Raw genomic sequence first — 56,264 nt, 5'->3', positions numbered from 1 at the left:
ATTCCCGTATTGGCCTTGCATGGCTGGCTGGACAACGCGGCCTCGTTCGAGCGCCTGGCACCGATGCTGGACGGTTGTTTCGTGGTAGCCCCCGACCTGGTCGGCCATGGCCGCTCTGACCATCGCCGCCACGACAGTGGCTATTACCTGTGGGAGCACGCCGAAGACATGCTGGCGGTGACCGACAGCCTGGGCCTGGCGCAGTTCCATGTGCTGGCCCATGGCATGGGCACCGGGGTGGCATCGCTGCTGGCGGCCATGACCAGCGGCATTGCCAGCATGACCTTCCTCGACGGCATGGGGGCACCGTTCACGGTGGCCGAGGATGACCGCGTGCAGCACCTGGCGCGGGCCTACCGGCTCAAGCGCATGGTGCAGCGCAGCCAGCTGCCGGGGTTTGCCGAGCCAGACCCCGGCCGCTTCGACGACCTGGACACCGCCCTGGCGCAACGCCGCGAACGCCTGGACACCGAGCTGTCGGAAGGTGCCGCACGGCTGCTGGCGCTGCGCGACCTGCTGCAACTGGGCGATGGCTACTGCTGGCGCCACGACCCGCGGCTGGTGCTGCCCGAACCGATGCCGCTGACCGAGCGCGAAGCCTGCGAGCTGCTCAACCAGATTAGTTGCCCGTTGTACCTGCTGTTTGGTCGCCAGGGGGCATTCACCGGCGAAGCCTTTACCCGGCGCGAGGCTGCCTTGCCTGGTCAGGCGAAGATTTCGTGGCACCCGGGCGGGCACCATTTCCACCTGGATACCCCGGACCGGGCGCTGGTCGACCAACTGTTGCGCATCCTGACGCGGCATGAAGGGCGCGTGCTGCAACGGTTGGTTAACGAGTAGCTGATTCTGGTCACGCCGGGCGAAGCTGGGCTATGGTGGCGAACGTATTCGCGCACACGGCACAAGGAGCCCGGCATGCGACCGTTCGCTATCAAGCACATAGACCATCTTGTTCTGCGGGTCAGCGACCTGCCGCGCAGTGTTGCCTTCTACACCGAGCTGCTGGGCTGCGCTGTCAGCCGCGTGCGCGACGACCTGGGCATGGTGCACCTGGCCACGGGCACGGCGATGATCGACCTGGTGACCCTGGACGGCCCACTGGGCCAGCCAGGCGGGGCGGCACCGGGGGTGGAGGGGCGCAACCTGCACCATTTCTGCCTGCGTATCGAGCCGTTCGACGAGGCGGCATTGACGGCCTACCTGGAAGCCGCCGGGGTAAAGGTTGAGCCCGCAGAGAAGCGTTATGGTGCCGAAGGCGAGGGGCTGTCCCTGTACTGTTACGACCCGGATGGCAACCAGGTCGAGTTGAAGGGGCCGGTGGCGGAGGCGGTATGAGCGAACTGCACAGCCGTGAGCATTGGATCGACACCGCCCAAGGCAAGCTGTTCGCCCAGGAGTGGGTACCCCTGCAGGTGCAGGGGGCGCCCATTGTCCTGCTGCATGATTCGCTGGGTTGTGTGGCGTTGTGGCGCGACTTTCCGGTGCAGTTGGCCCGCGCCACCGGGCACCGGGTAATTGCCTACGACCGCCTGGGCTTTGGCCGGTCCGACGCACACCCGGGCAGGTTGCGCCTGGGCTTTGTCGAGAACGAGGCGCAGCAAGGGTTCACGGCGCTGCGCGAGTACTTTGGCATTACCGATTTCATTGTCTTCGGCCACAGCGTTGGCGGTGGCATGGCCGTGGCCTGCGCGGCGTCCTTCGCCAGCCAGTGCGTGGGGCTGATTACCGAGTCGGCGCAAGCGTTTGTCGAAGCGCGCACCCTTGAAGGCATTCGTGCCGCCGATCTGCAGTTTGCCGCGCCCGGGCAGTTGCAACGGCTGGAGCGCTACCACGGCAGCAAGGCCGAATGGGTACTGCGCGCCTGGGTGGACAATTGGTTGGCTGAGGATTTTGCCGAGTGGAATCTGGATGCCGTGTTGGCGCAGGTCCGCTGCCCACTGTTGAGCCTGCATGGCGATAACGACGAGTTCGGCTCGCCAGCGCACCCCGAGCGGCTGGTGGCGCTGGCCAGCGGGCCGGCGGTAATGCGTCTGTTGCACGGGTGTGGGCATGTGCCGCATCGCGAGCAGGCTGAACAGGTACTGGCAGAGGTGATGCAGTTCCTAAGGTAAAGGTCTTCAGTTGACGCGAGTGCTCACAGAACAACCCATGACTATCTGAATTGCAGAGGCCCTGTGGGAGCGGGCGTGCCCGCGAACACCGGCGCAGCCGGTGCCATGCACCGAGTCGAATTCTTCGCGGGCGCGCCCGCTCCCACAGCAGTGCATGCGCCGTTCTTTCAAGCGCTCACCTGGCCTAAGGCCCAACACTGGCGGCTCCTGACTGACTGGAGTCGCCCAATGCGCACCCTGTATGCCCCACTGTTTTTCTTCGGCTTCATTGCCGCCGCACTGTCATTGGCAGCCCAGCCGTTGTGGCTACTGCCCTTGCTGGCCAGTGCCGTGTTGCTGTCATTTATCTGCGAACGGCTCATACCCTACAAGGTTGTCTGGAATCAGGTACAAGGCGAGGGGCGACGTGACCTTTGCCATGCGCTGGTCAATGAATGCCTGACCCTCTGTAGCGTGGCGACCATTCCGCTGCTTGCCAACTGGCTCCCGGGTACGGGGCTTTGGCCTGATCACTGGCCGTTGGCCCTGCAGTTGCTGCTAGCCATTGCGCTGGCCGACCTGGGCATCACCCTGGTGCATTACGCCAGCCACCGCAGCCCGCTGCTGTGGCGGCTGCATGCGGTGCACCACAGTGTCACGCGCCTGTACGGTTTCAACGGCCTGATGAAGCACCCTCTACACCAGTTGCTCGAAACCCTGGGCGGCACCTTGCCGTTGTTGCTGCTTGGCTTGCCCGTCGAGGTGGCATCGCTGCTGGCGTTCAGTGTGTCTATCCAGCTGTTGCTGCAACACAGCAACGTGGACATGCGCATTGGCGGCTTGCGCCATGTGTTCGCCTGGGCGCCGGTGCATCGCCTGCATCACCTGAAGTACGGCAGCACTGGCGACGTCAACTTCGCGCTGTTCTTTCCGCTCTGGGACCGGCTGCTTGGCACGGTCCTGTACCTGCCAGGCTATGCGCTTGCGGACGACGACATGGGCATCGGTGATCGGCCCGACTATCCGCAGGCCTACCTGGCGCAATTGCGCGAGCCGTGGGTGAACGGCGATGCTCATGCCCCTGCGGTGTTGCCAGCGGGGTTGTGCCAGGCGCTAGCCGACCGTACGTAGACGCAATCCGCGCAAGGCGGCCCGGGGGCTGAGGCCGAACTGCCGGCGAACGCTGCGGGTGAAGTGCGCCGAGTCGGCAAACCCTGCCGCCAATGCCGCTTCGGTCAGGCTGGCGCCGCTCAGCGCCCTTTGCATAGCCACACGCAAGCGCTGCCACAACACCAGCCGCCGCACCGACAGCTTCAGTGAACCGCTGAACAGGCGCTCCAGCTGGCTGATCGACAGCGTCGCGGTACTGGCCAGTTCCCGGGCCGGCAAGGCTTGCTCGTCGAGCGCGCGGATGCGCTGAAGCGCTTTTTCCAGGCGCGGGTCGAGCCGGCGGCGCGGCCAATGCCCAAGGCTTTCTGCCAAGTGTTCTGCACGGTTGCCCGAGTGCTCGCAGGCCAAGGCAAGGTCTGCCAGGTCGAATGCCAGCGGCTCGGCGAACAGGGTAAGGCACGGTATGCCATGACTGAGGATGGCATGGGGTTGCTGCGAGGCAATCAGCACCTGCGGGCCGCTGCAGATCTGCTCGCCCACGCGCACCTCGACATCGGCACCGAGGCCAATGAGCACCTGATGCGCGTAGTGCACGTGACGGTCGGTCCTGCCGAGTGTAGACAGCAGCAGGCAGTGATCGTCAGCCAACCAGATATCGCCTAGCCAGCCCGGTGTAGCCGTGTCGTTCATGCTGCCCTCTGGCGTGCGGCCAGGCGGGTGGATATCCCGCCAAACCCGATTATGCTTCAGTTACCTTGCTGCGATCCGAGGCGGCCCGCCTCGTCGTGCTTCGCGCAACCAAAGCAAGCCCCAAGGCCTGGGTGCGACGGTGAAGTGGTTGTGAGGTGCTCCGGCCTGCATGATGACATGACGGAGGCAACCCATGGCGGTTCTCGACAGCACATCCACGGGCAGTAGCGCGCCCCAACGCGGTATCACCCGGGAGGAGCGCAAGGTCATCTTCGCCTCTTCCCTGGGCACGGTGTTCGAATGGTACGACTTCTACCTGTACGGTTCCCTGGCGGCGATCATCGCCAAGCACTTCTTTGCCGGGGTCAATGAAACCACCTCGTTCATCTTCGCCTTGCTCGCCTTTGCCGCCGGGTTCGCCGTACGGCCATTCGGTGCCATTGTGTTCGGCCGCCTGGGCGACATGATCGGGCGTAAGTACACCTTCCTCATTACCATCGTGATCATGGGCCTGTCCACCGCCATCGTCGGCCTGCTACCTGGCTACGCCGCGATCGGTGTGGCCGCGCCGATCATCCTGATCACCCTGCGCCTGCTGCAGGGCCTGGCACTGGGTGGCGAGTACGGCGGCGCGGCCACCTACGTGGCCGAGCATGCACCGAAGGGGCGGCGCGGCTTTTTCACCGCCTGGATCCAGACCACGGCCACCTTGGGGCTGTTTCTGTCGCTGCTGGTGATCATGGCGTGCCGCACGGCCATGGGGACCGAGGCCTTCGAGGCCTGGGGCTGGCGGGTGCCATTCCTGCTGTCGATCCTGCTGCTGGCGATTTCGGTGTACATCCGCATGCAGCTCAACGAGTCACCGGTGTTCATGAAGATGAAGGCCGAAGGCAAAGCCTCCAAGGCACCTCTGACGGAGTCGTTCGCCCGTTGGGACAACCTGAAGGTGGTGATCATGGCGTTGCTGGGCGGCACTGCTGGCCAGGCCGTGGTGTGGTACACCGGGCAATTCTATGCGCTGTTCTTCCTGTTGCAGATGCTCAAGATCGAGCCACAGACGGCCAACCTGCTGATTGCCGGCTCGCTGCTGATCGGCACGCCGTTCTTCATCTTCTTCGGCAGCTTGTCTGACCGCATTGGCCGCAAGAAGATCATCATGGCCGGCTGCATTATCGCTGCGCTGACTTATTTCCCGATCTTCAAGGCGCTGACCGAATACGGCAACCCGGACGTGTTCGTTGCCCAGGAGCAGAACCCGGTGGTGGTGGTGGCTGACCCTGGCCAGTGCGCGTTCCAGTTCGACCCGGTGGGCAAGGCCAGATTCACCAGTTCCTGCGACATCGCCAAGAGCCTGCTGGCCAAGCGCGCCATTCCCTACACCAACGAAGCGGCCGAACCTGGCAGCGTGGCGCAGATCCGTATTGGTGAGCGGGTACTGCCGAGCTTTGAAGGCAGCAGCATGGCCGCAGCGGACTTCAAGGTGCAGAGCGAGGCGTTTACTGCAACCTTGAGTGGTGCATTGAAAGAGGCGGGCTACCCGGAAAAGGCTGACCCGGCGAAGATCCACTACCCGATGGTGCTGTTGCTACTGACCCTTCTGGTGATCTACGTGACCATGGTCTACGGCCCGATTGCCGCCTGGCTGGTGGAACTGTTCCCGGCGCGTATCCGCTACACCTCGATGTCGCTGCCTTACCACATCGGCAACGGCTGGTTCGGCGGCTTCCTGCCGACGGTTGCGTTTGCCATGGTGGCGGCGACCGGGGATATCTATTACGGCTTGTGGTACCCGATCGTGATTGCCGTGATGACGGCGGTACTGGGGATCTTCTTCATGCCAGAGACCAAGGATCGGGATATCAGCCATACCTGAGATTAATGGATCGCCTGTGCGGGCCTCTTCGCGGGCAAGCCCGCTCCCACAGGTACAGCACAGCTCTCAAGTCCTGTGCTGTACCTGTGGGAGCGGGCTTGCCCGCGAAGAGGCCCGCACAGGCTATCAATCAATCGAAATAGCCACGCAAGCCAAAGGCATATCCAGTATCCACATCAGCAGCCTCACCCCGGCTCCAGCGTTTCTTCAACACGAATTCAAACGCTGGCTCGTACAGCCCGTCCCGCACCAGTGCCCCCGCCAGCACCTCCACGTCATACCAGCCATTGTCCAGCTCGATGATCGGCCGCCCCGGTACCTGGTAGCGAGCCATCAGGTCGCCCAAGGTCTTGGGCGTGAAATGCTGCAGGATGCGCCAGGTGTACAGCATCAGCGCACCGTGCTCCACCCGCAGTACGTAGCCATTGCGCCGGTGCTTCAGGCGGCTGCCGGGTTCGCGCAGGGCCGGGGTGTAGCCATCCAGGGTGAAGAGGATGCGATAAGGCAGGTTGTCGACCCCGGCCAGCGGCAGCACGATGCCTTCGCGTACGGCCTGGTCGCCACTGTCGTCATGGGTGAATGCATAGGCAAGGTCGTCGGGCAGCTCATGTTCCTGTTTGAAGCGTTCGAGCAGCTGGATATCGCCAAGCAGAAAGTAATCGACCAGGTCGTTGAGCACTTCGCTGAATTCGTGGCGCATCTGTTTTCCTTGTTGTTGCGCGTGAAGGGAATTGTCAGTGCTTCTGGGCAATCTGGATCAGGTTGCCACAGGTGTCATCGAACACCGCCACCGTGACGGGGCCCATGGCGGTGGGGGGCTGAGTAAATTGCACGCCCGCCGCGCACAGCCGGGTGTATTCGGCCTGGATATCGCGCACGCCGAACGAAGTCGCAGGAATGCCGTCTTGCTTCAGCGCGGCCTTGTACACCTTGGACGCCGGGTGCGCGTCGGGTTCCAGCAGCAGCTCGACACCGTTGGGGTCGTTGGGCGAAGTGAGGGTCAGCCAGCGGTGCCGGCCCATGGGGATATCATGCTTGGGCTCGAAACCGAGTACGTAGTGGTAGAAAGCCAGGGCCTTGGCCTGGTCGTCGACGAGAATGCTGGTGACCACGATCTTCATAGGCGCACACCGTATGTCTGGGGCCGTTGGGTATCAGTAAAGACGCTCAGCGATTATTGGCCAGTGGCCGGGTTTCCAGATGGAGTACCGTGCAGGTGGGCGATAGAGTCGACCGGGCAAGCTCACTCAACCCAGGAGTAACGTACATGCAAGACGAGCTGAAGGCCGAACTGCCAGGTAACGATGAGCAACAGACGCAGGAGCCTGTGGACGCTCAGGATAAACCCTCCAGGCGCAAGCGTAGCGTGGCCCCTCTTGTGGGGATGCCATGTGCATCAGGGTACAAACACGTCGGGGATGAATGTGCGATGGCGAATGTCGACTTCGAATGATCTGCGAGGGGGCTTCAAGTGGCCCCCCCTACAAAAAAACTGCTCAAGCCATAGGTAAATCCTTCGTCACCCGGTCCCCCATCCATGAGCGGGCAAGGTTAAAGTGTCTCGCATGTTCCCAGTGCGCCCAGACCGGCGCCAAAGAGGTACCCGTGGCTGCCTATACCTTGCGACAACTCAAGTACTTCGTCACCACCGTGGAGGCCGGCAGCGTTGCCGAGGCTTCGCGCCAGCTGTACATCGCCCAGCCGTCCATCTCCACGGCCATCAAAAGCCTGGAAGAAAGTTTCGGCGTGCAGCTGTTCATCCGTCACCACGCCCAGGGTGTGTCACTGACGCCCAGTGGCAAGCGCTTCTACGCCAAGACCAAGTCGCTGCTGCAGATGGCCCATGAGTTCGAGCAGAACGCCCTGGCCGACAACGATACCGTGGCTGGGCAGATCGACATCGGCTGCTTCGAAACCGTGGCACCGTTGTACCTGCCGCGGCTGATTGCCGGCTTTCGTCAGCGTTATCCGGGCGTGGACATTCGCCTGCGTGACGGCGAGCAGCAGGACCTGATCCAGGGCCTGACGGCCGGCACCTTCGACCTGGCATTTCTCTACGATCACGACCTGGACGGCACCATCGAAGCCGAGCCGCTGATGCCGCCGCAAAAGCCCTATGTGCTGCTGCCGGAAAACCACCGTTTTGCCGGCCAGGCCCAGGTCTCGCTGCGCGACCTGTGCCCGGAGCCGATGATTCTGCTGGACGTAGCCCCCAGCCGCACCTACTTCGTCAGCCTGTTCAACGAGATGGGGCTGACGCCGAACATCGTTTTCAGCTCGCCGTCTATCGAGATGGTGCGTGGCATGGTCGGGCAGGGCTTTGGCTTTTCGCTGTTGGTGACACGGCCGCATTCGGAATACACCTACGACGGCCAGCGCCTGGCCATGCTGGACATTGCCGAGCCGGTGGCGCTGTCGGGGCTGGCGGCGGCGTGGTTGAAGCGGGTGCAGCTGACCAAGCCTGCACAGTTGTTCGTGGAGTTCTGTAGGGAAGAGCTGGCGAAGTTCTGAGGCTGGCACGCCATGCCGTCTGATTCAACGGCATGGCGTGCCAGTGTGGTCAAGGATTGACCTGATAGCCGCGGCCTTGCAGGCAGCCGCTGTAGGCACTGGCATGGGCCTGGGTTTTTGCTTCGTCCTGGCCGCGCCTGTCCTGGCGCCGATCCTGACGCTGACGCATGCCACCGACTGCGGCACCGGCGGCAGCCACTTCGCCAGCGCGGTTTTGCCGGTATTGCTGCTTGGCATCGTCACTGGCCCGGTCATACAACGCTTCATGCTGGTTGCCGCGCACTTGCGCGCCCACTGCACCGGCGGCGGCACCGGCAGCCGCGCCGCGTACCCGGCCACCGACATGGGTTTCGCCGGACGTCGCGGTGCTGTTCGCAGCGTTGGTGGCGACGGTATTGCAATCGTTGATATCCAGTTGCATCTGCTGGCTGCTCTGGCCTTTGAGCGGCACTACCGACTGCGCCTGGGCAGCCGGTGCCGCACTCAGCAGCACCAGCAGGCAGCTCCATGTGAACGTACGCATGGCACACCTCCACGGGGCGGGAAGCCCGTTTCACAGGATAGTCGGGCTGCACATTGGTAGCGTGCCATTCGACCGTAAATCGTACCGCAAGCCAAACGGCTGGCAGTTTCTGGCGAATCGCCTACACCTGTTAGCAAGGAAGAACGGCAAGCGCTCGACAGGAGTCGACACGCGGCAATGTCCGCATCCCCCCCTGCGCACACTCCGTTTACACACGCTTTCGATCAGCTCCGGCCATCAGGCCGGGGATGTAAGTGTTTGCTCGGCAAAAGCCGGCAAGGAGGTGCACCACTCGTCAGTCACCCCAGCGTGACCGCTGGCCGCGTTCAGGCGAACGCGCGCTGAAAACAATAAAGGAGTCCCTGTATCCGCCGTGGATACATGCCCGGCCGATACCAGGTGGGCAGCCGATCAAGGAGATCATCGATGAACCAGCCCCAAGGAACACTCGCCACACTGGCCATGACGGCCACGCTGTTCAGCCTCGCCGCCCAGGCCGGTACCTATCCGGACTATGGCTATGCACCACCCGACAGCTACAAAGGGCCGACATTTACCCTCAGCCAAAGCTACCCGACGTCACCACCCAATGGCGTGCCGGCGTTCTTCGGAAAGCTGCCTGACAAGCGCGACAACAACTTCGAGACATGGCGCCCGTACATGGAGGCGGCGAAGCGCTATTGCCTGGAAGGTAACGTCGAGGCTGACTGGTATGTGCAGCACAACAGGATTCGGCATTGGTACCACATGCCCTGGCAGCATTACGGGCCGCTGGGGCGTGAGGGCATACACGGGCTGACCAAGGAGGCGCAGATCCAGGTCAAGCAACTGGCCAGCACGCAGACGGCGACCGGCCAGACCTATGCCGTGGGTATCTACAACGACATTGGCGCCTACACCCTTGGGCAAGTCTGGAAAGACCCGAACAACCCAGACCCCAGCCATACCGCCCAACCCAACAGCTTTGCCAACGGTACGGTGGTGTGCAAGGCGCTGTTCGCCGACATCGACCGCAGCACGGTGCCGTTCCTGGCCAACCCGGTGCTGTGGCAGGGCTATATCACGGACACGTTCACCTCGGCCAACCGCAAGCTCAAGGACGTGGCGCTGATCCAGATGGACGTTGCCGTGCGCGACACGCGCATTGCCGAAACCGGGTGGATTTTCGGTACGTTCCAGTACAACGGGGCCATGAGCGGCAAAGCCAGCTGGGACAACCTGGTACCGGTGGGTGTCATGTGGGGCAACGACCCGCAGGTCACCGGTAATGACCACACCAACCCTCAGCCCACCCAGACCCGGATCAACAAGGCGCTGCAACAGACGGCCATCAATGCCAATACCCGAGAGCTGCCGCCCACCCACCTGGGTTGGAACGGCCGCCTCAACGGGCCGGTGGACAACCCCAACAGCTCCTGCCTGAGCTGCCATGCCACCGCCGAGGCGCCGCAAGTGGCGATTATGAACCCGCTGTTCCAGGCCAACCCGCCATCTCCGGGGTCAGCCGAGTGGATGAAGTGGTTCCAGAACATACCGGCAGGGCATGCCTTCACCCCGGGTACGCAAAGTACCGACTACAGCCTGCAGATGTCCGGTGGCATGGTTAACTTCTACCAGTGGAAGTGCGACATGAGCGGTATCTATGCGGACGGCAGGAATGCCTGCGCCAAAGTTGCCAGCATGAAGTTGAAGATGGCCACCCCGGGTAGCGCCGCGCAGCAGCAGCCGGTGCAGCGTGTGATACGTGACCCGAGCCTGGAACAGTTGCTGGAGTAACCCTGTGCAAACCTCCGGGTAGCACGTGCCCGGAGGTTTCACGACAAGGTGCGGATGCACCGAACGCATTGCGGTTTTCCCGTCTAGGCTTGGTGACGTAGCTGTGCCCAGCAGGCCTACCCGTGGGAGCCAACATGACCCAGCCCCAAGGTCTGATCATTTGCGAGTACTGCGACACGGTGTATCACCGTGCGACGCTGCGCAAGCATCAGCGCGCCCTTTGCCAGCGCTGTGGCGGCGTGCTGTACCGGCATACGTCCTTGACCCTTCAGCAGCGGCTGGCACTGAGTGTGACCGGTGGCATCCTGCTGGTGTTCGCCAATGCCTACCCGGTGATGACCATCGGCATGCAGGGGCTTACCCATTCGGCGACGTTGTGGGACTCGGTGCAGATCCTCAGCCACGGCAGTATTACCTTCATCGCCCTGGTCATGGCGCTGTCGATCATCTTTGCGCCGGTGCTGCAGATTGCCGTGTTGTGCTGGGTGCTGAGCTTTGCCCTGGCCGGTCAGCGTGCCCCCGGCTTTGCCCTGTGCATGCGCGGGCTGGAGAGCCTGCGGCCCTGGAGCATGCTGGAGGTGTGCCTGCTGGGGGCGATGGTGGCGGTGATCAAGCTGGCCGGGTTGCTCGATGTGATCCCGGGCATCGGTTTGCTGGCCCTGGCCGCGCTGAGCATGCTGATCATTCATATCGCCGGCAAGGACATCCGCGATTTGTGGGAGCAGGTATGACTGCCCCGGCCAGCGCTGACGACCTCGGCCTGTGTCTGTGCCATGGCTGCGGCCAGGCGTGTGACCTGAGCAGCGGCGCGCATACGTGCAACCGCTGTGGTGCTGCCATCCATCGGCGCAAGGCCAATGCCATCAGCCGCGGCTGGGCGTTTCTGCTGGCCGCGCTGGTGTTTTACATCCCGGCGAACCTGCTGCCTGTCATGCACACCGAAATGCTCGGCAGTGGCAGTGAAAGCACCATTGGCGGTGGGGTGCTGGAGTTCTGGGAGGCGGGGGCCTGGGACATCGCACTGATCATCTTCATTGCCAGCGTGGGTGTGCCTGCCATCAAGTTCTTTTCCCTCGGCCTGCTGCTGTATACCGCCCAGCGTGGTTCTACCTGGGCCTGCCGGCAACGTTCGCAGCTGTACCGCTTCGTCGAGCTGATCGGCTACTGGTCGATGCTCGATGTCATGGTGGTGGCGCTGGTGGCGGCACTGGTGCAGTTGCGCGGGCTGGGCACCATCGAGCCACGGGTGGGCATCCTGTTTTTCGGCATGGTGGTGGTACTGACCATGTTTTCTGCGATGAGCTTCGATCCACGCCTGATCTGGGATAGCCATGCCAACGAGGGGAGGCCGCACTGATGGGGCAACAGACTGACGAACGTGAGGGGGCGGGGCAGGTTGAAGTGCGCACCCGACGCTGGAGCGTATCGCTGGTGTGGATCGTGCCGATACTGGCCATCTTGATCGGTGCTTCGCTGGTGGTGCGCAACTGGATGCAGCAAGGGCCGGTCATTGCCATTTCCTTCCACACCGGGGAAGGGCTGGTGGCGCACAAGACCCAGGTGAAGTACCGCAGCGTGGTGATTGGTGAAGTGACCACGGTGGAACTGGCCGACGACAGGAAGAGCGTGGTGGCCAAGGTGCAGTTGTCGGACGATGCCCGTTCGTTCGCCACACAGGGCGCGCGCTTCTGGGTGGTGCGCCCGCGCATCGGCGTGGGTGGGGTGTCCGGGGTGGACACGCTGCTTTCGGGCAGTTTCATCGGGGCTGACTCCGGCGAGTCGAACGTGCCGGAAAAGGCCTTTGTCGGCCTTGAACTGCCGCCACCGATCACGTTCGACGAAAAGGGCAAGCGGTTTACCCTGACTGCCAGCGACCTTGGCTCGCTGGACGTCGGCTCATCGATCTACTACCGCAAGATTCCGGTGGGTGAGGTGGTGTCGTTTGCCCTGCAGGACGATGGCAAGGGGGTAGAGATTGGCGTGTTCGTGCAGGCACCCTATGACAGCTTCGTCACCACGGATAGCCGCTTCTGGAACGCCAGCGGCATCGACATGCAGGTGGGTGCCAATGGCCTGAAGGTGGATACCGAATCGCTGTCATCAATCCTGGTGGGTGGGCTGGCTTTCGGCTCGCCTGATTTTTCCCCCCAGGCCGAGGCTGCTGCCGACCAGGCCCGCTTCCAGCTGTTTGCCGACCGCGACACCGCGTTGGCACCCCCTAATGGCCAGGCGCAGTATTTGCGTTTGCGCTTCGACCAGGCCATGCGCGGCCTTTCGGTGGGCGCGCCGGTGGAGTTCAAGGGGGTGGAGTTTGGCCGGGTGACCTCGGTCCAGCTTGACTACGATGCCGCCCGCCAGAGCTTTCCGGTGGTGGTCGATGCGGTGATCTACCCGCAACGGCTGGGGCCGGTGCACCGCAAGATGCTGTCGGTGTTCAAGCACACCGAGGGCGATATGGATGGGGCCAGGCGGTTGATCGGCACCTTCGTCGAACATGGCCTGCGGGCCCAGGCGCGCAGCGGTAACCTGATCACCGGGCAGATGTTCATTTCCCTGGATTTCTACCCGGATGCCCCCAAGGTCGCCTTCGACATGGCCGCCAATCCCATCACCATCCCCACACTGCCGGGTAGCCTGGAGCAGTTGCAGGAGCAGCTGCAGCGGGTGGTCGAGCGCATTGCCAAGCTGCCGCTGGAAAGCATCGCCGGCAACCTGGACGGCAGCCTTCGAGAATTGCGCGCCAGCCTCAAACAGTTCAATGGCCAGACGCTGCCGGACGTGAAGGTGGCGCTCGATGAAGTGCACAAGACCCTGCGTACGGCCAACTCGGCCATTTCCGAAGATTCGCCACAGCGTGAGCGGATGGGCGAAACACTGGATGAGCTGGAGCGCATGTCGCGTTCGCTGCGTGACCTCGCCGATTACCTGGGCCGGCACCCCGAGTCGCTGATTCGCGGGCGGCCAAAGGCGGCCGGCGCCGAAGCGCTTGAACCCTGAGGAGACAGCCGATGCAACGACTGCGCAATGTGTGTGTGGCCAGCCTGCTGGTGTGGCTCGGGGGCTGCAGCAGTACGCCCAACAACTACCACACGCTGGTGGCGAGTGAGCCGGTGCGCGACAGCGGGCAGCACATCCAGGTGACCCGGGTGGTGGTGCCGCCGCAGGTGGACCGCCCGCAACTGGTAGTGCGGCAGGGCCAGAGCGGCCTGGCCATTCTGGAAACGGAATGGTGGGGCGCCAACCTGGTGGATGAATTTCGCAGCGCCTTGCAGGACCAGCTGGGCGGGCCGGCGGCTGGCAGCAAGGCGGCACTGCGGGTGGATGTGCAGCGTTTCGATACGGTGCCGGGGCGCTATGCCTCGCTGGAGGCCGTGTGGCGCCTGAAGCAGGCAGGGCAGGCTGAACTGACCTGCCGCACGTCGGTGCAGACCGCCGCGGACAACAGCATCACCAGCCTGGTGAATGCGCACCAGGCCAACCTGCGCAAGCTGGCCGAGGCGGTGCGGGGGAGTGCCCGGAACGGCAGTTGCGCTGCACCGGTATAAGTCCCACGCGGGCGGCGCGCTGGCATCCTGCCTTCAGGCTTGTGTGGCGCGGCGCAGCGGTACTTCGCGCAGCAGCCAGGACAGTGCGAAGGCCACGCTGGTGATCAGCCCGGCCAGCAGGAATACACCGTGCATCGCACCGGAAAACGCTTGCAGGTAGCTGTGCTGCAGGGCAGCGGGCAGCGCGTGTACAGCCGCCGGTGAAAGGCTCGCCGGGCCACCGCCGCTTGCGGCGAAATCGCTGGCAAGGCCACCCAACAGGGTGTGCGAGAACAATGCACCAAACACCGACACGCCGATGGCGCCGCCAATGGAGCGGAACAAGGTTGCCCCGGAAGTGGCAACGCCCATGTGGCGTGGCTCGACACTGTTCTGCACGGCCAGGATCAGCACCTGCATGACCATGCCAAGCCCGGCACCCAGCAGGCCCATGTACAGGTTCAACTGCAGCACAGGGGTGTCCAGTTCAAGCTGGCTGAGCAGGCCCAGGGCCAGCACTTGCAGCAGGGTGCCGACGATCGGGAACACCCGGTAACGCCCCCACCGGCTGATCAGCCGACCGGTAATGGCCGACACCACCAACAAGCCCCCCATCAGGGGCAACATCTGCAGCCCGGCACTGGTAGGCGTGGCGTTCTTCACGACCTGCATGTACAGCGGCAGGAAGGTGACCGCGCCGAACAGCGACACACCAACGATGAAACCGATCAGCCCGGCGAGCACGAAGGTACGGTGGCGGAACAGGTGCAGTGGCATGATCGGCTCGGCGGCGCGGCGCTGTTCCAGGACGAAACCCGCCAGGCCGATCAGGGCAAACAGCGACAGGCACAGCATGTCCAGTGACTGCCACGCCAGCAGGCTGCCGCCCAGGCTGGTGATGAGCACTACCGAGCCCAGGGCGACGGTGAGGAAGAACGCGCCAATGTAGTCCACCGTATGCCGGACCAGGGCCACATGCGGGCGGAATACGCTGCCGATCACCAGCAGCGCCAGCAGGCCCAGCGGCAGGTTGATGTAGAAGATCCAGTGCCAGGACAAGTGCTCCACCAGAAAACCGCCGATCAACGGCCCGACCACGGTGGCCAGCCCGAACACGCCGCCGAACAGGCCCTGGTAGCGGCCCCGTTCGGCGGGTGGAATCACATCGCCGATGGCGGCCATTGCCACGACCATCAGGCCGCCACCGCCCAACCCTTGCAGGGTACGAAAGGCGATGAGCTGGGCCATGGTCTGCGCCGCGCCACACAGCGCCGAGCCCAGCAGGAACAGGACGATGGCGACCTGCAGCACACGCTTGCGGCCGAACTGGTCGCCGAACTTGCCATACAGCGGCACCACCACCGTGGAGGCCAGCAGGTAAGCGGTGACCACCCAGGACAACCAGCGCAGCCCGCCAAGGTCGCTGACGATGGTCGGCAGCGCGGTCGAGACGATGGTCTGGTCGAGGGCAGCCAGGAACATCACCAGCATCAGGGCTGCCAGCAGCAGTGGGATAGAGGTTTGCGCATCCGTTGCGGCGGGGGAGGTGTCCGTGGATATCGGTTGCATGAGGCTGACCTCAACGGTATGTGGCGTGGGCCTGGGCATGTTGTTGGCCGGCGTCTAGCAGGCCTGCCAGGGCGAAGCGGTACAACTGGTCGGCAACTGCCTCGACGCGCATTTGCAGGATTTCGTGCAGCGCGCCGGCGCCACCGCGTGGGCCGATCAGCAACATCGCCCAAGGGGCAGTGACGCAGAGGATGCAGCGGGTCAGGGCCGGTTCGTCGACAGGAATGCCGCTGATCTCGCTGAACAGCCCCTTGAGCAGGGACAGCCGCAAGGGTGCGGCGGCCTGCAGATGTGCCTGGCCATGGGGGCTGGGCGCGAGGATTTCTGCAGCCAGCACCCGCAGGTGCCAGTTGTCCCGGGCCGAAGTGGCCTTGAGCACTACCAGCTCTACGAGCACGCGCAGCTTTTCGGCTGCCGGTTGGCTGCCTTGGGTGATTCGTTGCAGGTCGCTGAGGTCGAGGAAGCGCTGGCGTGCTTCGTCGAGGACGGCCAGGTACAGGCCGTTGCGGCTACCGAAGTGGTAATTGATCGAGGCCAGGTCTACCTCCGCCTTGGCGGCGACAGCCTTGTTGCTGGTTTCGGCGTAGCCGAGCGCGGCGAACAGTTCGCCAGCGGCTTCGAGGATGCGCGTACGGGTGACGGCGCCGTCCTTGCGGGGTTCTCGGGGGGCTGCGGACATGGGGGCTGCTCTGCGGGCCAAGGGTATGGGCAGAGCGTGATGCAGGCTTAGTTTAAAATCAATTTAAATTTAATTTATGAGGCGGACGGTATCTCGCAAACCATGCAGGAGCAGCACAAGGCTGCTCCTGCAGGTGCCGGCTTACTGCCGGGTGCTGGCTGTTTCCTGTGCCCGCTCAGGCTTGTCCAGCGGTAGGTGGTCGAATTCGCGCAAGCCATCCTTGCGGTAGGGGTCGCCGATCCAGCGCTGTGTTGCCACGAACTGCGGGTTTACCAGGCTCTTGGCCGGCTCGAAGCGGTCATAGCTCAGCCCGGCCAGGTCGGACAGGGTATGAATCAGGTGCGAGCTGCTGTAGGGGCGGTTGGCCATCGCCTGCAAGTCACGAGGGTGCTCGGCCTGCCAGCTGGGCGAGGTCCACAGCAGGAACGGAATGGTGTACATCGGCCGGGTCGGCGCGCCCTCGTTGCGCCCGAGGCGGTCGTGGTCGCCGGAGCTGTACACGTCTTCACCGTGGTCGGACAGGTACACCAGGAAGCCATTGGGGTTACCGGCCGAGTAGCGCTTGATAAGGCTCGAGACCACGTAGTCGTTGTAACGCACCGCATTGTCGTAGAAGTTGTAGGTTTTGACCTGGTCCGGCGTCAGTTTGCCCGGCACGCCCTGGTTGTCGGTGAAGTGCGTGTAGTCGTCCGGGTAGCGGTAGCGGTAGTCCATGTGCGTGCCCAGCAGGTGCACGATGATGAACTTGTTCGGTGCAGGGTCCTGCAGGGCCTTCTCGAACGGCGCCAGCACCACGTCATCGTACTGGCTGGCATTCTGGTTGCGCTGGTTGTTCAGGTACACCGGCGCGTCCGTCTGCTGCGAGAAGGTGGTGAGCATGGTGTTGCGCTTGGTCATGGTCTGCTGGTTGGTGATCCAGAAGGTCTTGTAGCCTGCCTGTTTCATCAGGTTGATCAGCGACGGGTCGGTGAGGAAGCGGTCCGGGTTCTGCTCATCGCCGAAGGTGAGGATCTGCTGCATCACTTCGATGGTGTACGGGCGTGGCGATACCACATCGCGAAACACCGTCAGGCCTTTGTCGCTGGCGGCCAAGGCGTCGAGGTTGGGCGTGGTGTCGCGGTTATAGCCGTACAGGTGCATGTGCTCGCGGGTGGTGGACTCGCCCAGTACCAGCACCAGGGTGCGGGGCGCCGTTCCGCTGCTGTCACGCAGGTTTTGCAGCGGCGGCAATGCGGCGTTCTGGGCCAGCAGCTCCTGCATGTTGTCCAGTTGCTGGCGGTACTGCCGGTAGCCGACCAGCAACTGCCAGGGCACGGCGGGTTCCATGCGCTGCTGCACCTTCTCGGCGGCATCGGCGAAATTGCGCTCCTGGGTGACCATCTGCTTGTAGAACGGGTACACAAGGTTGGCCACCAGCAACAAGGCGACCACCGGCAGGCGGCTGCGCAGGGGCAGGCTGACCGGGCGTACGCGTTTCCACAGCAGCACCGCCACCAGCGTGTACAGCAGCAATGCCAGGCCCAGCCAGATGCTGAAGTACTGGCTGAAGTACTCACCGGCTTCGGCGGTGTTGGACTCGAACATCACGAAGATGACGCTTTGCGAGAACTCCTGGCGATAGATGCCGAAGTAGCTCAAGCCCACCAGCGATGCCCCCCACAGCACCAGGCCGATGACCGCTGCAGTGGCGCGGGTGAAGCGCGGCACCAGCAGCACCGGGGCCAGCCACAGGCTACTGAGGAAGAACGCATCACGAAAACCGGCAAACCCGGTCGTTCCGCTGAACAGCAGCAACGCCTGGGTTACGCCGGAAAAGTACCAGAAGAACAGCAAAAGCCAGCCCAGGCCGGCCCAGTCCACGCGCTTGTGCGCGGCGGGGGATGTAGTGTGTGACACGTATGCCTCGTCGTACCTTGGTAGCCAGCAGGTTTGCTGCGACCAGAAAGGGTGTGACGCTAATCGGTTGACTGTGAAAATAGCGTCAACAAGGCGATGAACATGGCGTCAATGCTGGCTTCCCAAGGCGCAGGCTTGCCAATACAATCGAGATAAATTCTTATTTGCATCGCCCGCCGGCAGGGAGAGGGAATGTCCATAATGGCCTCCGACGCAGCACCCCATGAGCATCTGCACGCACTTTATCGTGACCACAACAGCTGGCTCCGTGGCTGGTTGCGCCATCGGCTGAATAACTCCGCCGATGCGGCGGACCTTGCTCAGGATACGTTTGTCCGTTTGCTCCTGGCCCGGTCATCCAGCACTTTGCAGGAGCCCCGCCGGTACCTGGCGACCATTGCCCGCGGCTTGGTCATTGACCTGTATCGGCGCCGAAGCCTGGAGCAGGCTTACCTCGATGCGCTCATGTTGCGTCCGGAACAGCATGCGCCTTCTGCGGAAACCCGTGCACTGATCCTCGACAGTCTGCTGGCCATCGACCGCCTGCTTGATGGCCTGGGCGCGCGTACCCGGCAGATCTTCCTCGCGGTGCAACTCGACGGGCTCAGTTACGAAAAAGCCGCCGAACGCTGCGGGGTTTCGGTCAGCACGGTTCGAAAGCACCTGGCCAGGGGCCTGATGCACTGCCTGCTGCTGGATGAAGCATGAAGCGCGTCCTGGCTCAGGCGGTGGACTGGTATGTGAAGTTGCATGACAGCGCTGCCAGCGATAGCACACGCAGTGAGTGGCGTGCCTGGCTGGCGGCGGACCCGCAGCATGCTCACGCCTGGCAGCGCATCGAGCAATTGCAACAGCGCTTGGGCCAGGCCCCGGCAGGCCTTGCGGGTGCAACCTTGGAACAGGCGCGGCAACAGCGTCGTGCAGCAATGAAAATGCTGGCCTTGCTGTTGGGGGTGGGGGTAGCCGGTTGGCGGGGCTATCAAGTCTCACCCTGGAGCGCAGACTACAGCACGGGTGTGGGGCAGCGCGGCCACTTCACCCTGGTCGATGGTAGCCGGCTGGTGCTGGGTACCGATTCGCGGGTGGATGTGCAGTTCGACGGCCTGCAGCGTCTGATCCTGTTGCGACAGGGCGAGATACTGGTCGAGACGGCCAAGGATGCGCGCCCGCTCAGTGTTCAAACCGCCGAAGGCCGTGTGCTGGCCTTGGGCACGCGCTTTACGGTGCGCCAGGGCGCAGGTATTTCGCGGGTCACGGTCGAAGCCCATGCGGTCGAGGTGCAGCCGCGGCAGGCCACTGGGCAAGTTTTGCGTATTGAAGCAGGGCAGGCGTCAAGTTTTACCGCTGACACGCTCGGGCAGTTGTTGCCGGCCGTGGCGCAAGGCTCGGCGTGGACGCAAGGCATGCTGGTGGTGGTCGACTGGCGGCTGGCGGATGTACTGGCCGAGCTGTCCCGATATCGACCGGGTTATCTGGGGTGCTCGCCGGAAATTGCCGGGTTGCGACTGTCGGGCACGTTCTTGCTGGATGACAGCGAAGGTGTGCTGGCCAACCTTGAAGATTCCCTGCCGGTGCGGGTGCGTCGCCTGACCCGCTATTGGGTGCGGGTCGAGGGCAAGGCGGCCTGAAAATATTTTGCATGGAGGGGTAACAGTTTTTCTTTCCTGTTTCGGCTCTACCTGCACATGCGCATCAGACGCAGTTATTGCCAACCTCGACAGGATTCTCTTCATGTTCGTACGCCCCTCTCTTCTAGCCTTGGGCCTCACCGGCTCGTTGCTGGCGGTAACGCCCGCCTGGGCCATCGTCTACGACATCCCGGCCGGCAGTCTGGCTGCATCGCTCAGCCGGTTTGCGGCCGCGAGCGGGGTAATGATCACCTTCAGCTCGGAAGACACCGCAGGCCTGAATTCGCCCGGCCTGCAAGGTGACTATGAACTGGCACAAGGCTTTGCTCGCCTGTTGCAAGGTAGCGGCCTTCGCGTGGTGCAGGCAGGGGAGAAGCGCTACGTATTGGCCACGGCAGACAACAGTGGGGCCATGGAGCTTGGTGCGACCACTATCAATGCGGCTGGCCTGGGCGCCACCACTGAAGGGACAGGCTCCTACACAACCGGTTCCAGCAACAGCTCGACCAAACTGGCGCTGTCGCTGCGCGAGACCCCGCAGACTGTCAGCGTGATGACACGCCAGCGCATCGAAGACCAGCAATTGAACACGCTCAGTGACGTGCTCAAGCAGACGCCTGGCCTGAACGTCCAGAACATCGACAGCGAGCGGGTGAACATCTACTCGCGTGGCTATTCGATCGACAGCTACCAGTTCGATGGCATTCCCACCACCTTGATCGTGCAAACCAGTGCCAGCCCGCAAAGCATGATCGACACCTCAATCTATGACCGGGTCGAGATTGTCCGGGGTGCCACCGGGCTGATGACAGGAGCGGGCGACCCTTCGGGCAGCGTCAACCTGATCCGCAAGCGGCCCACGGCGGAATTTCACGGTTCGGTCAGTGCGGGCGCGGGCTCTTGGGACACCTATCGGACAGAAGTCGATGTAGCCGGCCCATTGACCCCCGATGCGCGCCTGCGTGGACGTGCAGTAGTGGCCTATCAGCAAGGCAACAGCTACATCGACCATTACCAGCAGGAAAAACAGACCTACTACGGCATCCTCGAAGCGGACCTCACTGACAGCACCCTGCTGACGGTCGGCTTCGACTACCAGAAAAACGACCCACGCGGGGTTTCGTTTGCCAGCTTCCCATTGTTCTACGATGACGGCGAGCAAACCGACTTTTCCCGCTCGACCAACGCCGCCTCGCGCTGGAGTTATCGTCAGCAGAACACCCTCAATACCTTTGCCACCCTGGAACAGGGCCTGGTTAACGATTGGAAACTGAAGGTGTCGGTAAACAACATGTACAGCACCCGTGACTATTCGCTGGCGTCGGCCAGTGGCGGTTTCCCCAACAAGGAAACTGGCGATGGGGCCTACCTGTATGGCGGTGATGGCTACGGCTCGCAGCGCCAGTTGGGTATCGATGCCATGGCCCAAGGGCCATTCCAGCTGTTTGGCCGCCAGCATGAGCTCGTAGTGGGGGTGAGCGCCTCGGAGTTTCACGACTACAGCAACCCGGACGACGATGACCTGGAAATGAGGCCGGTCAATATCTACGACTGGGACAACACCACTGACCGCCCGGTCTCGGTGGGTAAGCTGATGAACGATGACACCACCATCCGCCAGGATGCTGCGTACATGGTGGCGCGTTTCAAACCGACCGACGACCTGTCACTGATCTTCGGCGCCCGCGTCGGCGATTACAGCTATAAGAAGAAGGCAATCTACAACGCGCCCTACACCCGTTCGACCAACCATCAGGCAACCCGCGAGTCCGGTTTTGTCACGCCCTACGCTGGCGTGGTTTACGACCTGAATGCGCAGCATTCGGTGTATGCCAGCTACACCAAGATCTACAAGCCACAGTCGTTGCGCGATAGCAGTGGCGCCACGCTGGAACCGCGCGAAGGTGACAACTATGAAATCGGCCTTAAAAGCGAACTGCTGGACGGGCGTGTCAACACAGCCATTGCCCTTTACCAGATCAAGCAGGACAACCTGGGTGTGCTCAGTGGCGGCTTCGTCGAGGGAACCGATCGCGAGCGTGCCTACAAGGCGGTGTCCGGTGCCACCACGCGGGGTATCGACCTGGAACTCTTCGGCGAGATCACGCCCGGCTGGAACGTCACTGCCAGTTACAGCCACAGCCTGACCAAGGATGCGGACCATGAGCGCATCAACACCATCGCCCCGGCGAACATGGTCAAACTTTGGACCACCTACCGTCTGCCGGGCGAGCTCAATCGCCTGACGGTGGGTGGCGGCATGAACTGGCAAAGCGGCCTGAGCCTGACCGATGCCCCGTGGCAGATTGGCCATACGGTCAAGGCGACCCAGGACGATTACGCAGTGTTCAACGTGATGGCGCGCTATGACCTGAGCAACAACCTGACCGCGACCGTGAACGTCAACAACCTGTTCGACAAGAAATACCTCAGCGCGCTGGACCCAACGTTCTACACCGGATTCTACGGCGAGCCACGTAATGTGATGTTCAGCACCAAATACAGTTTCTGAACCCAGGGGTGGCGTGGGGTGCGCAATACGGCGGTTGCACGGGTATGATGGCGGCCGCTAAAACGTACTGACAGGCCCTGTGGATTATGAACCGTCGTAAGAAGATCAAGCAGCTGTTGCAGGCGCATGCCAAAAAGGCCAGTGCCAAGCTGGCACCGCGCAAGCCCAAATACATTTGCAAGGCTGACCGTTTGAAGATGGAGGCAGAGGCGGTGGGGGATACCCCCACCTGACTCACTGATCAGGCAGTGCAAGTGCTGCCGCAGTGCCCTCAACGGCGGTAGTAACGGTGGTCGTCATAGTGACGCTGGTGCATCGCCCGCTCATGGCGGCGCTCCCAGTCACGGCGGCGTTCCCAGTCCCGCCGCCGCTCCCAGTCCCGCCGGGCTTGCTCACGTCGCCATTGCTCACGGCGCCAGTCGCTTCTGTGGTCATGCCAGCGGTCGTCATCATGCGCCAACAGCGTGGCCGGCTGTTCGACGGCCACGGAGGCCACGCTCGACCAGGGGTTGCCGGCAGGCTGCAACGGTGACTGAACAGCCGGGGTCGCCACCACCGGTGCTTTCATTTGTGTTGCCGATGCCGAACCCATTGCCGCGAACGAGAACAGGCCGAGCAGCATCAACCTTGCGACATGTATTTTCATGAGCGAAGCCAACCTCTGATAACAATTGAGCCATCTGGCCAGCAGGTGGGGGCGAACCTTGTCTCGTGAGCCGCTACCTTTCTGTACCTGCGAAATAGACCCGCTATCGAGAAAAAGTTCGCTACGGCAACAACTTGTAGAACATTTGCTCACACCTGATGCCGCTTGCGCGGCTTGCCAGAAACCTCATCTGACTGGCCGATCACACAAAAGCCCGCCCCCCACGGCGGCGGTCTTCCTTCAACATCCCCTCTACTTTGCGCAACGCTTGCCCCAGTACGGCCTGGTCCGGTGCCCCGCCCAGCGAGATACGCACGGCCTCCGGCCCTTGCGGCGCAACGCTGAACGAGTCCGCCCCGGCCACACTCACCCCCACATCATCCAGGGCTTGGGTAAACCGTTCCTGGCGCCAGTGCGCCGGCAACGGTAACCACAGGTGCAGCCCGGTGGGGTGCGCCTGGAACTCATGGCTCAGCAGTGTGCGTGCCAAGTGCTGGCGGGCGCGGGCTTCGCGCTGGATTTCCTGTACCAGCTCCCTGGCGGTGCCACTGCGGATCCACTGCTCGACCAAGGCCAGCAGCAGGGCTGAGCATCCCATGCTCGAGGCGCGCAGGCCGTTGAGCAGGGCATGGCCGTCATCGCCACGCGGGGGCAGCACAAAAGCGGTGCGCAGGCTTGGCCACAGGCACTTGGACAGCGACGCCAGGTAATACGTATTGGCACCCCCGGTCAGGCAGGTGATGGGCGTTGGCGCGTCGTCAAGCAGATAGCGGTAGGGGTCGTCCTCGATCAGCGTGATGCCGCACTTGAGCAGCACTTCGGCAATCGCCTGGCGCCGGGCCACGGGCATGGTGTGCGCTGTAGGGTTCTGGAACGTGGGGTTGAGGTACAGCAGGCGCGCACCGCTTTGCTGGCAGGCTTGCTCCAGATGGTCGGGGCGCATGCCGTCGGCGTCACCGGCCACCGCGACAATGCGCAGCCCCAGTTGTTGGGCGGCCAGTAACAGGCCGGGGTAGGTCAGTGGGTCGCACAGCACGGCGTCACCCGCGCGGGCATGGGCGCTGAGGATGGCGAATACGGCCGCTTGCGAACCCGGGCACAGGGCCAGGCTGCGGCTGTCCAGATCACCCAGTGCCGGTTTCAACCAGCCCTGCGCGGCCTGCAGCAGCGAGCGGGAGGTCGGCTCATCCTGGTAGGGCGACAGTGCTTCGATGCGGTTGCTTTGCAGTACCTGTTCAAGCCCGGCGCTTACCCATTGGGCCATGGAGCCATTGGCCGGCTGCGGCGGGATGTTCATGGTCAGGTCAATGCCTGCCGGCGTGGGTGTTTCGCGGGCACCCAGAATGAACGACCCGCGGCCACTGTAGGAGGCAATCAGGCCTCGGTCGCGCGCTTCGGCGTAGGCACGGGTCACCGTGGTCAGGTCGACACCCAGGTGCGCCGCCAGCGCACGCTGCGGTGGGATTTGTTCGCCGTCCTGCAAAACTCCAGACTGTATGGATTCTGCGATCATGTCGGCAATCTGTATGTATCTTGGGCCGCTCTTTGGTTTGAATGGCCTTGTCCAGCCTATTTGAGCGTTTTCTCTTGGCGTGTCGGCAAGAGGCATGAGTATATCCCCCGGTTGTCAGTCCATACGCATAGGAATATCATGACATACGGTTGTTAATAAATCCATACAAAATGGAAAGCGTATGGTTATTTTGATGTGCACCGGAACGGCGCTGCAGGGCTGCAACGATAAGCGCTTCCGGGCTGCTAGTCATGGAGATGTTCGATGGATGACTGTCATCTGATCTGCGCCAACCGCCTGGGCGATGGGGCTGTGGTCTGGCTTGATGCCGGGCATGAGTGGGTAGAGACACTGCAACAGGCCGGCACCTTCGATGCGCAGGCCCTGGAAGCGGCAACCTTCGCGGCCGAAGCTGCCGTGCGGGCCAACCAGGTGGTTGCGCCGACGCCTTGTGAAGCCTGGCTGGTCGATGGCCAGCCTGAACCCAAAAGCCTGCGTGAGCGGTTGCGTGCGCGCGGCCCGTCGGTACGCAGCGACCTTGGCAAGCAGGCTCCCGGGGTGCCGGTACAGGTCGGCAAGGGGTTACGGCCGCTGCTGCCGGTTGCGGCGGGGCAGGCTGGGGTATACCGTTACGACCCGTTCGAGCGTGAGTTCCTCAAGGACCGCGCCCGCCAGTTCGAGCAGCAGGTTGCCCGCCGCCTGAGTGGCGAGCTGGATGAAGAGGCGTTCAAGGTCTACCGGCTGATGAACGGGCTGTACCTGCAGTTGCACGGCTACATGCTGCGCGTGGCCATTCCGTATGGCACCTTGAGCGCGGTGCAACTGCGTCAGCTGGCCTACGTGGCACGCACCTATGACAAAGGCTACGGCCACCTCACCACCCGGCAGAACATCCAGTTCAACTGGCCGCACCTGGCGGATACGCCGGAAATTCTGTCGGTACTGGCCGATGCCGACCTGCATTGCATCCAGACCAGCGGCAACTGCATCCGCAACGTGACCACCGACCACTTTGCCGGTGCCGCCGAAGATGAAGTGCTCGACCCGAGGGTGCATGCCGAGATCCTCCGTCAGTGGTCTACCGACCACCCGGAATTCACTTACCTGCCACGCAAGTTCAAGATCGCCATCACCGGCAGCCCCAAAGACCGTGCGGCGGTGCGCTTTCATGATATCGGCATACTGGCGCAGCGCAACGAACAGGGCCAGGTGGGCTTCCAGGTGTATGCCGGTGGTGGTCTGGGGCGTACCCCGATCGTCGGCACCCGGGTGCGCGAGTGGTTGCCGGAGCGTGAACTGTTGCGCTACGTCGAAGCCATCTTGCGGGTTTACAACGCCCTGGGGCGGCGCGACAACCTGTACAAGGCACGCATCAAGATCCTGGTGCGCGAGCTCAAGCCTGGCCGTTTCATCGAGATGATCGAGCAGGAGTTCGCCAGCCTGCCGGCTGACCATCAGTACCTGGAGCCCGCCATCGTCCAGGGCATTCATGCCCGCTTCGTGCAACCCGCCTTCGAGGCATTGCCCGGGCTGTGTGACAGCTTTCTGCGCGCACGGGCAGACGACAACGCGTTCGCCAGCTGGGTACGCACCAACACCCACCCGCACAAGCAGCGTGGCTATATCAGCGCGGTGATCTCGTTGAAGCCACCGGGCGGCATCCCCGGAGACATCAGCGCCGAGGAAATGCTCACCCTGGCTGACCTGGCCGAGGCTTACTCGCTGAACGAAATCCGTGTTTCCCACGAGCAGAACCTGGTGTTGCCGCACATCCGTCAGGCTGACTTGTACAGCGTCTGGCAGGCCCTGCGCCAGGCGGGGCTGGCGACCAGCAACATCGGCTTGCTGTCTGACGCCATCGCCTGCCCGGGGATGGACTACTGCAGCCTGGCCACCGCCCGCTCGGTGCCGGTCGCCCAGCGCATCGCCCAGCGTTTCGACGCAGCCCGGCAACAGGAGATCGGCGAGCTCAAGCTCAATGTGTCCGGCTGCATCAATGCCTGTGCCCACCACCATGTGGCGCATATCGGCATCCTCGGCCTGGACAAGGCTGGTCACGAAAATTACCAGATCACGCTGGGCGGCAGTGCCGAAGAGGACGCTGCGGTGGGGACCATCCTTGGCCGTTCGGTGCCCTTTGAGGAGGTGCCCGACATCGTCGAGGCCATCGTTGGCATTTACCTGCAATTGCGCGAGGGCGGTGAACGCTTCCTCGACACCTACCGCCGCGTCGGTATCGAGCCATTCAAGGAGGTGCTGCGTGATGCTCGTTGATCGTGAAGGCCAGGCGCAGCCCGACAGCTGGCGCTACCTGGGCAGCGAAGCGCTGCCGACCTACGCCCCGCACACCGTGCTGCAACCGCAGCAGTGGGACGACTACCACATGCGTTTCGGTCAGCCGGCCGAGGGCCTGTGGCTGACCGCCGACCACGACCCGGCACAGGTGCTGGCGTTGCTTGGCCACCTGACGTTGATCGTGATCGAGTTCGCCAGGTCACGCGATGGCCGTGGCTTCACCTTGGCCAGGCTGCTGCGCGAGCGCCATGGGTTCACCGGCGACCTGCGCGCCGCCGGGCCATTGCTGCCTGACCAGTTCGCCATGTTACTGCAGTGCGGCTTCACCAGCGCCCTGGTTTCGCCCAGCGTACCGGCCCAGCGCTGGCAGGAGGCCGCGGCCACCCATCGGCAGGCCCGGCCACGCACGCTGCTGCAACGTCTTTCACAACGGAGCGAGGCATAGCCATGTTCAGCCTTACAGCCCTGGAGCTGGCCCGTATACAGTTTGGTTTCACCATTACCTTTCACATCATTTTTCCGGCCATCACCATTGGTCTGGCGGCGTTTCTGGCTGTGCTGGAAGGCCTGTGGTTGTGGAAAAAGGAAAACGCCTACCTCGACCTTTACCACTTCTGGTCGAAGATCTTCGCCGTCAACTTCGCCATGGGCGTGGTCTCGGGGCTGGTCATGGCCTACCAGTTCGGCACCAACTGGAGCTTCTACTCGCAGTTCGCCGGCAGCATCACCGGCCCGTTGCTGACCTATGAGGTGCTGACGGCCTTCTTCCTTGAAGCGGGCTTTCTCGGGGTGATGCTGTTCGGCTGGCACAAGGTCGGCCGTGGTCTGCACTTCTTCGCCACCCTGATGGTGGCCGTGGGGACGATGATTTCCGCCACCTGGATTCTGGCGTCCAACAGCTGGATGCAGACGCCGCAAGGCCACGAAGTGATCAATGGCGTGGTAGTGCCCGTGGACTGGTTCGCCATCATCTTCAACCCGTCGTTCCCGTACCGCCTGGCGCACATGGTGACCGCCGCCATGCTGTCGACCGCGTTGTTCGTCGGCGCCTCGGCGGCGTGGCACCTGTTGCGTGGCAATCGCACCCCGGCAGTGCAGAAGATGTTTTCGATGGCGTTTTGGATGCTGCTGTTCACCGCGCCGCTGCAGGTGCTGATTGGTGACATGCATGGCTTGAACACGCTCAAGTACCAACCGGCGAAAATTGCCGCCGTAGAGGGCCATTGGAGCAATACGCCAGGGCAGGGTGTGCCGCTGATCCTGTTCGGTATCCCCGACATGGAGGCCGAAACCACCCGCTACAAGGTCGAGATCCCCAACCTGGCGAGCCTGATCCTGACCCACAGCCTGCACGGGCAGATCCCGGCGTTGAAAGACTTCCCGAAAGAAGACCGGCCCAACGCGACCATCCTGTTCTGGTGCTTCCGGGTCATGGTTGGCCTGGGGTTGCTGATGGTCGTGCTCGGCCTGTTTGGCACCTGGCAACGCTGGCGGGGGCGATTGTACGAGTCGCGGGGGCTGGCACGGTTTGCCCTGTGGATGGGGCCTTCGGGGCTAGTGGCGCTGCTGGCCGGCTGGTACGTGACCGAGATCGGCCGCCAGCCTTGGGTGGTGTACGGCTTGATGCGCACCAAGGACGCAGTTTCCGATCACTCGGCGCTGACGTTGTCGGTGGGCCTGGTGGTGCTGGTGGTGATGTACATCGCGGTGTTCGGCACCGGCATCATCTACATGCTGCGCATGGTGGGCAAGGGGCCGCAGGCGCACGACGACCACGAACACCCGGTCACCGCCAACCAGCGGCCGGCCCGCCCGTTGTCGGCGGTGGACGACCCGTTGTATCCGCATTCGCCTAATTACACAGACTGACCGGAGACGCTGTCATGGGTATTGATCTTCCGCTGATCTGGTTCTTGATCATCGGCTTTGGCGTGATGATGTACGTCATCATGGATGGCTTCGACCTGGGTATCGGCATCCTGTTCCCGTTCATCACCGACCGCGACCACCGCGATACCATGGTCAACACCGTGGCGCCGGTGTGGGATGGCAACGAAACCTGGCTGGTGCTGGGCGGGGCAGGGTTGATGGCGGCATTCCCCAAGGTGTACGCCATTTTGCTCAGCGCACTGTACATCCCCGCGCTCGGCCTGCTGGCCGGGCTGATCTGGCGTGGCGTTTCATTCGAGTTCCGTTTCAAGGCCGATGATGCGCACAAGCCGTTCTGGGACCGGGCGTTCATTGGCGGGTCGTATGCGGCGGCGTTTTTCCAAGGCGTGATGCTGGGCGCGTTCATCGACGGGCATTCGATTGTCGATGGTGTGGCCACCAACGGGCTGATGAGCTGGCTGACACCGTTCAACGTGTTCTGCGGGATCGGCGTGGTGGTGGCGTATGCGCTATTGGGCGCCACCTGGCTGGTGTTGAAGACCGAGGGCCGGCTGCAGGCCAGTATCATCCGTGCCTGCTCACCGATCACCCTGGCGACGGTGGCGGCGATGCTGATTGTGAGCATCTGGACGCCACTGACGCACCCGGCGATCTTCGACCGCTGGTTCAGCCTGCCGAACTTCTGGTTCTTCCTGCCGGTACCGGTACTGGTGCTGGTGGCCACCTGGGCGATCCTCAGGTCGTTGCGCGGTACGCCCCATGCCGGGCCTTTCGTCTGGTCGCTGGTGTTGGTGTTCCTCGGTTATAGCGGTTTGGTCATCAGTATCTGGCCGTACGTGCTGCCGCCCAGCCTGACCATCTGGGAAGCGGCGGCGCCACCGCAGAGCCTGGGCTTCGCCCTGGTTGGGGCGTTGCTGATCATTCCGTTCATCCTGGGGTATTCGGCCTGGTCGTATTACGTGTTCCGCGGCAAGGTGAAGGACGGCGAGGGGTATCACTGAGCCACAAGCTCATAAACCCGCAAATATCACACGCAAGTGCGCCCGGTAACTGTCGAACGCGGCAATCGCGCCAGCGACCACTGCGGCCTCGTCCTGCTCGTCCAGCACCAGGCCGTCGAGCCGGGCAACGAACTCGCGCCAATGCAGCGCACGGCCATCCGGGTGTGGCGCCAGGTGGCGGGCGCCTTGGTCGCCATCGAGCCCGAGGCGCTGGGTTTGCTTGAACAGAAACGCCGCACCCAGATTCGAGCCTTCGCTGCAATAAAGCCAGCCCAAGGCCTCGGCCGGGCCGACGCAGACTGGTTGAGGGCGCGTTGGCAGAGGCAGGCCGAGATCACGCAGGTCGGTTTCGACCGCAGCGAAGCGCGACAGCCCAACCAGCCCCGGCAGGTGCTGGTTGAGCTGTGCATCGTTGTACAACGTCAACAGGCTGCCGTGAAAGAGGTGCTGTACCTGCAGGAAGCGGCCATAGCGCTCGCGGTTTTCGAAAGGGCGTGCCGCCATCACCAGTTGATCGACGCTGTCATGGTCCCGGCTGCTGGCCGCTTTCAAGCGTTTGCAGCGGCCGGGCTCCACGAGGGGGGAGGGTGCAGCGGTCATAGGCGTATCCATGGTGTGAGGGGTATACGCCCATCATGCTTGCCATCCTTGGCCAGCATCAAGCACCACGCGGCTGGCCTAGCCGAGGGCGGCGGCCTGTTGCAGGTTCAGTGCGCGGGTTTCCGGGGCCAGGGCCCAGGACATCAACAGGCCGAAGAAGGTGATGGCCGCTGCCACGTACATGGTCTGGGCGATGCCCAGCACGTCGAGGGACATGGGCACCAGGTAGGTGCCCACCGCCGCGCCGATACGCGAAATGGAGGTGCCCATGCCGACGGCGAACGCACGGATTTCGGTGGGGAAGATTTCGTTCGGGTACACCAGCGTAAGCACCTGCGCACCGCCGATAAACAATGCATACAGCGCGAAGAACACCAGGATCCAGATGCCCGCGCTGCTGTGGAACGTACCCAGGCACAGCAGGGCCAACCCCGACACCAGGAAGCTGTAGAGCAGCAGGTTGCGCCGGCCGACGACGTTGATCAGCCGAGTGGCGGCGATGCAACCGACCACGAAGAACAGCGTGATCAGTACCGAGCCGATCGAGGCGCTGTCGCCTTTCACATCAAGCGCCGCCAGCACCTTGGGCGCAAACGCGTACACCGAGAACAGCGGGATGATGCAGCAGGTCCAGAACACGATGACGAACAGCATGCGCTTGCCGTACCCGGCATACAGCAGGCTCCAGATGTTCACCTTGTAGCTGGCGTTTTCCTCGGGCAGGTTGCGCAGGGAAAAGTCATGGCCGTACACCGTTTTGATCACCTGTTCCGCTTCTGCGTTACGGCCTTTGCTGAGCAGCCAGCGGGGCGATTCGGGTGTGCCGATACGGACCACGAACAGGGCCAGGCCGATGCTGGCAGAGCTGGCCAACACCAGCCGCCAGGCGTCCTCGGCCCCGCTGCGCAGCAGCAATTCGCCAACGATGTAGGCCGCTGCGGCACCGGCAAACCACAGAATGGTCAGCATGGCCAGGCGAGGGCCGCGGTACTTCCTGGGCATGAACTCGACCAGCAGCGAAGTCGCGACCGGGTACTCGATGCCTACCGCAATGCCGATGACCAGCCGCAGCAGGAAGATGGCCAACGCCGAATCGGCCCAGAACTGCCCGAGCGATGCGACGATGAACAGCGTGGGGCCAACGAAGAACAAGCGCTTGCGGCCGAGGCGGTCGGTCAGCCAGCCGCCAAGGAACCCGCCGAAGAAAATGCCGATCAGGGCCGAGGCGGCGATCAGGCCCTCCCAGAAACTGTTCAATGACAACGCAGTGGTGATGTGCGCCAGGGCGACGCCGATGATGCTCAGCACATAGCCATCGACGAACGAGCCGCCACCGGAGCGCAATGTGAGCAGTTTGTGGAACCTGTTTAGCGGTACATCTTCGACTGAAATAGTAGGACTTGTCATGCTTGTCTCCCGATATGGGTTTTCGAGTGAAGGGGCAGCGCGGCGACCAAAACGGCGCCGTGAAGCCATCTCGAAAATTCAGTGATCGATGGCTATGCGATTATTTTTATTGTGTGTGCCGGTGACGGCGTGTTCAGAAACCTTCCGCTTGCGCTCCTTGTCTTTCAGATTTCATGACGCACTTCTTTGGAAGGTGGGTGGCCGAAGAACGCACTGTAGGACCTGCTGAAATGGGTGCATGACACAAAGCCGCAGGCAATGGACACATCGAAGATCGATGCACTGGAGTTCTGGATCAGGCGCCGCGCTTCGGTGATGCGCAGCTGGAAGTAGTATTTTTGCGGGGTGGTGTCCAGCTGGTCCTTGAACAGCCGCTGCACCTGGCGTACGGACAAACCGACCGCCTGGCACAGTTGCCCGGGCGACAGTGGCTCTTCCAGGTTTGCCTCCATCAGCTTGATGATTTCGCGCAGGGGCCGGCTGACCTTGGGTTGCAGCGGCCTTTGAACACTGCGGAACCTGCTTTGGTCATGGTCCAGCGTGTCGAGTACTGCATCGGCCAGCGATTGACTGCAGCCGATGTTCAGCCACTGCAGCATCATGTCGAAGGCGCCCGCTGGCGAGGCGGCAGTCAGCCGGTCCCGATCGAGCACCAGGGCATCGTGGGTGACCACGGCGTGCGGCACGCGTTCGGCCAAGGCAATGCGCTGCTCGGGGTGGATGGCACAGCGGTAGCCATCCAGCAAGCCGGCACTGCCCAGATACCAGGCGCCGTTCCACAGGCCGCCGAGCACCACGGGGAACCTGGCAAGCCGTTTCAGCAGCGCGGTCAGCCAGCCGGGGACCGTGCGTGCGGCACGCAGCCCTCCGCAGACCACCATGATGTCGAGGTCGCACAGGCGTACATCGGTCAGCGGCGTGTCTGGCCGGATGGGGATGGCCAGGTCGCTCATCACTTCGTTGTGGTTGTGGCTGAAGGTGTGCACGCGGATCGACCCGGGTGCGATCAGGTTGGCGGTTACCAGTACATCCAGGGCCTGGGTGAAACTGGGCAGGGAGAAGTTGTCCAGCAGCAGAAACCCGACCCGCGAGGGTGCCGACCGTGCAACCGGTTGTGCCATGAAACCCAGGTTGCGCTCTTTGAATGTGTGGCTGAATGCTCTTGTCGTTATTGTCATGGGTCACCCAGGCGCTGGCAGACAGATCGGTAAATAATGTAAGTGTGTGGGCGTTATTGCGTCCAACGCTTTTAATACGGGCTTTCCGATAACGTCGCGTTATTGGCGAGGGTGTGCGAAGTTACGCATAACTCAAAGTTATACGTAAAGTAATTTAAGTGCGGATGTGTTTTTTCGGCGGCTGTGTACGATTCAATTATCTTGTACACGGAACGAGGAGAACACACCAGGATGTCGCAGCGGCACGTTGACCCGGATACCTTGTTACTTCGCATGCCCTCGTTGCGTGCCGTTAAAGCATTTGTCGCCGCTGCCAAGTACCAGAGTTTTACCCGCGCCGCAGAAGCCTTGTGCGTGTCGCAGGCAGCGATCAGCCGGCAGGTTCGCGAGCTGGAAACCTACCTGAGTGCGCGGTTGTTCGAGCGTGTGGGCCGCACGGTTGAGCTGACGCCCGCCGGTTCGGTGTTTTTCGAGGCGTCGCAGTTGTCGTTCGTGAACATTGCCCAGGCGGCGGAGCGCATTCGCCGTACCCCGCAGGAAAAACACGTACTGACCATCTGTTGCTCCCCGGCGTTTTCCGCATTCTGGTTGTCGCAGCACATCAATGCGTTTCGTGCCAACAACCCGGACATCGAACTCAACCTGATCACCACGCAGAATTTCCTGACGCGTGAGCCGGGTGTGGAGCCGGATGTGATCATCTCCAAGCTCGCCAACCCGGGGGAGGCCTACACGCTCTACCCACTGTGCCACGACGTGATTTACCCGGTGTGCTCCCCAGAATACCTGCGGCGGCACCCCGATATCGGCACGCTGGAGGGCCTGCGCGACAGCGCGCTGCTGGACTTGAGCCCCTACGGCCGGGCGGGTGTGGCCGAGCATGTGGACTGGAGTGTGTGGCTGGCGTACCACAACGTGGATATCGACGCGCGTGGCATCGATAGCCCGCCGCTGTTCCACGCCAATGACTACAACCTGATCATCAACATGGTGCTGGCCAACCAGGGTGTCGCACTGGGCTGGAACCAGCTGGTAGCCGGGCTGGTCGAGCAGGGCCGGCTGGCCAGGCCGGTGCGGGAACACGTGACGTTGCGTAACAGCCAGCACTACCTGGCGTGCCGGGAAAAAACCGATGACGATGCCTGCGTGCGGGTGCGGGACTGGATACTTTCAAAGTTTGCCCGGTGGGAAGTTTGAAGTTGCATCTTTGATGCATGAATTTTGGTGGTGGGTTAAGGGTTGTAATGGTTGCTTGAAATGAGCGGAAGTGTGGGTTTGCTCTCCGAAAAGTTGCAGGGTGTGAATTAACAACTACAAGGTTCGGTCATTGCCGGTCGTTGTCGTGCGCAGCGGTTGGCTGGAGGATAATAATGAATAGCAATGAAACCGTCATGGGTCTGATCAAACAGCGTAAGCCGCGACATGTGTTGCCCCGTGAGTTGTATCTGGATCCTGAAGTCTATCGTCAGGACCTGGAGCAGATCTGGCACAAGGACTGGGTGTTCGCCGGTCATACGTTCGAGATCCCCAAGGCCGGCCAGTATTTCACCCTGCAGATTGGCGACTACCCGGTAGCGGTCGTACGCGGCAAGGACGGCGAAGTGCGCGCGTTCCACAATGCCTGCCGCCACCGGGGGGCCAAAGTGTGCGAGCACGCCAGCGGTAAAGTGGCCAAGCTGGTGTGCCCGTACCACAAGTGGACATTCGAGCTGGACGGCAACCTGATCTACGCCGGCAACATGGGCGCGGACTTCGACAAGACGCACTACAACCTCAAGCCCGTGCATGTCGAAGTCGTTCACACCTACATCTACGTGTGTGTGGCGCAACAGGCCCCGGACTTTGGCAGCTTCCGCGCTGCGGTCAGCCCGTTCATCGCCCCGCACGGCCTGGAAAACTGCAAGGTTGCCTTCGAGTCCAACCTGATCGAGAAGGGCAACTGGAAGCTGGTGTTCGAAAACAACCGTGAGTGCTACCACTGCGACGGCACTCACCCGGAGCTGCTCAACTCGTTCGTCGAGAACCTGTCGGTGGCTGGTGTGGGCGGTGATGATGACCCTGAGCTGGTGGCCCACTGGACCCGCTGCGAGTCAGCCGGAATGCCCAGCCGTCTGGTCATGGACCCGCTGGGGCGCTTCCGCATGACTCGCATCCCGCTCTCGGCCGGCGCCGTCAGCTACACCATGGACGGCAAGCCTGCCGTGAACGGGCGCCTGGACAGCAGTGGCGAGGCGGATATCGGTGCGCTGCTGTATTTCAATTACCCGTCTACCTGGAACCACTTCTTGGGCGACCATGCGTTGAGCTTCCGCGTGCTGCCGATTGGCCCCGGGGAGACGCTGGTAACCACCAAGTGGCTGGTGCCGGAGTCGGCAGTGGAAGGAGTGGACTACGACCTTGAGCGCTTGACCAAGGTGTGGCTGGCAACCAACGACCAGGACCGCCGTCTGGTGGAAGGCACGCATGCGGGGGTGTCGTCGCCGGCCTATGAACCAGGGCCGTTCTCGGAGAATGCCGAAAACGGGGTATGCCAGTTCGATGACTGGTACTGCGCGACCATGCTGGAGCGGATGAGTGGGCGTGTGCCGTTGAAATCGGTGGTTTGATCGTTAAACCGATGGGGCCGTAAAGCGGCCCCGTCAACCCATTCTGCCCCCGGCCCGATAACGCCAGTGCATGCTCATGATTTACCATGGCAGACGCTTTCACGTTTCCAAGGAATCAGCCATGAGTACTCCCCAGTTCCGCACCCCCACCGCCGCAGACGCCGAACGCTGCTACGCCATTGAAATCGGCGCCTATGAAGGGGATGAGGCGGCCACCCTGGAGAAGATCCGCACCCGCATCGCACAGTATCCACAAGGCTTTCTCATCCTGGAAAACGCGGGTGAGATCGTCGGTTTCATCAACAGCGGCTGCGCCCACGAAGTCGTCATGTCTGATGAAGACTCCAAGGAACTGGTCGGCCACGACCCGGCAGCACCGAACGTGGTGATCATGTCAGTAGTGGTGGACCCGGCACATCAGGGCAAAGGCTACGCCAAACGGCTGATGGATGAATTCATCGCCCGCATGAAAGCGTCGGGCAAGCAGACCATTCACCTGATGTGCAAAGAGCAGCATGTGGCCCTGTACCAGAAGCTGGGCTACCGGTATGTGAAGCCGTCACCGTCGGATCACGGCGGCATGGCCTGGCACGAGATGATCATGGGCCTGTAAGCGAGGGCGTGCTTCAGGCCGGGCGGCCGAGCAGGTTGTGGATCACCTCCCTCAGCCAGCGGTTGCCACTGTCCTGGTGGTAGCGGGCGTGCCAGTGTTGCTTCACCGTGAAACCCTCAACCGCAAACGGGCAGTCGTGCACTTGCAGGTCGTGCATATCGGCTAGTGTCTGGCCGATGTGCCGAGGCAGGGTTGCGACCAGGTCCGTAGTGCCGACGATCATCCCCAGCCCGAGAAACGCGGGTAGCTCCAGCACGATGCGACGTTCGATGCTGGCGCGGGCCAGCCCTGCTTCCAGCAACTTCTGACCCGTCCCCGCGCTGATCTGCACATGGCCCTCAGCGTGGTAGCGGGCCAGGTTCATGCCGCCTTCCAGCCGCGGGTGTTGGCGGTTGCTCAGGCATACCCAGTCCTGTTCAAACAGGACCTGCTGGTACATCCCGCCACCCAGCCAAGGCACAAAGCCGATGGCGAGGTCGGCCTCACCCGACTCCAGCGCGCTTTCACTATTGCCATCGATGCGCACAGCCTCCAGGCGGATGCCCGGCGCATGCGTGCGCAGGTGGTTGAGGATGCTTGGCAGCAGGGTGATATGGCTGGCATCGCTGACACACAGGCGAAAGCGCCGTTGTGCCGTGTCGGGGATGAACTGCGGCTCCCAGGCGGTGAGCCTGCGCAGCGACTCAAGGACTTCGCGGCAAGGCCCGATCAACTGGTCGGCGCGCGGGGTAGGGGCCATGCCGCCGGGGGTGCGCACGAACAGAGGGTCGTTCAGTTGCTGGCGCAGGCGGGCCAGCCAGATGCTGATGGTCGGCTGGCTCTGGCCCAGCTGTTCGGCGGCACGGGTAACGCTACGGCAGTGGTAGAGCACATCGAACAATTGCAGCAGCTTGGGCTCGGGCAGGGCGTCGGCAGCAGACATTATTGTAAATCTCAATTGGCATATTGCGGTCATTGTATCGCGCGAATAAGGCCCGCTGCATAAGGTAATCGCAAACCACAGGAGGTCTGCGATTTGAAAGTCTGCATTCTGGGTGCCGGCGCCTTGGGCTGCGCCATTGGTGCGGCGCTGAGCGAGGCCGGGCATGAAACCTGGCTGCTCAACCGTGGTCGCGAGCATGTCGAAGCGATGAACCTGCGAGGGTTGCAGGTGCAGGATGAGCGCGGTGAGCGCCAAGTGCGCGTCAACGCCACCACTGACGCCAACGACGTGGGTGTGGCCGACTTGGTCGTGGTGCTGGTGAAGTCATTCCACACCGCCGAAGCGATGGCCGGGGCCACCGCGCTGCTGGGGCCGCAGACGCTGGTGCTGTCGCTGCAGAACGGCTTGGGGCACGAGGACATTCTGGCCGAGGTGGCCGGACGGGAACGGGTGCTGGCGGGTAAGACCTATGTGGGCGGCGTGCTGCTTGCCCCCGGTTCGATTCGCGCTGGTGTGGCGGGCAAACACACTTACATCGGTGAACTCGACGGGCAGCTTTCAGCGCGTGTACAGGCCATCGCCGAGGCCTTCAACGCTGCCGGGCTGGCCACCACGGTCAGTGACAACATCCTCGGTACCATGTGGGACAAGCTGCTGGTCAATGTCGCCACGGGCGCACTCAGCGGTATCACCATGCTCAGCTACGGCCAGTTGTACAGCGAGCCGCTGCTGGCCAGCACTGCCAAAGCGGCGGTGGCCGAGGCGATTGCAGTGGCCGAGCGTGCCGGTATAAGCCTGAGCCTGACCAGCCCCGACGCAGCGTGGGCCTTGGCCGCCGAGGGCCTGCCATCAAGCTTCCGCACCTCGATGCTGCAAAGCCTGGAAAAAGGCTCGTTCACCGAAATCGACTTCATCAACGGCTCTGTCGTGCGCTGGGGCCAGCGCCACGGCGTCGCCACACCGGTCAACGCCACGTTGGTGGCCTGTATCAAGGGCATCGAACGCGCGATGGCCGATCATCAGAAAAGGGACAACCCATGAGCCAGCCAAAAGCCTACCTTGAACACGTGGCGTTCTGGGTGCAGGACATCCAGTGGCATATCCGTTTTTTCAGCGAAGTGTGTGGCATGACCATGCGTGAGGTGCAGGGCAGCGTCGAGCAACCGGCGCAGTACTGGACGCTGGGTGGCCTGCAGTTCATTCACCAGCCCGACTTTGCCGGCCCTGAGGGGCGCATGGCACACCTGGGCATCATGTGCGAAGACCTGGAGAGCGTACTGGCAGCCGCCCAACGCTATGGCGTCAGCGAAATGCCCCAGGGCCGTAACTGGCTGCGCTTGCCGGATGGTCTGGCGGTGGAGTTCATTCAGGCGTTGCCGGCGAAGTGTGTTGCCCAGGCACTGGCCATCGACCCGCGTGCGCAGGTGCAGGCATGAGCGTGGTGGAACGATACTGGGATGATGCCCGCGAAGGCGATGAGTGCATCAGCCCCACCTATACCGTAACCCGTGAGCGCATCCTGGCCTACGCCGATCTCACGGGTGATCACACCCCGGTGCACGTCGACGAGGCCTACGCCAACGCCAGCCACTTCGGCTGCCTGGTTGCGCACGGCCTGTTCGGGCTGTCGATCGCCGATGGCCTGAAGACCCAGTGCGAGTACCGCTTCTTGCCGGGCATGTCGCTGGGCTGGACCTGGGACTTCGTGTTGCCGATCAAGGTCAACGATGTGTTGCACGTACGCATGCGGGTGGGGGCGATGCGACCGAGCAACAGCCGGCCAGGCTGGGGCATCGTGGTGCTGCCGTCAGAGCTGGTCAACCAGCATGGCCAGGTCGTGCAGCGCGGCGAGCACCGGCTGATGGTGCCACGGAGGGGGCAGGCATGAGCCAGGCATTGCCATTGGCGGGTATCCGCGTCATCGATTACAGCCACTTCCTTGCCGGGCCCTATGTGGGGCGCTGCCTGGCGGCGCTGGGCGCTGAAGTGATCAAGGTCGAGCGGCCGGGCAGCGGCGATGCTGGCCGCCAGCACGCATTTACCCTGGACGATCAGCAGAGCGGCTATTTCCTGCAAATGAACATGGGCAAGCAGGGCGTCAGCGTGAACATGAAGGACCCACGCGGAAAAGCCTTCATGCAGCGCCTGGCCGACTCGGCCGACGTATTCATTGAAAACTACCGCCCCGGCGCGCTGGACAAGCTGGGGCTGGGCTATGCCGAGCTGTCGGTGCGTAACCCGCGCCTGGTGTACTGCTCGATCTCCGCCTATGGCCACACCGGGCCGGATGCCCACCGCGCCGGTTTCGGGCTGATCGCCGAGGCCAAGAGCGGGATCATGCAGATGGTCGGCATGCCGGGTGAGGCGCCGCCATTGCTGCGCATTTCGCTGGGCGACATGTACACCGGTATTCACGCCGTAGCAGCGATCAACGCGGCACTGTTGGGGCGGGTGAGCAGTGGGCGCGGCCAGCACATTGACATGGCGCTGTACGACACCTTGGTGTCGATGCACGAGTACGCCGTGCAGTGCTACTCGCTGTCCGATGGCACCGTGCTGCCCGAGCAGACCGGCCACGACATGCCCACGTCTACCTTGTACGGCGTGTTCCGCGCCGCTGATGGCGATCTGGTGATTGCAGCCCAGGTCGATGATGCCTGGCGGCGCTTCGCCGCCATGCTCGAAGCCAACGGCGGCCCGGCAGGTTTTGGCAGCGATAACCGCTACCACGACCTGAATGGCCGCAATGCCCACCGCGAGGCGATTCTGGCGGTGGTGCGTGACTGGGCGGGTGCGCGCTCGGTGGCGGAGATCCTTGCCTTGCTCGACACCGTCGACATTCCCAGTGCCAAGGTACAGCGTATCGATGAGGTGTTGGCCGACCCGCAAATCCAGGCGCGCAACATGGTCATCGAACAGCTGCACCCTCGCTACGGCACCCTGCGCCTGCCCAATCTGCCGTTCCGGTTTTCCGGCTGTGACACCACGATCCATCAGGTAGCCCCGGACCTCGGCCAGCACAACGCCGAAGTGGCCGCAGCGCTTGGCTTCAGCCCTGAAGAAATCACCGCCATGCAGGCAGACGGTGTGCTGTTTACCCACGGAGATACACGATGAGCGACCGCTACGCAGTGATCGGCCGACCGATCAACCACACCAAGTCACCGCTGATTCATGGCCTGTTCGCTCAGGCCAGCGGCCAGCACCTGGAATACGGGGCTATTGAAGGCTCGCTGGACGGTTTTGAGGCCCAGGTGTTGCAGTTTCGCACTGACGGTGGGCTGGGCATGAACATCACCGCGCCGTTCAAACTGCGTGCCTTCGAGCTGGCCGACCGGCGCAGCGAGCGCGCGCAGTTGGCCCGGGCCGCCAATGCGCTGAAGTTCGAGGATGGCCATATCACAGCTGAAAACTTCGACGGCATCGGCTTGCTGCGCGATATCGAAGCCAACCTCGGTGAGCCGCTGCGCAACCGCCGCGTGCTGATGCTTGGCGCCGGTGGTGCAGTGCGCGGCGCGCTGTTGCCGTTCTTGCACGCGGAGCCCAGCGAGCTGGTGATTGCAAACCGCGACATGACCAAGGCCTTGGCACTGCGTAACGAACTGGATCACCCAAGGCTGCGTATCAGCCGTTACGAAGCGCTGGAAGGGCAAACCTTCGACATTGTGGTCAACGCCACTTCCGCCAGCCTTGTCGGTGAACTGCCGCCGCTGCCTGGCGGGGTGTTGGGCGAAGCGCGACTGGCGTATGAACTGGCCTACGGCAAAGGCCTCACGCCGTTTCTGCGCCTGGCGCGCGAGGCCGGTGTGGCACGCCTGGCGGATGGCGTGGGCATGCTGGTCGAGCAGGCCGCAGAGGCGTTTGCCTGGTGGCGAGGCGTACGGCCTGAAACCCGTGCCGTGATCGACCGCCTGACGATTGCGCTGGAGTAAGCCATGGTCGCCAATGTCCTGATGCTGCACGGTATCAACCACAACATGTTTGGCAAGCGCGACCCGCGCCAGTATGGCACGGCAACCCTGGCCGACATCGACCAGGCCTTGGAGGCGCTGGGCGCGGAGCTGGGGGCAAGGGTCGAAAGCTTCCAGAGCAACTTCGAAGGTGCCCTGTGCGAGCGTATCCACCGGGCCTTTGACGACCGGATGGATGCAGTGCTGATCAATGCCGGGGCGTGGACGCATTACAGCTACGGTATTCGTGATGCACTGGCCATTCTTGAGGTGCCGGTGGTTGAAGTGCATATGTCGAACATCCATGCTAGGGAGCCGTTTCGGCACCATTCGGTGTTTGCCGAGGTGGTGCGTGGGCAGATCTGCGGGTTTGGTGTCGAGACTTACCTGCTGGCGTTACGTGCAGCCATGCGCATGCGCTAAGCCTTGGCACCTACTTGTGCGGGAGCGGGCATGCCCGTTCCCATAGGGGTGCCCAAGGCCCCATGATTCATTGCCAACCAGAAGGACCTGTATCTTGGCCAATCCGGCAGCTCCCTATACCTCCCGCCAAGCCACCTGCATCGCCTTGCTGGTCGCCATCACCTTCTTCATGGAAAACCTCGACGCCACCGTCATTGCCACGGCGCTGCCGCAGATGGCCAGTGATTTCGGCGAAAATGCGGTCAGCCTGAACATCGGCATCAGTGCCTACCTGCTGGCGGTGGCGGTGTTCATTCCGCTGAGCGGCTGGGTGGCCGACCGCTTCGGCCCGCGACAGGTGTTCGCCGGGGCCATCGGCCTGTTTACCGTGGCGTCGTTGCTGTGTGGCATGGCCCCCAACCTGGAAACCTTCATCGCCGCGCGGATATTACAGGGTATTGGCGGTGCCTTGATGGTGCCGGTAGGCCGGTTGGTGGTGCTGCGTACCACCGAAAAGAAAGACCTGGTGAAAATGCTTGCGGTGATCACCTGGCCCGGGTTGGTGGCGCCAGTACTGGGGCCACCGCTCGGTGGCCTGATCGTCACCCATTGGTCGTGGCCCTGGATCTTCTACCTGAACATCCCCCTCGGGTTGCTGGCTATCGTGGCGGCCTGGTTACTGGTTCCGAATGCCCGTTCAGATGAAACGCGCCGTTTTGACATGCTGGGCTTCGTGTTTCTGGCGTCGGCTTGTGCGGCGTGGCTGGTCGGCCTGGAAATGCTTGGTTCACTGGCGGGGGGCAGCCTGGGGGCCGGGCTGGCGCTGGTGTTGCTGGGTGGGGGGCTGACCGGGTTGGCGATCCGTCACTGCAAGCGCCATCCTGCACCGTTGTTGCCACTGGAAACCCTGGCTATCCCCACGTTCAGGGTCAGCATCGTGGGCGGTACCTTGTTCCGCCTGTCGATCAGTGCCTTGCCGTTTTTGATCCCTCTGCTGTTGCAGATCGGTTTTGGCCTGTCGCCCGTGGATGCCGGGCTGCTGGTGCTGGCGATCTTCGCGGGCAACCTGGCGATGAAGCCGTTCACCACCCGCTTGCTGCGCCGTTATGGCTTTCGCCGGGTGTTGCTGGTCAATGGCGTGATTGGCGTTGGATGCATTCTGGCTTGCCTGGGCTTGCAGCCAGGCATGCCGTGGTACTGGATGGCGGCGGTGCTGTTCGTGGGTGGGCTTTCGCGCTCGATGCAATTCACCACCTACAACGCTGTCGGCTTTGCCGAAGTGCCCAAGCAGCAGATGGGCGAGGCTTCGACGTTGTTCAGCATGTGCTTCCAGCTGGCGATGGCCTTGGGTGTGGCGGTGGTGGCGCTGCTGCTACGCGTAGCGATGATGGTGCGGGGCGGCGAGAGTGAGATGTCAGTCAGCGACTTTCACTGGGCGTTGATCGGCGTTGCATTGATCGCCTGCTTCGCGTTGGTGGATGCCATCCACTTGCCGAGCAATGCCGGGGAGCACGTGCTGCGCACCTGATCGTTGAAGGGTACGGCTACAAGGCATCACGCAGCTGGATGACACCCTCGAGCGCCAGCGCCTGGGCCGAGTAGCACAGGCCGATGCGTCGGCGCAGGTCCAGTTGTGGCATAGGCTCGCTGCGTACGCCACGGTGCTCGGCCGCCAGCGACTCCGGCACGATCGCGGTACCCAGGCCTGCGGCGACCAGCTCCAGGGCCAGGGCAAAGCTATCGGCTTCTGCCACAGGCGTGCCGCTGTAGAACGGTTGCAGGCGCTGATGGCTGGGCTGTGCAGGGCAGGTGATCCACTGGGCCTCGGCGGGGGCCTGCGGTGCGGTCGCCAGGACGAACCGGTCGCTGTGCAGCGGCAGAAACAGTTCATCCTCACAACGCAGTTCCTCGCTGGCGAGCCGCACTGCGCCCATGCAGCCGGTCACCAGTTGCAGGCGCACCGGAGGCTGGAGGGCTGCCGCTGCCAGCACCACCTTGCCCAGCACCGCCGCGCTCACATCCTGCTCGACACCGATCTGCAACGGCGCGCGTTCACGATCCCCTTTGAAGCGACCAAGCAGGCGGTTGGCATCGGCGACCATGCGCTGCGCCTCGGGGTACAGCGCCCGGGCATCCTCGGTTACCGCCACGCCACGGGCCTGGCGAACGAACAGCGTGGTGCCCAGCGCTTCTTCCAGTGCCTTGATGCTGCCGGAAAGCGCCGGTTGGCTAAGGTGAATCGAGCGCGCGGCGGCGGTGATGTTGCGCTCTTCGAACACGGCGATGAAGGCACGAAGCTGGCGATAGTCCATAGGGTACCCATAAGTGATGCCGATGGCTGCGAAAGGAATTTCCCATTTTTCGCATGAAAAACTGGCTTCTATACTCGCTCTACTTCTTACCCATAGGCAAATCGGATAACAGGATGGTGACCATGACCAACACCCATAAACCCTTGGTAGTCATTACCGGCGCCAGCTCTGGCATCGGCCTGGCCACCGCCAGGCTACTGTCCAGCCGTGGCCACGCCTTGTTGCTGCTTTCGCGTCGCTTGGCGCCGATGCAGCAACTGCAGCTGCCAAACACGCTGGCACTGTCGGTTGATATCACCGACCGCACTGCGGTGCTGGCCGCCGTCGCCGAAGCCGAAACGCGCTTTGGCCCGGTAGACGCGATCATCAACAATGCGGGGGTGATGCTGTTGGGCAACATCACCACCCAGGACCCGGAGCAGTGGGACCGCATGCTCGACGTCAACGTGCGTGGGCTGCTCAACGGCATCCATGCCGTGGCCAGCGGTATGGTCGAACGCAAGCACGGCACCATCATCAACGTCAGCTCCGTGGCCGGGCGCAAGGCATTCCCCAACCATGTCGCCTATGTCGGTACCAAGTTCGCCGTCACTGGCCTTTCGGAAAACCTGCGTGAAGAACTGGCGCCCAGCAACGTGCGGGTGATCACCATCGAGCCAGGCGCGGTCGATACCGAGCTGCTCAGCCACACGACCGATGATGCCATCAAGGCCGGCTACAACGACTGGAAGCAGGAAATGGGCGGGGTACTCACGGCCGAGACCATTGCCGAGACCATCGGCTTTGCCTACGGCCAGCCGCAATCGGTGTGCATTCGGGAAATCGTGGTGTGCGCTACCCGCCAGCAGGCGTGACGGGTAGCGCGTGGTGCATCACGCACCGCTGACCAGTTGGTGCGCCAGCTGGTTGTGGCGCTCCAGCACGCGGGGCAGGTCGACGGTGGTCAACTGGCCGTCCTCGACCACCACACGGCCGTTGATCACGCTGGTGTGCACCAGGGTCGGGGTGCAGAACACCAGTGCCGCCAGCGGGTCGTGATGGCCGCCGGCATAGGCCACGTGGCCCAGGTCGAAGGCGACGAAGTCGGCGACCATGCCGGGCGCCAGGGCGCCGATGTCATTGCGGTTGAGCACCTTGGCACCGCCCAGGGTGGCGATTTCCAGTGCTTCTCGTGCGGTCATGGCGTCGGGGCCGAAGCCTACCCGTTGCAGCAGCAGGGCCTGGCGTACTTCACCGATCATGCTGGCGCCATCGTTGGACGCCGAACCATCGACCCCCAGGCCCACCGGCACGCCGTGGTCGCGCATCTTGCGCACCGGGGCTATGCCCGAGGCCAGGCGCATGTTCGAGCAAGGGCAGTGGGCGACCCCGGTGCCGGTGCGGGCGAACAGCTCGATGCCGTGCTGGTCGAGCTGCACACAGTGTGCATGCCAGACATCGTGACCGACCCAGCCGAGGTCTTCGGCGTATTCGGCGGGGGTCATGCCGAATTTCTCGCGGCTGTAGGCGATATCGTTGACGTTTTCGGCCAGGTGGGTGTGTAGCGACACCCCGTACTGCCGCGCCAGCACGGCGGCTTCGCGCATCAGGTCGCGGCTGACCGAGAAGGGCGAGCAGGGCGCCACCACGATACGGCGCATCGCGCCATGGCTGGCATCGTGGTAGTCCTCGATCAGGCGCTGGGACTCCTTGAGGATGTCGGCCTCCTTCTCCACCACCGCGTCAGGCGGCAGGCCGCCCTGGCTCTGGCCCACGCTCATGCTGCCGCGCGCGGCGTGGAAGCGCATGCCGATCTCGGCGGCGGCATGGATGCTGTCGTCGAGCTTGCAGCCGTTGGGGTAGATGTACAGGTGGTCGCTGGAGGTGGTGCAGCCGGACAGGATCAGTTCGGCCATCGCGGTCTGGGTCGACACCGCGATCATTTCGGGGGTCAGGCGTGCCCAGATCGGGTACAGGTTGGTCAGCCAGTTGAACAGCTCACCGTCCTGGGCAGCAGGCACCACGCGGGTGAGGCTCTGGTACATGTGGTGGTGGGTGTTGACCAGGCCCGGGATGACTACTTTGCCGGCCATGTCCAGGATGACATCGGCCTGTTGTGGCAGGGTATCGCTGGGGCCGACCTGCTTGATCAGGTTGCCTTCGATGAACAGGCCGCCGTGTTTGATTTCGCGGCGTTCGCCGTCCATGGTGACCAGGAGTGCAGCGTTTTTGACGAGTAGCGTTTTTGCAGCATTGGTAGATGACATGGCTAAAGTCTGTCGCAATACGCATCGGCGATTGCCGATGTCATAGGCGCAGGGCATTGTAAGCAAGGTTTTTGTGGATTGTATACAGGCTTCGCGACGCCCTTGTTGGCCTCTTCTCGGGTAAACCTGCGAAGAGGCCAACAAGGGCTACATCAATGCAAGATCACACCGCCTCGCGGCTACTCAAGCCATCCACCAACCGCGCAATCCCCAGCGGGTTGGCGCTTTTCAGCGCATCCGGCAGCAGTGCCTCCGGGTAGTTCTGGAAGCACACCGGGCGCAGGAAGCGGTCGATGGCCAGGGTGCCGACCGAGGTGCCTCGGGCATCAGACGTGGCCGGGTAAGGCCCGCCATGCACCATGGCGTCGCTCACTTCAACACCAGTCGGGTAGCCGTTTAACAGCAGGCGCCCGGCCTTGCGTTCCAGCAGTGGTACCAGCCCGGCAAAGGCGTGCAGGTCGTCAGGCTCGGCGATCAGGGTGGCAGTCAGCTGGCCTTGCAAGTGGCGCAACGCCTCGGCCAGTTGCTGGGCATCGGCCACTTCCACTACGACGGTGGTCGGGCCGAACACTTCTTCCTGTAGCAGTGGGTCGCCGTTCAGCAGCAGGCTTACGTCGGCCTTGAACAGCTGTGGCCGGGCCTGGTTACCGGTTTGCGGCTGCCCGGCCAGATGCTGGATGCCTGGGTGTGCCAGCAGGTGCTGCACACCGTTCTGATAGCTGCGCAGGGTTCCGGCATTGAGCATGGTCTGTGGACCCTGGTCGGCCATGTGCGCCGCCAGCGTGTGCACGAAGTGCTCGAACTGCGGCGACCGAATACCGATGACCAGGCCCGGGTTGGTACAGAACTGCCCGCAACCCAGCACCACCGAGGCGGCCAGCTCTGCAGCCACTTGCTCGCCACGGGCCAGCAGCGCCTGGGGCAGCACGATGACCGGGTTGATGCTGCTCATTTCGGCGAACACCGGGATTGGCTGCGGGCGCGCGGCAGCCATGTCGCACAGGGCGCGGCCACCCCGCAGCGAGCCGGTGAAACCCACTGCCTGAATGGCCGGGTGCTTGACCAGCGCTTCGCCCACGCCGGCACCGTAGATCATGTTGAACACCCCTGCCGGCATGCCGCTGCTGGCCACGGCGCGGTCGATGGCTGCGGCGACATGAGCGGCAGTGAGCATGTGCCCGCTGTGCGCCTTGAACACGACGGGGCAGCCCGCTGCCAGCGCCGAGGCGGTGTCACCCCCTGCCGTGGAGAAGGCCAGTGGGAAGTTGCTGGCGCCGAACACGGCCACCGGGCCCACGCCGATGCGGTACTGGCGCAGGTCCGGGCGTGGCAGCGGGGTACGCTGGGGCAGGGCACGGTCGATGCGTGCGGCGTAGAAGTCGCCACGGCGTACCACCTCGGCAAACAGGCGCAACTGGTTGCTGGTGCGGCTGCGTTCGCCACGGATGCGGGCTTCGGGCAGTGCGGTTTCGCGGGTGACATGCTGGATGAAGTCGTCGCCCAGGGCGTCCAGTTCGTTGGCGATGGCGTCGAGGAAGGCGGCGCGCTGTGCCGGGCGGGTACTGCGGTAGGCCGGGTAGGCAACCTCGGCAGCCTGCACGGCAGCCTCGACTTCGTCGCCGGTTGCCTGGTGGAAGGCGTACGGCAGCGGCTCGCCGCTGTGGGCGTCGACGCTGTTCAGCAGCACGTCCCCGTTGCCGCTGAGTTGGCCGGCGATGTGGTTCAGGCGATGTTCGATGGACATTTCGGTTCCCGTTGGCAATGGCAGTCGTTGCGCTGGGACTGTAGGCGGCGAACGGGAGGCTGAATAATGATTAATGCGGATCGGGTGATAACGAGCGGTTATCACCCGGTGCTCAGCGTCACTCGGCCATCTGCAACTCCGGCAGCTTCACCCGGAACGCCTTGGTCAGCCCCATCAGCACCACCAACCCCATGCCCATCCAGCACAGGCCGATGGTGAACGACAGGCTGGTCAGGCTGCTCCACAGCCACAGGGTGCTAAGGAAGCCCAGGCCGGGAATGGCGCCGTACAGCAGGCAGTTGCGGCCACCGCGTAGCTTCTGATCGACCAGGTAGTGCTTGACCACCGCCAGGTTTACCGCCGAAAAGGCGAACAGGGCGCCAAAGCTGATCATGTTGGCCACGGTGTCGAGGGTGATGACCAGGGCGATGAGGGAGAGCAGGCTGACCACCAGGATGGCTGTCGCCGGTACGCGCTTTTTCGTCACCAGCTGGCCGAACGCGCGCGGCAATGCGCCGTCGCGGCCCATGGCGAACAGCACGCGTGACACGCTGGCCTGGGACACCATGGCCGAGGCGAAGCAGCCGGCCACGTAGGTGGCGGTAAACGCGGTAACCAGCCATTCGCCGCCCACCCGGCGCATTACATCCACCGAGGCCGAGTCCGGGTCGGCAAAGCTGCCCCAGTCGGGGAACACCATTTGTGCGCAGTACGACACCACCAGGAACAGCAAGCCGCCGATCAGCGACACGGCCAGGATCGCCACGGGAATGCGGTACGTCGGGTTGCTGGTTTCCTCAGCCATGGTCGACACCGCGTCAAAACCGAGAAACGACAGGCACAGCACGGCGGCGCCCGTCATGATCAGCGGCACGTTGAAGCCTTCGTGATGGAAGGGGGCCAGCAGCGACACCGGCTCCGCCTGTCCGTTGAGCTTGAGCACGGACAGGGCGACGAAGACGATGATGAACACCAGCTGCGCCACCACCAGGATCCAGTTGACGCGGGTGATCGACTCGATGCCGATCAGGTTGAGGAAGGTGACCAGGGCAATGGAGCCTGCCACCCACACCCAGGCGTGGATCGCCGGAAAGTATTCCGACATGTAGATGCCGATCAGCAGGTAGCTGAGCAGCGGCAGGAAGATGTAGTCGAGCAGCAGCGTCCAGCCGGTGATGAAACCGATGTGGCTGCCGAAGGCTTTGCGCGTGTAGGTGTAGACCGAGCCGGAGTAGGGGTGGGCCTGGACCATGCGGCCGTAGCTGTAGGCGGTGAGCAGCATGGCGGCGAGGGTGAGCAGGTAGGCGGTGGGCAGGTGCCCTTTGGTCATCTGGGTGACCAGCCCGTAGGTGGTGAAGACGGCCAGGGGCACCATGTAGGCCAGGCCGAACAGCACCAGGGCGGTCATGCCCATGGATTTGCGGAAGCGGCCGGTGCTGGCGCCGGGGTGTGACGGTGCATGCGAAGCAGGCGAATGGGCTGTACTTGTTGTTGTATGCATTGCTAACTCCTGGAAAGGGATGCAGGGCACCGCAGTACGCGAGCAGGCTCGCTACCGGTGGGTGGTGTGCAAGGAGGTCGAGCGCAAGGCTCGCAGCGCTGGGGCGGTTTGATGCTCCCACACCCTGTGGGTGCCCGGAATCACCCTTTGGGGTGAGGGGTGCGACCCTTGGCCGACTCACCCCAACGGGTGATTTCGGTACCTGAAGCGGCGTGGGAGTATCTGGTCAACAACGCACCGCACTGGCGGCGGTGCCACTGAATAGAAACGGCAGGCCCACAGTGACTAATCAATTGCTTTCAGAACAGTGGTTCGAGCACCTGGCCAAGGTCACCGAGGCCATCGGCCGCCCGGGCTTCGCCGCCAACCTGTTTGCTGCGCTTGGCGTGATCCGGCCGATCCAGGCGACCACGGTGTACCTCTACCCGCACGACGGCATGCCTTGCGCGCTGTTCGAGCAGGACGACAAGGCGCCCTGGCAGCCCGAGGGCAATGTCAGCCGCTACCTGTCGGGCTTCTACCTGCTCGACCCGTTTTACGGTGCTTGCGTGGAGCAGGTCGCGTCCGGTTGCTATGGCCTGTTCGAGGTGGCCCCCGACCACTTCGAGGTCAGCGAGTACTACCAGTCGTTCTACCGCCACTCGCACCTGGAAGATGAGCTCAACTACATCCTGCAGGTGGCGCCCGGGCAAAGCCTGGCGGTGTCGCTGGCGTTTACCGACAAGCTCGATACACAGACCCGCGAGCTGTTCGGGCGCGTCACGCCCTGGGTGCTGGCGGTACTCGGCAAGCACTTCGCCGGGCTGGACAGCCGCGCCGGGCGTTTCGAAAACATCCTCGAACAACGCATCCACGCTGCGCTGAACAACTTCGGCAGCTCGTTGCTGACCGAGCGTGAATGCCGCATCGCCCAGCTGATCCTGCGTGGCCATTCGACCAGGTCGCTGGCCGAGCGCCTGGGTGTTTCGGAAGACACCATCAAATCGCACCGCAAGAACGTCTACGCCAAGCTCGACATCGGTACCCAGTCCGAGCTGTTTTCCCTGTTCATCGACGCGCTGGCCAATGCCCAGGGCGTGCTGGGCAAGGACCCGCTTGAAAGCTACATGGGCAAGCTGCGCTGAGCGACGGCTGCCCTGCAACCCCACCGCAAAGGAAAACCAACAATGAACGCGCCTTTCGCCCCGCAACGCCAGACCCGTGACTACCAGGCAGCCGACGCCGCACACCATATCCATGCCTTCCTCGACCAGAAGGCGCTGAACGCCGAAGGGCCGCGGGTGATCGTGGGTGGCGAACGCCTGCACCTGTGGGACAGCGAGGGCAAGCGCTACCTGGATGGCATGTCTGGCCTGTGGTGCACCCAGCTTGGTTATGGCCGCCGCGACCTGACGGCCGCCGCTGCCACGCAGATGGACCAGCTGGCCTACTACAACATGTTCTTCCACACCACCCACCCGGCGGTGATCGAGCTGTCCGAGTTGCTGTTCAGCCTGCTGCCGGGGCACTACAGCCACGCGATCTACACCAACTCCGGTTCCGAGGCCAACGAGGTGCTGATCCGCACCGTGCGCCGCTACTGGCAGGTGGTGGGTCAGCCAAGCAAGAAAATCATGATCGGCCGCTGGAACGGCTACCACGGTTCGACCCTGGCGGCCACGGCACTGGGCGGCATGAAGTTCATGCACGAAATGGGCGGGTTGATTCCGGATGTTGCGCACATCGATGAGCCGTACTGGTACGCAGAGGGTGGCGAGCTGACCCCGGCCGAGTTTGGCCGCCGTTGCGCCTTGCAGCTGGAGGAAAAAATCCTCGAGCTTGGCGCCGAGAACGTTGCCGGCTTTATTGCCGAGCCGTTCCAGGGCGCGGGCGGCATGATCTTCCCGCCGGAAAGCTACTGGCCGGAAATTCAGCGCATTTGCCGCCAGTACGACGTGCTGCTGTGCGCCGATGAGGTGATTGGGGGCTTTGGCCGCACTGGCGAGTGGTTTGCCCACGAATACTTCGGCTTCGAGCCCGACACCCTGTCGATCGCCAAGGGCCTGACCAGTGGCTACGTGCCCATGGGCGGCCTGGTGCTGAGCAAGCGCATTGCCGAGGCGTTGGTAGAGCGCGGCGGGGTGTTTGCCCATGGCCTGACCTATTCCGGCCACCCGGTGGCGGCGGCGGTGGCCATTGCCAACCTGAAGGCGCTGCGCGACGAAGGCATCGTGCGCCAGGTGAAGGACGACACCGGGCCCTACCTGCAACGCATCCTGCGCGAGGTGTTCGCCGACCACCCGTTGATCGGCCAGGTGCAGGGTGCCGGACTGGTGGCGGCGTTGCAGTTTGCCGAGCACAAGCCAACGCGCAAGCGTTTTGCCAACGAGAACGACCTGGCCTGGCAGTGCCGTACGTTCGGTTTCGAGGAAGGGGTGATCATTCGCTCGACCCTGGGCCGGATGATCATGGCCCCTGCCTTGATCGCCAACCACAGCGAGCTGGATGAGCTGGTGGAGAAGACGCGGATTGCCGTGGACCGCACGGCACGGTTGGTCGGCAAACTCTAACCCGCTCGCAAGCCCGACACATTTCTCTGTGGGAGCGGGCGAGCCCGCGAATCAGGCGCCGCGGTGCATGGCACCGGCTTCGCCGGTGTTCGCGGGCTCGCCCGCTCCCACAGGAAACGTGCAGCCTTTCACCAAAACACCGCTCCAAAGGTTTAAGGAGTACAAATGTACACCCTCGAATTCTGGCAACAACGCGCCTCGGACCTGTACCTCCCGTCGCAGGCACTTATCAGCGGCAAAGCCGTCAACGCACAGGATGGCGCCACCTTCGCCGCCATCAACCCCGCCACCAACGCCGTACTGGCCCAGGTCACTGCCTGCGGCCAGGCTGAAGTCGACCTTGCAGTGGCCAGCGCCCGCTGGGCCTTCGAGCAAGGTCCGTGGCCACGCATGGCCCCCGGCGAGCGCAAGAAGGTACTGCTGCGCCTGGCCGAGCTGATCATGGCCCATCGCGAAGAACTGGCCTTGCTGGACTCGCTGAACATGGGCAAGCCCGTCATGGATGCCTACAACATCGATGTGCCGGGCTCGGCCCATGTGTTCGCCTGGTACGGCGAGGCGCTGGACAAACTCTACGACCAGGTGGCACCCACTGCGCCCAACGCGCTTGCCACCATCACCCGGGAAGCGCTCGGTGTGGTCGCCGCCGTGGTGCCCTGGAACTTCCCGCTCGACATGGCCGCCTGGAAGCTGGCCCCGGCGCTCGCGGCTGGCAACAGCGTGGTACTCAAGCCCGCCGAGCAATCCCCGTTCTCAGCCCTGCGTCTGGCCCAGCTGGCCCTGGAAGCGGGCTTGCCGGAAGGTGTGTTGAACGTGGTACCGGGCCTGGGTGAGCAGGCCGGACAGGCGCTGGGCCTGCACCCGGACGTAGACTGCCTGGTGTTCACCGGCTCTACCCAGGTGGGCAAGTACTTCATGCAGTACTCGGCGCAATCCAACCTCAAGCAAGTGTGGCTGGAATGTGGTGGCAAAAGCCCCAACCTGGTGTTCGATAACTGCCAGGACCTGGACCTGGCGGCGGAAAAGGCCGCCTTCGGCATTTTCTTCAACCAGGGCGAGGTATGCTCGGCCAACTCGCGGCTGTATGTGCAGCGCTCGATTCATGACGAATTCGTCGAGCGCCTGCAGGCCAAGGCACGCCAGTGGATGCCGGGTAACCCGCTGGACCCGGCAAGCCGCGCCGGTGCCATTGTCGATGCCGAGCAGACCGGCCGCATCGAGGCCGCCATTACCCGCGCCGGGCAAGAGGGCGCCAGGTTGGTGTGTGGCGGTCGGCGCTTGACTGTCGAAGGCTCGGACAACTACATCGAGCCGACCATTTTTGCCGGTGTCGAGGGGCGCATGCGCCTGGCGCGGGAGGAAGTGTTCGGGCCGGTGCTGGCGGTCAGCGCCTTCGATACGGAAGAAGAGGCGGTGCGCCTGGCCAACGACAGCATGTATGGCCTGGCTGCCTCGGTGTGGAGCGATGACTTCAATCAGGTGCACCGGGTGGCGCGGGCGTTGAAGGCCGGCACTGTGTCGGTGAACACGGTAGATGCGCTGGATGTGACGGTGCCGTTCGGCGGGGGCAAGCAGTCGGGGTTTGGCCGCGACTTGTCGCTGCATTCGTTCAACAAGTATTCGCAGCTCAAGACCACCTGGTACCAGCTGCGCACCTGATGCGTTGTTCATGAACTGCGTCGCCTGCTTCGCGGGTTCAACCGCGAAGAGGCCAGCGCAGGGCAGCGATCAGGCCTTGCTGTCGAGCAAGCGCTGATACCGCGACAGGCTCTCTTCCAGGTGTTTGCGCAGCGCCGTGCGCGCACTGGCCACGTCGCCCATGCTGATTGCCGACAGGATTGCCCCGTGTTCACGGGCGATTTTCTTGATATGCGCCTGGCGGTTCTTGCCGGTGACTTGCCCGTGCTTGAGGTTCAGGTCGAGGATGATGTCCGGCCCCAGCGCCTCCAGCAGTTGGGTGAAGTGCGGGTTGCTGGTGGCGCGGGCAATCGCCAGGTGGAACTCGAAGTCGGCCTTGGCTTCTTCCTCTTGCGTGGCGCCGTCCAGCGAGTTGAAGCGGTCGAACGCCTCGGTGATCGCCGCCATGCTCGCAGGGCTGCGGCGCTCGGCGGCGCGGGCGACCGATTCGGTCTCGATGCCCAGGCGCAGTTCAAGGATCTGCGCTGCAGCGCGTACATCATCGACAACGCTGTCGATGGCGAAGCCGATGCGCTTTACATCCTGCTCGACCACGAATACGCCCACACCCTGACGAGCGATCAGGCGTCCGCCAAGGCGCAGCGAGGCCACCGCCTCGCGGATGACCGGGCGGCTGACGTTGAATTCTTTGCACAGCTCCTGTTCGGACGGCAGTTTGTCGCCCGGGCCGTAGGTGCCGTTGTCGATCCGGCTGGAAAGCTCCTGAATCACGGTTTCCGCCAGGTTGGCGCGGCGCGTGCCTAACGACGCATTCATAGAAGGGTTGCTCCTGAAACTGATTGGCTCATCACGGTTGATTCTCCGGCAGGTTGCGCGCAGCCCTGATGCCCCTTGCGGCGGGATCCGTAGCCAACCAGCGGTGATGTTGTCGGCATATGTTATCAAACATCTTACTAGTCAGGCTCACGCCCTGCTTTTTGATTGCGTGCATCGCTTGTGGCCGGAAAGATTATTTTACCTTCTCCCGTAGCATACACCCATTGACAGTTGCCTGCTGACTGTTATCTTACAAGTGCGATGGCGTTCCGGCCAATTCGCATGCGGTAAGCGATGTCGAGGTTCGTCCAATCACTACTGGGAGCTGAGCATGAATAACAACAAGGGAGGGCGTACAGCCCTCGCGACCGCGGTAACATTGCTGATGGCCATGGGGACGGCACACGCAGCAGACAGTGAAATCGTCAGGATCGGCTTCGCCGGCCCCCTGACCGGGCCTTCGGCGCACCAGGGACAGGACGTCGAGCATGGCATCCAGATTGCAGTCGAAGAGGCCAACCAGCAGCAGCTGAAAATCGGTGACAAGGTGGCCCGGTTCAAGCTGGTTTCCGAAGACGATGTCGCCGACCCGCGCACAGGCACTGCGGTGGCGCAGCGGCTGGTGGACTCGAAAGTGGCGGTGGTGATTGGTCACTACAACTCTGGCACCAGTATTCCCGCTTCGAAAATTTACGCCGCCGCCGGCATTCCGCAAATCTCGCCTTCGGCCACCAACCCCACCTTGACCCGCCAGGGTATCCCCTCGGTATTTCGCACCGTCAACGACGACGCCACCCTTGGCCGTTACGCCGGCAATTACTTGGTCAGCCAGCTCAAGGCCCAGCGCATTGCCATCTTCGATGACCGCACCGCGTATGGCCAAGGCCTGGCCGATGAGGTGACCAAGGCGGTCAAGGCGGCGGGTGGCAACGTGGTGGTGCGCGAGTACACCAATGACAAGTCGACCGACTTCAATGCCATCCTCACCACGGCCAAGGCGCAAAAGGCCGATGCAGTGTTCTTTGCCGCCCTCGATTACCAGGCCGCCCCGATGGCCAAGCAGATGAAGAACCTGGGCCTGAAGGCGCGCTTCATGAACATCGGCAACCTGCCCAACGATTCGTTCAGGCAGATGGCTGGCAGCGCCGCCGAAGGCACCTACGCCTGGAACTACGGCACGCCACTGCAGGACATGCCCAAGGGCGCGGCTTTCGAGCAGAAGCTCAAGGACAAGTTCGGCGTCGGCGTGGTGCAGTCGTCGCCCGCCGCCTATGACGCCACCTGGGCGGCAATCAACGCCATGGTCAAGGCCGGTTCCGACGACCCCAAAGTGTACTTGCCTGTGCTCAAGAACCAGAGCTACGAAGGCGTCACCGGCACCATCGCCTTCGACGACCAGGGCAACCTGAAGAACCCGGCGGCCACCGTGTTCCAGTTCGCTGACGGCGGCTGGAAAACCCTGTCGGTCGAGCGCGACTAAGCAGCACCTCATAACAAGCAGGCGCCGGCCTGCGACATAACAAGAAGACTTTTCCCACCTGCCAGGCCTGTTGGCGTGTGGCGCTGAGCCGCCGCGCGCCGACGACAACGCAGTTTCGAGGATTCAGCGCGTGGACGGTAATTTCGATATCTTGTTGCAGCAGGTCCTCAACGGCCTGGTGCTGGGCAGCATCTATGCCCTGGTAGCCCTGGGCTACACCATGGTCTATGGCATCATCGGCCTGATCAACTTCGCCCACGGCGAGGTGGTGATGGTTGGCGCCATGGTGACCATTTCGGTACTGACAATGCTCGCTGGCGCAGGCTTTGCCCCCGGGCTCATTACCTTGCTCCTGGCGATCATGGCCGCCGTGGTGGTGTGCATGCTGCTGGCCCAGGGCATGGAAAAGTACGCTTATCGGCCCTTGCGCAAAGCCCCGCGGTTAACCCCGCTGATTCTCGCCATTGGCATCTCCATCGCCCTGCAGAACCTGGCGATGATGATCTGGGGGCGCGGCTACAAGACCTTCCCTGAAGTGGTCGAGACGCAGCCGGTCGACGTATTCGGCGCCACC

The 56,264-nt window shown here is 63.1% G+C and carries 54 protein-coding genes (2 of these 54 only partly in view); 36 read left to right on the top strand and 18 right to left on the bottom strand.

Annotated features, from left to right (window positions below; genetic code table 11):
* The 4 genes from N436_RS12710 to N436_RS12695 all read left to right on the top strand — a co-directional run.
* Nucleotides 1-840, top strand: the 3' portion of a protein-coding gene (locus tag N436_RS12710) for an alpha/beta fold hydrolase (RefSeq protein WP_105948705.1). It extends 87 nt beyond the left edge of the window; the window shows 840 of its 927 coding nt (coding positions 88-927); its start codon lies off the left edge, out of view; its stop codon occupies nt 838-840.
* A 75-nt stretch (nt 841-915) separates the two neighbouring features.
* Nucleotides 916-1,335, top strand: coding sequence for a VOC family protein (locus tag N436_RS12705; RefSeq protein ID WP_105948704.1), 420 nt, complete (start codon nt 916-918; stop codon nt 1,333-1,335).
* The gene (locus N436_RS12700) at nt 1,332-2,111 is read left to right on the top strand and encodes an alpha/beta fold hydrolase (protein WP_110741184.1); all 780 of its coding nucleotides are present in this window, start codon (nt 1,332-1,334) and stop codon (nt 2,109-2,111) included. The genes N436_RS12705 and N436_RS12700 overlap by 4 nt, the downstream gene beginning before the upstream one ends.
* A 228-nt stretch (nt 2,112-2,339) precedes the next feature.
* Nucleotides 2,340-3,221 carry a sterol desaturase family protein gene (locus N436_RS12695; RefSeq protein ID WP_105948702.1) on the top strand — a complete coding sequence of 294 codons (882 nt, stop codon included), beginning with the start codon at nt 2,340-2,342 and terminating at the stop codon, nt 3,219-3,221.
* Here the strand turns inward: N436_RS12695 and N436_RS12690 are convergent.
* Complete coding sequence (locus tag N436_RS12690) at nt 3,204-3,890, bottom strand: helix-turn-helix domain-containing protein (protein WP_105948701.1); 687 nt, start codon at nt 3,888-3,890, stop codon at nt 3,204-3,206. The genes N436_RS12695 and N436_RS12690 overlap by 18 nt on opposite strands.
* Nucleotides 3,891-4,083: 193 nt before the next feature.
* On the opposite strand from N436_RS12690, the gene N436_RS12685 reads away from it, so the two are divergent.
* Nucleotides 4,084-5,763: an MFS transporter gene (locus N436_RS12685; RefSeq protein ID WP_105948700.1), complete on the top strand. Its 1,680-nt coding sequence runs from the start codon at nt 4,084-4,086 to the stop codon at nt 5,761-5,763.
* A 130-nt stretch (nt 5,764-5,893) separates the two neighbouring features.
* On the opposite strand, the gene N436_RS12680 is transcribed toward N436_RS12685, so the two are convergent.
* The gene (locus N436_RS12680) at nt 5,894-6,463 is read right to left on the bottom strand and encodes a hypothetical protein (RefSeq protein WP_105948464.1); all 570 of its coding nucleotides are present in this window, start codon (nt 6,461-6,463) and stop codon (nt 5,894-5,896) included.
* Between the two features lie 34 nt (nt 6,464-6,497).
* Nucleotides 6,498-6,884 (bottom strand): VOC family protein, encoded by a 387-nt coding sequence (locus tag N436_RS12675; RefSeq protein WP_016714625.1) that lies wholly within the window; start codon nt 6,882-6,884, stop codon nt 6,498-6,500.
* Nucleotides 6,885-7,030: 146 nt separating this feature from the next.
* Between N436_RS12675 and N436_RS12670 the strand changes: the two genes are divergently transcribed.
* Together N436_RS12670 and N436_RS12665 are read left to right on the top strand one after the other, a co-directional pair.
* The gene (locus N436_RS12670; protein ID WP_105948465.1) at nt 7,031-7,216 is read left to right on the top strand and encodes a hypothetical protein; all 186 of its coding nucleotides are present in this window, start codon (nt 7,031-7,033) and stop codon (nt 7,214-7,216) included.
* A 152-nt stretch (nt 7,217-7,368) separates the two neighbouring features.
* A complete protein-coding gene (locus tag N436_RS12665; RefSeq protein WP_013972086.1) occupies nt 7,369-8,274 on the top strand; it encodes a LysR family transcriptional regulator in 906 nt (301 codons plus the stop codon).
* A 49-nt stretch (nt 8,275-8,323) separates the two neighbouring features.
* Here N436_RS12665 and N436_RS12660 read toward each other — a convergent pair whose 3' ends face one another.
* Nucleotides 8,324-8,797: a YMGG-like glycine zipper-containing protein gene (locus N436_RS12660; protein ID WP_105948466.1), complete on the bottom strand. Its 474-nt coding sequence runs from the start codon at nt 8,795-8,797 to the stop codon at nt 8,324-8,326.
* Between the two features lie 426 nt (nt 8,798-9,223).
* Here N436_RS12660 and N436_RS12655 point away from each other — a divergent pair, with 426 nt between their 5' ends.
* The 5 genes from N436_RS12655 (at nt 9,224) to N436_RS12635 (ending at nt 14,118) form a co-directional block, all read left to right on the top strand.
* Entirely contained in the window at nt 9,224-10,573 is a 1,350-nt protein-coding gene (locus tag N436_RS12655; protein WP_110741183.1) for a hypothetical protein, read from the top strand.
* Between the two features lie 134 nt (nt 10,574-10,707).
* Nucleotides 10,708-11,304, top strand: coding sequence for a paraquat-inducible protein A (locus N436_RS12650; RefSeq protein ID WP_110741182.1), 597 nt, complete (start codon nt 10,708-10,710; stop codon nt 11,302-11,304).
* Complete coding sequence (locus N436_RS12645; RefSeq protein ID WP_016714620.1) at nt 11,301-11,930, top strand: paraquat-inducible protein A; 630 nt, start codon at nt 11,301-11,303, stop codon at nt 11,928-11,930. Before N436_RS12650 ends, N436_RS12645 begins: the two co-directional genes overlap by 4 nt.
* Complete coding sequence (locus tag N436_RS12640) at nt 11,930-13,570, top strand: intermembrane transport protein PqiB (RefSeq protein ID WP_110741181.1); 1,641 nt, start codon at nt 11,930-11,932, stop codon at nt 13,568-13,570. Before N436_RS12645 ends, N436_RS12640 begins: the two co-directional genes overlap by 1 nt.
* Nucleotides 13,571-13,581: 11 nt before the next feature.
* A complete protein-coding gene (locus N436_RS12635; RefSeq protein ID WP_110741180.1) occupies nt 13,582-14,118 on the top strand; it encodes a membrane integrity-associated transporter subunit PqiC in 537 nt (178 codons plus the stop codon).
* A gap of 33 nt (nt 14,119-14,151) precedes the next feature.
* On the opposite strand, the gene N436_RS12630 is transcribed toward N436_RS12635, so the two are convergent.
* The 3 genes from N436_RS12630 to N436_RS12620 all read right to left on the bottom strand — a co-directional run bounded on the left by N436_RS12630 (nt 14,152) and on the right by N436_RS12620 (nt 18,241).
* On the bottom strand, nt 14,152-15,666 hold the full coding sequence (locus tag N436_RS12630; RefSeq protein ID WP_110741179.1) for an MDR family MFS transporter: 1,515 nt from the start codon (nt 15,664-15,666) through the stop codon (nt 14,152-14,154).
* A 10-nt stretch (nt 15,667-15,676) separates the two neighbouring features.
* The gene (locus N436_RS12625; RefSeq protein WP_105948472.1) at nt 15,677-16,345 is read right to left on the bottom strand and encodes a TetR/AcrR family transcriptional regulator; all 669 of its coding nucleotides are present in this window, start codon (nt 16,343-16,345) and stop codon (nt 15,677-15,679) included.
* Between the two features lie 141 nt (nt 16,346-16,486).
* Nucleotides 16,487-18,241 (bottom strand): phosphoethanolamine transferase CptA, encoded by a 1,755-nt coding sequence (locus N436_RS12620; RefSeq protein ID WP_110741178.1) that lies wholly within the window; start codon nt 18,239-18,241, stop codon nt 16,487-16,489.
* A 192-nt stretch (nt 18,242-18,433) separates the two neighbouring features.
* Here N436_RS12620 and N436_RS12615 point away from each other — a divergent pair, with 192 nt between their 5' ends.
* From N436_RS12615 to N436_RS12600, 4 genes are all read left to right on the top strand, one after another.
* Nucleotides 18,434-18,949: a sigma-70 family RNA polymerase sigma factor gene (locus N436_RS12615; protein WP_110741177.1), complete on the top strand. Its 516-nt coding sequence runs from the start codon at nt 18,434-18,436 to the stop codon at nt 18,947-18,949.
* Nucleotides 18,946-19,869, top strand: a complete 924-nt coding sequence (locus N436_RS12610; RefSeq protein ID WP_110741176.1) for a FecR domain-containing protein — start codon at nt 18,946-18,948, stop codon at nt 19,867-19,869. Before N436_RS12615 ends, N436_RS12610 begins: the two co-directional genes overlap by 4 nt.
* 103 nt (nt 19,870-19,972) lie before the next feature.
* On the top strand, nt 19,973-22,381 hold the full coding sequence (locus N436_RS12605; protein ID WP_110741175.1) for a TonB-dependent receptor: 2,409 nt from the start codon (nt 19,973-19,975) through the stop codon (nt 22,379-22,381).
* An 86-nt stretch (nt 22,382-22,467) separates the two neighbouring features.
* A complete protein-coding gene (locus tag N436_RS12600; RefSeq protein WP_016714615.1) occupies nt 22,468-22,614 on the top strand; it encodes a DUF2986 domain-containing protein in 147 nt (48 codons plus the stop codon).
* Between the two features lie 38 nt (nt 22,615-22,652).
* Here the strand turns inward: N436_RS12600 and N436_RS12595 are convergent, their stop codons facing one another.
* Both N436_RS12595 and N436_RS12590 read right to left on the bottom strand, forming a co-directional pair.
* Nucleotides 22,653-23,003, bottom strand: a complete 351-nt coding sequence (locus N436_RS12595; protein ID WP_110741174.1) for a hypothetical protein — start codon at nt 23,001-23,003, stop codon at nt 22,653-22,655.
* A gap of 226 nt (nt 23,004-23,229) precedes the next feature.
* On the bottom strand, nt 23,230-24,540 hold the full coding sequence (locus N436_RS12590; RefSeq protein ID WP_256589950.1) for a PLP-dependent aminotransferase family protein: 1,311 nt from the start codon (nt 24,538-24,540) through the stop codon (nt 23,230-23,232).
* 264 nt (nt 24,541-24,804) lie between these two features.
* On the opposite strand from N436_RS12590, the gene N436_RS12585 reads away from it, so the two are divergent.
* Genes N436_RS12585 through cydB form a run of 4 tightly spaced genes read left to right on the top strand, consistent with a single transcriptional unit; the run spans nt 24,805 to nt 29,726 of the window.
* Nucleotides 24,805-26,814: a DUF2849 domain-containing protein gene (locus N436_RS12585; RefSeq protein ID WP_110741172.1), complete on the top strand. Its 2,010-nt coding sequence runs from the start codon at nt 24,805-24,807 to the stop codon at nt 26,812-26,814.
* A complete protein-coding gene (locus N436_RS12580; protein ID WP_105948480.1) occupies nt 26,804-27,280 on the top strand; it encodes a DUF934 domain-containing protein in 477 nt (158 codons plus the stop codon). Before N436_RS12585 ends, N436_RS12580 begins: the two co-directional genes overlap by 11 nt.
* Nucleotides 27,281-27,282: 2 nt before the next feature.
* On the top strand, nt 27,283-28,704 hold the full coding sequence (locus N436_RS12575) for a cytochrome ubiquinol oxidase subunit I (protein WP_110741171.1): 1,422 nt from the start codon (nt 27,283-27,285) through the stop codon (nt 28,702-28,704).
* A gap of 14 nt (nt 28,705-28,718) precedes the next feature.
* Nucleotides 28,719-29,726 (top strand): cytochrome d ubiquinol oxidase subunit II, encoded by a 1,008-nt coding sequence (cydB, locus tag N436_RS12570; protein WP_105948482.1) that lies wholly within the window; start codon nt 28,719-28,721, stop codon nt 29,724-29,726.
* A gap of 9 nt (nt 29,727-29,735) precedes the next feature.
* Here the strand turns inward: cydB and N436_RS12565 are convergent, their stop codons facing one another.
* The 3 genes from N436_RS12565 to N436_RS12555 form a co-directional block, all read right to left on the bottom strand.
* Entirely contained in the window at nt 29,736-30,326 is a 591-nt protein-coding gene (locus tag N436_RS12565; protein ID WP_110741170.1) for a biliverdin-producing heme oxygenase, read from the bottom strand.
* Nucleotides 30,327-30,404: 78 nt separating this feature from the next.
* On the bottom strand, nt 30,405-31,733 hold the full coding sequence (locus N436_RS12560; protein WP_105948484.1) for an MFS transporter: 1,329 nt from the start codon (nt 31,731-31,733) through the stop codon (nt 30,405-30,407).
* A gap of 164 nt (nt 31,734-31,897) precedes the next feature.
* Nucleotides 31,898-32,854, bottom strand: coding sequence for a GlxA family transcriptional regulator (locus N436_RS12555; RefSeq protein ID WP_256589808.1), 957 nt, complete (start codon nt 32,852-32,854; stop codon nt 31,898-31,900).
* A gap of 288 nt (nt 32,855-33,142) precedes the next feature.
* Here N436_RS12555 and N436_RS12550 point away from each other — a divergent pair, with 288 nt between their 5' ends.
* From N436_RS12550 to N436_RS12540, 3 genes are all read left to right on the top strand, one after another.
* The gene (locus N436_RS12550) at nt 33,143-34,108 is read left to right on the top strand and encodes a LysR substrate-binding domain-containing protein (protein ID WP_105948486.1); all 966 of its coding nucleotides are present in this window, start codon (nt 33,143-33,145) and stop codon (nt 34,106-34,108) included.
* Nucleotides 34,109-34,281: 173 nt separating this feature from the next.
* The gene (locus tag N436_RS12545) at nt 34,282-35,517 is read left to right on the top strand and encodes an SRPBCC family protein (protein ID WP_105948487.1); all 1,236 of its coding nucleotides are present in this window, start codon (nt 34,282-34,284) and stop codon (nt 35,515-35,517) included.
* A 121-nt stretch (nt 35,518-35,638) separates the two neighbouring features.
* A complete protein-coding gene (locus N436_RS12540; RefSeq protein ID WP_110741169.1) occupies nt 35,639-36,130 on the top strand; it encodes a GNAT family N-acetyltransferase in 492 nt (163 codons plus the stop codon).
* 13 nt (nt 36,131-36,143) lie between these two features.
* Here N436_RS12540 and N436_RS12535 read toward each other — a convergent pair whose 3' ends face one another.
* On the bottom strand, nt 36,144-37,052 hold the full coding sequence (locus tag N436_RS12535; protein ID WP_110741168.1) for a LysR family transcriptional regulator: 909 nt from the start codon (nt 37,050-37,052) through the stop codon (nt 36,144-36,146).
* A 93-nt stretch (nt 37,053-37,145) separates the two neighbouring features.
* Here N436_RS12535 and N436_RS12530 point away from each other — a divergent pair, with 93 nt between their 5' ends.
* From N436_RS12530 to N436_RS12500, 7 genes are all read left to right on the top strand, one after another.
* Nucleotides 37,146-38,093 carry a ketopantoate reductase family protein gene (locus N436_RS12530; protein ID WP_110741167.1) on the top strand — a complete coding sequence of 316 codons (948 nt, stop codon included), beginning with the start codon at nt 37,146-37,148 and terminating at the stop codon, nt 38,091-38,093.
* Nucleotides 38,090-38,488, top strand: coding sequence for a VOC family protein (locus tag N436_RS12525; protein ID WP_016714609.1), 399 nt, complete (start codon nt 38,090-38,092; stop codon nt 38,486-38,488). The genes N436_RS12530 and N436_RS12525 overlap by 4 nt, the downstream gene beginning before the upstream one ends.
* The gene (locus N436_RS12520; RefSeq protein WP_060497170.1) at nt 38,485-38,940 is read left to right on the top strand and encodes a MaoC family dehydratase; all 456 of its coding nucleotides are present in this window, start codon (nt 38,485-38,487) and stop codon (nt 38,938-38,940) included. Before N436_RS12525 ends, N436_RS12520 begins: the two co-directional genes overlap by 4 nt.
* Nucleotides 38,937-40,169 (top strand): CaiB/BaiF CoA-transferase family protein, encoded by a 1,233-nt coding sequence (locus N436_RS12515; protein ID WP_110741166.1) that lies wholly within the window; start codon nt 38,937-38,939, stop codon nt 40,167-40,169. The genes N436_RS12520 and N436_RS12515 overlap by 4 nt, the downstream gene beginning before the upstream one ends.
* Entirely contained in the window at nt 40,166-40,984 is an 819-nt protein-coding gene (aroE, locus tag N436_RS12510; protein ID WP_105948492.1) for a shikimate dehydrogenase, read from the top strand. The genes N436_RS12515 and aroE overlap by 4 nt, the downstream gene beginning before the upstream one ends.
* 3 nt (nt 40,985-40,987) lie before the next feature.
* Nucleotides 40,988-41,425 (top strand): type II 3-dehydroquinate dehydratase, encoded by a 438-nt coding sequence (gene aroQ / locus N436_RS12505; protein WP_110741165.1) that lies wholly within the window; start codon nt 40,988-40,990, stop codon nt 41,423-41,425.
* Nucleotides 41,426-41,519: 94 nt separating this feature from the next.
* The gene (locus N436_RS12500; protein WP_110741164.1) at nt 41,520-42,932 is read left to right on the top strand and encodes a DHA2 family efflux MFS transporter permease subunit; all 1,413 of its coding nucleotides are present in this window, start codon (nt 41,520-41,522) and stop codon (nt 42,930-42,932) included.
* Nucleotides 42,933-42,948: 16 nt separating this feature from the next.
* Here the strand turns inward: N436_RS12500 and N436_RS12495 are convergent, their stop codons facing one another.
* The gene (locus tag N436_RS12495) at nt 42,949-43,716 is read right to left on the bottom strand and encodes a LysR family transcriptional regulator (RefSeq protein ID WP_110741163.1); all 768 of its coding nucleotides are present in this window, start codon (nt 43,714-43,716) and stop codon (nt 42,949-42,951) included.
* 122 nt (nt 43,717-43,838) lie between these two features.
* Here N436_RS12495 and N436_RS12490 point away from each other — a divergent pair, with 122 nt between their 5' ends.
* A complete protein-coding gene (locus N436_RS12490) occupies nt 43,839-44,570 on the top strand; it encodes an SDR family oxidoreductase (protein WP_110741162.1) in 732 nt (243 codons plus the stop codon).
* An 18-nt stretch (nt 44,571-44,588) separates the two neighbouring features.
* Here the strand turns inward: N436_RS12490 and N436_RS12485 are convergent, their stop codons facing one another.
* The 3 genes from N436_RS12485 to N436_RS12475 form a co-directional block, all read right to left on the bottom strand.
* Nucleotides 44,589-45,962, bottom strand: a complete 1,374-nt coding sequence (locus N436_RS12485; protein ID WP_110741161.1) for an 8-oxoguanine deaminase — start codon at nt 45,960-45,962, stop codon at nt 44,589-44,591.
* 163 nt (nt 45,963-46,125) lie between these two features.
* A complete protein-coding gene (locus tag N436_RS12480) occupies nt 46,126-47,706 on the bottom strand; it encodes an aldehyde dehydrogenase (NADP(+)) (protein WP_110741160.1) in 1,581 nt (526 codons plus the stop codon).
* Nucleotides 47,707-47,824: 118 nt separating this feature from the next.
* On the bottom strand, nt 47,825-49,207 hold the full coding sequence (locus N436_RS12475; protein WP_110741159.1) for an APC family permease: 1,383 nt from the start codon (nt 49,205-49,207) through the stop codon (nt 47,825-47,827).
* A 281-nt stretch (nt 49,208-49,488) separates the two neighbouring features.
* Here N436_RS12475 and N436_RS12470 point away from each other — a divergent pair, with 281 nt between their 5' ends.
* The 3 genes from N436_RS12470 (at nt 49,489) to N436_RS12460 (ending at nt 53,415) form a co-directional block, all read left to right on the top strand.
* Nucleotides 49,489-50,331 carry a helix-turn-helix transcriptional regulator gene (locus tag N436_RS12470; protein ID WP_110741158.1) on the top strand — a complete coding sequence of 281 codons (843 nt, stop codon included), beginning with the start codon at nt 49,489-49,491 and terminating at the stop codon, nt 50,329-50,331.
* A 42-nt stretch (nt 50,332-50,373) separates the two neighbouring features.
* On the top strand, nt 50,374-51,756 hold the full coding sequence (locus N436_RS12465; protein ID WP_105948501.1) for an aspartate aminotransferase family protein: 1,383 nt from the start codon (nt 50,374-50,376) through the stop codon (nt 51,754-51,756).
* A gap of 165 nt (nt 51,757-51,921) precedes the next feature.
* Complete coding sequence (locus N436_RS12460) at nt 51,922-53,415, top strand: aldehyde dehydrogenase (protein WP_105948502.1); 1,494 nt, start codon at nt 51,922-51,924, stop codon at nt 53,413-53,415.
* A gap of 69 nt (nt 53,416-53,484) precedes the next feature.
* On the opposite strand, the gene N436_RS12455 is transcribed toward N436_RS12460, so the two are convergent.
* On the bottom strand, nt 53,485-54,210 hold the full coding sequence (locus N436_RS12455; RefSeq protein ID WP_016714594.1) for a FadR/GntR family transcriptional regulator: 726 nt from the start codon (nt 54,208-54,210) through the stop codon (nt 53,485-53,487).
* A gap of 331 nt (nt 54,211-54,541) precedes the next feature.
* Here N436_RS12455 and N436_RS12450 point away from each other — a divergent pair, with 331 nt between their 5' ends.
* Both N436_RS12450 and N436_RS12445 read left to right on the top strand, forming a co-directional pair.
* Nucleotides 54,542-55,690, top strand: a complete 1,149-nt coding sequence (locus N436_RS12450) for a branched-chain amino acid ABC transporter substrate-binding protein (protein ID WP_256589809.1) — start codon at nt 54,542-54,544, stop codon at nt 55,688-55,690.
* A 130-nt stretch (nt 55,691-55,820) separates the two neighbouring features.
* Nucleotides 55,821-56,264 carry the 5' portion of a branched-chain amino acid ABC transporter permease gene (locus N436_RS12445; protein ID WP_105948504.1) on the top strand. Its footprint extends 495 nt past the window's final position, so 444 of the gene's 939 nt are visible here — the first part of the coding sequence; the start codon lies at nt 55,821-55,823; the stop codon falls past the right edge of the window.

This window comes from Pseudomonas sp. RV120224-01b, from assembly GCF_003208145.1.
GTDB lineage: Bacteria > Pseudomonadota > Gammaproteobacteria > Pseudomonadales > Pseudomonadaceae > Aquipseudomonas > Aquipseudomonas monteilii.
This window is presented reverse-complemented; position numbering and strand designations above follow the sequence as displayed.

Coding starts and splice junctions, on each gene's coding strand:
- N436_RS12705 (WP_105948704.1), top strand. CDS start 916: ATGCGACCGTTCGCTATCAAGCACATAGACCATCTTGTTCTGCGGGTC.
- N436_RS12700 (WP_110741184.1), top strand. CDS start 1,332: ATGAGCGAACTGCACAGCCGTGAGCATTGGATCGACACCGCCCAAGGC.
- N436_RS12695 (WP_105948702.1), top strand. CDS start 2,340: ATGCGCACCCTGTATGCCCCACTGTTTTTCTTCGGCTTCATTGCCGCC.
- N436_RS12690 (WP_105948701.1), bottom strand. CDS start 3,890: ATGAACGACACGGCTACACCGGGCTGGCTAGGCGATATCTGGTTGGCT.
- N436_RS12685 (WP_105948700.1), top strand. CDS start 4,084: ATGGCGGTTCTCGACAGCACATCCACGGGCAGTAGCGCGCCCCAACGC.
- N436_RS12680 (WP_105948464.1), bottom strand. CDS start 6,463: ATGCGCCACGAATTCAGCGAAGTGCTCAACGACCTGGTCGATTACTTT.
- N436_RS12675 (WP_016714625.1), bottom strand. CDS start 6,884: ATGAAGATCGTGGTCACCAGCATTCTCGTCGACGACCAGGCCAAGGCC.
- N436_RS12670 (WP_105948465.1), top strand. CDS start 7,031: ATGCAAGACGAGCTGAAGGCCGAACTGCCAGGTAACGATGAGCAACAG.
- N436_RS12660 (WP_105948466.1), bottom strand. CDS start 8,797: ATGCGTACGTTCACATGGAGCTGCCTGCTGGTGCTGCTGAGTGCGGCA.
- N436_RS12655 (WP_110741183.1), top strand. CDS start 9,224: ATGAACCAGCCCCAAGGAACACTCGCCACACTGGCCATGACGGCCACG.
- N436_RS12650 (WP_110741182.1), top strand. CDS start 10,708: ATGACCCAGCCCCAAGGTCTGATCATTTGCGAGTACTGCGACACGGTG.
- N436_RS12645 (WP_016714620.1), top strand. CDS start 11,301: ATGACTGCCCCGGCCAGCGCTGACGACCTCGGCCTGTGTCTGTGCCAT.
- N436_RS12640 (WP_110741181.1), top strand. CDS start 11,930: ATGGGGCAACAGACTGACGAACGTGAGGGGGCGGGGCAGGTTGAAGTG.
- N436_RS12635 (WP_110741180.1), top strand. CDS start 13,582: ATGCAACGACTGCGCAATGTGTGTGTGGCCAGCCTGCTGGTGTGGCTC.
- N436_RS12630 (WP_110741179.1), bottom strand. CDS start 15,666: ATGCAACCGATATCCACGGACACCTCCCCCGCCGCAACGGATGCGCAA.
- N436_RS12625 (WP_105948472.1), bottom strand. CDS start 16,345: ATGTCCGCAGCCCCCCGAGAACCCCGCAAGGACGGCGCCGTCACCCGT.
- N436_RS12615 (WP_110741177.1), top strand. CDS start 18,434: ATGTCCATAATGGCCTCCGACGCAGCACCCCATGAGCATCTGCACGCA.
- N436_RS12610 (WP_110741176.1), top strand. CDS start 18,946: ATGAAGCGCGTCCTGGCTCAGGCGGTGGACTGGTATGTGAAGTTGCAT.
- N436_RS12605 (WP_110741175.1), top strand. CDS start 19,973: ATGTTCGTACGCCCCTCTCTTCTAGCCTTGGGCCTCACCGGCTCGTTG.
- N436_RS12600 (WP_016714615.1), top strand. CDS start 22,468: ATGAACCGTCGTAAGAAGATCAAGCAGCTGTTGCAGGCGCATGCCAAA.
- N436_RS12595 (WP_110741174.1), bottom strand. CDS start 23,003: ATGCTGCTCGGCCTGTTCTCGTTCGCGGCAATGGGTTCGGCATCGGCA.
- N436_RS12590 (WP_256589950.1), bottom strand. CDS start 24,540: ATGATCGCAGAATCCATACAGTCTGGAGTTTTGCAGGACGGCGAACAA.
- N436_RS12585 (WP_110741172.1), top strand. CDS start 24,805: ATGGATGACTGTCATCTGATCTGCGCCAACCGCCTGGGCGATGGGGCT.
- N436_RS12580 (WP_105948480.1), top strand. CDS start 26,804: ATGCTCGTTGATCGTGAAGGCCAGGCGCAGCCCGACAGCTGGCGCTAC.
- N436_RS12575 (WP_110741171.1), top strand. CDS start 27,283: ATGTTCAGCCTTACAGCCCTGGAGCTGGCCCGTATACAGTTTGGTTTC.
- cydB (WP_105948482.1), top strand. CDS start 28,719: ATGGGTATTGATCTTCCGCTGATCTGGTTCTTGATCATCGGCTTTGGC.
- N436_RS12565 (WP_110741170.1), bottom strand. CDS start 30,326: ATGACCGCTGCACCCTCCCCCCTCGTGGAGCCCGGCCGCTGCAAACGC.
- N436_RS12560 (WP_105948484.1), bottom strand. CDS start 31,733: ATGACAAGTCCTACTATTTCAGTCGAAGATGTACCGCTAAACAGGTTC.
- N436_RS12555 (WP_256589808.1), bottom strand. CDS start 32,854: ATGGCACAACCGGTTGCACGGTCGGCACCCTCGCGGGTCGGGTTTCTG.
- N436_RS12550 (WP_105948486.1), top strand. CDS start 33,143: ATGTCGCAGCGGCACGTTGACCCGGATACCTTGTTACTTCGCATGCCC.
- N436_RS12545 (WP_105948487.1), top strand. CDS start 34,282: ATGAATAGCAATGAAACCGTCATGGGTCTGATCAAACAGCGTAAGCCG.
- N436_RS12540 (WP_110741169.1), top strand. CDS start 35,639: ATGAGTACTCCCCAGTTCCGCACCCCCACCGCCGCAGACGCCGAACGC.
- N436_RS12535 (WP_110741168.1), bottom strand. CDS start 37,052: ATGTCTGCTGCCGACGCCCTGCCCGAGCCCAAGCTGCTGCAATTGTTC.
- N436_RS12525 (WP_016714609.1), top strand. CDS start 38,090: ATGAGCCAGCCAAAAGCCTACCTTGAACACGTGGCGTTCTGGGTGCAG.
- N436_RS12520 (WP_060497170.1), top strand. CDS start 38,485: ATGAGCGTGGTGGAACGATACTGGGATGATGCCCGCGAAGGCGATGAG.
- N436_RS12515 (WP_110741166.1), top strand. CDS start 38,937: ATGAGCCAGGCATTGCCATTGGCGGGTATCCGCGTCATCGATTACAGC.
- aroE (WP_105948492.1), top strand. CDS start 40,166: ATGAGCGACCGCTACGCAGTGATCGGCCGACCGATCAACCACACCAAG.
- aroQ (WP_110741165.1), top strand. CDS start 40,988: ATGGTCGCCAATGTCCTGATGCTGCACGGTATCAACCACAACATGTTT.
- N436_RS12495 (WP_110741163.1), bottom strand. CDS start 43,716: ATGGACTATCGCCAGCTTCGTGCCTTCATCGCCGTGTTCGAAGAGCGC.
- N436_RS12490 (WP_110741162.1), top strand. CDS start 43,839: ATGACCAACACCCATAAACCCTTGGTAGTCATTACCGGCGCCAGCTCT.
- N436_RS12485 (WP_110741161.1), bottom strand. CDS start 45,962: ATGTCATCTACCAATGCTGCAAAAACGCTACTCGTCAAAAACGCTGCA.
- N436_RS12480 (WP_110741160.1), bottom strand. CDS start 47,706: ATGTCCATCGAACATCGCCTGAACCACATCGCCGGCCAACTCAGCGGC.
- N436_RS12475 (WP_110741159.1), bottom strand. CDS start 49,207: ATGCATACAACAACAAGTACAGCCCATTCGCCTGCTTCGCATGCACCG.
- N436_RS12465 (WP_105948501.1), top strand. CDS start 50,374: ATGAACGCGCCTTTCGCCCCGCAACGCCAGACCCGTGACTACCAGGCA.
- N436_RS12460 (WP_105948502.1), top strand. CDS start 51,922: ATGTACACCCTCGAATTCTGGCAACAACGCGCCTCGGACCTGTACCTC.
- N436_RS12455 (WP_016714594.1), bottom strand. CDS start 54,210: ATGAATGCGTCGTTAGGCACGCGCCGCGCCAACCTGGCGGAAACCGTG.
- N436_RS12450 (WP_256589809.1), top strand. CDS start 54,542: ATGAATAACAACAAGGGAGGGCGTACAGCCCTCGCGACCGCGGTAACA.